A 56736-nucleotide genomic window follows, 5' to 3' on the forward strand; every position below is an offset into this window, starting at 1 on the left:
GACCGGTGGATCACGGTGTTCCGCGAACACCTTCGCCGCGCCGGTGTCCCATTCGGAGAAGTCGCCTGGGACCACGCCCGCGAGCAGGCCGATGCACGGCCCTGTGACGAACTGCCCCTCAGGGAGAACTGGCTGCCTTGCCCCGACGCAACACCCCTCGCGCTCTGCCTCCTGAGTCGCCGCTCACCGAACTGCTGCGGGCAGCGCACTCCGACCGGATCCGCGCAGCAGCCGACGCCGGACGCGCCACCTGGACGAATCCATTCAAGGACGCCCTCGGCCAGGCCGTCGTCCTGCTCACCGGCGGCACTCTCCTGGGCACCGGCATCGCCGCCGCCCTGGGAGCACTCGTGTCCGGCTCTGCCGTGCCGTTCCTCCTCACCCCCGCCGCCATCCTGCTCCCGGCCGCCGTGATGATCCTCCTCGGCGCCCTCGGAGCCGCCCTGTCCATCCGCCGCATCACCTCCGTCGACCCGCTGGCCGCCCTGGGGAGCGCCCGATGAGCCTGACCCTGACCGACATCACCCTCACCTACCCCGACGGCGACACCCGCCTGACCGCCCTCGACCGGGTCAGCCTGGAGGTTCCCCAAGGCAGTCTGACCGCCGTGGTCGGCCCTTCCGGGTCCGGCAAGTCCAGCCTCCTGGCCGTCGCCGCCACCCTCATCACGCCCGACACCGGCACCGTCACCATCGACGGGCAGACCACCACCGGCCTCACCCGCGGCGCACTCACCGAACTACGCCGCCACAAGATCGGCATCGTCTTCCAGCAGCCCAACCTGCTGCCCTCCCTCACTGCCGCCGAACAACTCCAGGTCATGGCCCAGATCGACGGCCGCAGACCCAGCACCGCACGCGACCGCGCGATGGAGCTCCTCAACGCCGTCGGCCTCGCCGACCAGGCCGACCGCCACCCCCACCAGCTCTCCGGCGGACAGCGCCAGCGCATCAACATCGCCCGCGCCCTGATGAACGACCCCACCGTCCTCCTGGTCGACGAACCCACCAGCGCCCTCGACCACGAACGCGGCGCCGCAGTCCTCGACCTGATCACCCGCCTCACCCACCAGCAGGCCACCGCCACCGTCCTGGTCACGCACGATCGCACCCACCTCACCGCCGTCGACCAGATCGCCGAAGTCCACGACGGACGCCTGCGCATCCCAGCCGTGAGCCGCCAGCTTGAGTTTTGACCTCCGACTACGTGTGGAGAGTTGCGGCGCGACACGACGGGGCAGGTCGCATTGCCCCCAATCCCGCCGGTTCTTCCCCCTTGACGACACCGGCGGTGGGGCGCACAGCCGAAGCGCCTCTTCGGAGCTGGAGCCTGCCTCGGCGGTGTGGACACTCAGCCGCTGGTCCGGGTCGGCGGGCGTGGTGAGGGACTCGTGGTCGAGGGTGAGCGGGCCGACGATCGGGTGGCGGAAGTGTTCACTGCCGTGCGTGTGCGGGATGTTCCGCGGCCCTTGAGCATGTCCACACGCGGGGTACCGCTGTCGGGCAGCACAGCCCCCGGCTCCCTCCTGCAAGCACCAAGGGATCTTCGTCGACTTGACCGCTCCTTCCTGCGGTCGGCCGCGACGGCTTGCGGACCGTGTACCTGTCCGGCCGGCCCGGGCACGACCCGGCTGGTTTGCGACGATTTCCCGGGTCGGCAGGGCCGGGGCGTGGCGATCCGACGGCCACGGTGTGGTCGTTCATTAAACAGCCTTGCTTCATTGGTCTTGACCAATGCGGGGCCGCTTGGCATGCTGGCGATGGCCGTAACCGATCATGTGTTCTCTTCCTGTACGACGCTCTCCCGGATGCGTGCCGCATTCCGGTTCCAGAAGGTCACGCACCCGTCTCGCGATCCGAGAACTCGTCAGTCCTGATCGAAGAGCATCTGCAAGTTCTGCAAGATGTAATTGCCTATGCAAATGTCACATCCGCGCATTGGTGTATGACCTCCGTGCCGTCCGTACGGAGGTCACCGCCCGTCTCAGGCACATCCCGTGGGCTGTCAGACAACAGGAGGCTGGTGCCGACGTGCAAGGAAATCTGACCGTACGTGAACCCGTGCCGGAAGCCGACCTGTGGGACCGGGTGGCGCTGCCGTCGGCGCCCCCCGAACCACCCGCCGGTCCCGTCGCCGCGCCCGGACTGCGCCGCGCCCTGTCCTTGCTCGAGGAAGGTGTGCTGACCAGTAAGGCCAACCGCTCCTGCGGTTCGTACGCGGCGCGGGCGGTGCCGTCGGCCGGTGCCCTGTATCCCTACGAGTTCGCCGTCCTCGCCAGTGAGGACGGCGTGCCGACGGCGTTCCGGGTCGACGCAGACCGGCGCACCTGCGCCCGGGTCGCCGCCGGAGCGGCCGTCGCCGCCGCACTCGACGCGTCCGATCTGGCCGTCCCGGAAGGGGACGGCGCCCTGGTCGTCACACTCACCCGCCCATGGCTTTCCATGCGCAAATATGGCGACCGAGGGTACCTCTACACCCAGCTCGATGCGGGACACGCGGCCGGGAACCTCGTACTGGCCGCGGCCGGCCGTGGCGCGGCGGGGGCGCTACGGCTGCGCTTCCCGAGGGAATCCCTGTCTCAATTGCTGGAGGCGAACGAGAACTGCCGGGAGATTCACTCGGTGACCCTGCTGCCGGCCGGTCCGGCCGACGACTCCTGGACCCGGTGGACCGTGCACGACGACACCGACCGGGAACGGCGCGGGCCCACCTGGCGGTCCTGGCTGGAAAGCACCTGCTGGGACTCCCTCGCCGGGTGGACAGGGCACACCGAGGCCCCGGCCCTCCGCATGGCGGCCGCGCCGCTCGCGCGCGTCCGCACGGACGGACGGCTGTCCGCCGCGGACAGCGGCCTGGGCGACGCGTCCGAGTGGTCCGAACTGATCGGAACGCGCGCCTCCAGCAAGGCGTTCACCGGTGCCCCCGTCCCCGCCACCGCCGTCTGGCAAGCGGTCTCGGCCCTGTCGACACCGCTGGAGACCGACCTGCCCGACGCCACACCGCTGTCCGCCACGCTCGTGCTGCGGTCGGCCGCGGAGCCCGTACACGACGCGGTGTACCGGCTGGACACCGGCGAGAGGCGCCCAGGACGGCTGCCGTCCACCGACGAGGTGGCCCGGGCCTGCATGCAGCAGCGCGCCCTCGCCGGGGCCGCCGCCATCCTGCTGCTGCACGTGCCGCGCACCCCGCTCGGCGGGGCCGGCTCCGCCGCCGGCGCCGAGAACCTGCGCGAACTCGCCTTCCGCTGCGGCGCCCTGGGGCAACTGCTCTACCTGGGCGCGCACCGCGCGCGGGTCGGCGTGACCGCCATCGGCGGTTTCGACACACCGCTGTGGCGAACGCTGGCGGGGCTGCCGGAGGACGACGAGATCCTGTACGCCCTGCTGATCGGCAGCCCGGACGACTCGGGCATCAAGTTCGACCGGCTTGCCATGGCGCACGCCCAGAACGAGCGGTGACCCCGGTGCGCGCCGTCCTTCCCGAAGTGCTCACCGACGTCCTCGCCCGCCACGGAGACCGGGTCGCGGTCACCGACGCCGACGGCCTCCTCGGCTACGCCGACCTGGCCGTGCGGGCCCGTGCCGCGGCGGACCGGCTCGCCCGGTACGACGTGCGCGGCGAACCGCCCCGGGTGGGTCTGTACGCCACCAACTCCGTCGAGTACGTGGTCGCCTACCTGGCCACGCTGTTCGCGGGCGCGGTGCCCTTCCTGGCCGACTCGGCGTTCGGCCCGTTCGAACTCTCCCGGATCGCCGAGGACTGCGGGCTGGACCTGCTGATCCACGCCCCGAGCGCCGACGTACGGGACATCGTGAGCGAAAGCCTCACGGACGACGGCGAGTTCGGCTACCTCACGGTCAGCCGGGTACGCCGGTACGACACCCCGCGTCCGCGGCTGCTGGACGACACCGAGGTGTGCCGCTTCACGTCCGGCTCCACCGGCAGGCCCAACTGCATCGAGTTCTCCGGCACGGCCGTGTCCGCGGCGGCCGCCAACTGGGTCAAGGGCACCGGTCTCACGGCCGAGGACCGGATCGCCTGTTTCGCGGCGCTCTCCAACGGCCTGGCGTTCAACACCTCGTTGCTGGCGGCCTTCCTGCAAGGCGCCTCACTGCACCTGTCCCACGGTCTGCCCACCGCCTCCCGCGTCGTACGGCTCCTGGAGAACACGGCCGCCACCCGGCTGGTGGCGTTCCCGGCGCTGTACGAATCGATCGTGCGGCGGGCCCCCGAGGAGGGCTTCGCCACCGTACGCACCGCGATCTCCTCCGGTGCCCCGCTGCGCGACTCGGTGCGCGAGGAGTTCACCCGGCTCACCGGCGTACCGATCCACAACTACTACGGCGTCGCCGAGACCGGGCCGCTGACGTACGCCGCCGACGCCACCGGCGGCGGGCTCGGCACGCCCCTGCCCGGTGTGCACCTGCTCGCCGAGGAGCACGGCATCCGGGTCAGGAGCGAGTCGATGGGCTCGCGTTACCTCAACGCGCCCGGCCTGTTCGAGCAGCGTCTCGACGACGAGGGCTACTACCACACCGGTGACCAGGGCCGGCTGCTCGACGGCGCGCTCCACCTGACCGGGCGCACGAGCCGGATGGTCAACGTGGGCGGGCGCAAGATCGACCCGATCGAGATCGCCGACGTGCTGCGCGCGGCCCCCGGGGTCCTGGACGCGGTCGCCTTCGAGGCCGAGAACCAGCACGGCGAACCGGCCCTGGCCGCCGTCGTCGCCGCGGAACCGGGCGTGACCACGCAGTCCCTGCGCGCGCACTGCGCGGCGACCCTCCCGTCGTTCAAGGTGCCCGGCATCCTGCGCCTGGTGGACCGGATACCGGCGAACTCGATCGGCAAGCCGTCCGTCGAGCGCCTGCGCCGCCTGCTCACCACCCCAGACAGCCACTGAACCTCCCTTCGACCCAGAGGAATCGCCCATGGACAGCAGCGCGCTCCGCACCAAGATCATCGACCTCGTCATCGCGGCCGGCGACGGCAGCGTCACCGCCGCCGACCTCGCCGCCGCCGGCTACTCCCTGCGCGACGTCGGATACACCTCGCTCTCCTACATGCGCCTGATCGACAGCATCGAGAACGAGGTCGGGGTCTACCTGGACCCGGAGGCCGCCATCGAGCACTACGAGACCATCGACTCCGTCACGGCCCTGGTGCTCGCGGGCGGCGCGGGCGCCGATGCCTGAGACGCCCGCGGCGGGCGGCCGCACGATCGGGATCGTCGGCCTGGGGCGGCTCGGCTCGGCCGTGCGCGCGGTCTGCCGGGCGGACGGCACCAGGGTCTGCCTCACCGCCTCCCGCCGTACCGGCTGGTCCGCCGAGGCGGTCCCCGACGTGCTGATCGACGCGAGCGCCCCCGAGGCGCACCCGGACGTCCTCGACTACTGCGCCGGGCACCGGGTACCGCTCGTAGCCTGCGTCTCCAATCTGTCGGACACCCAGTGGAAGGCGCTGGCGGAACTGGCCGGAACGGTGCCGGTCGTCCGGGCGACCAACCTCTCCTTCGGTCACTACCTCCAGGCGCGCATCGCCGAGTTCACCGCCGCCTATGCCACGGGCCGGTTCGACCCGGTGACCACCGTCCGCGAACGGCACCCGCTCGGCAAGGCACACCGGCCGAGCGCCACCGCGCTGGCGCTCGCCGGGACCTGGGCCGGGGCGAGCGGCCGGGAGGTGGCCGACATCGCCGACGAACGCTCCGGACTGCCCGTCAGCGAACACGAGCTGACCCACACCTGGGACGGGGAGTCGCTGCACGTGCGGCACCACGTCGGCAGCTGGACGGTGCCGGCCCGGGGCGCGCTGGCCGCCGCCGACTGGGCCCGCGCCGCCGCTCCCGGCCTGGTCACCATGCGGACCGTCTACGACGACCTGACAGCTAGGAGCAGGACATGACCACCGAGGAACCGCAGCCGCTGAACCCGGCCGAACGCCGGCTCGTTCTCCAGGTGGCACTCGGCGCCCGGATGCTCTCCCTCGACGGGCACGACGACTTCAACCAGGGCCAGATCTCCGCCCGGATACCCGGCCGGGAAGAGTTCTTCATCAAGGGCGCCCTGGTCGGCTTCGACGAGGCCGCGCCGGCGGACGTGGTCCGCTGCGCCGTGGACCACACCCGGCCAGCCCCGCCGCTGGCGCCGCCGGAACTCCCCCTCCACCAGGCCATCTACCGGGCCCGGCCGGATGTCAACGGCATCGTCCACAGCCACGCGCCGTACACCCTGCTGTTCGGCGCCACCGACCTGGAGATGCGCCCGGTCTCGCACGACGGCGCCTACTTCCGCGACCGGCTCGGCCTGTTCACCGAGACCAGCAACACCGTCCTGGACATCGCGACCGGTGAGCACATCGCCAAGGACCTCGGCGAGCACCCGGCCGTGCTGCTGCGCAACCACGGCGGAGTGATCGTCGGCAAGAGCGTGCGGCACGCCGCCGTCTTCGCCCAGGTGCTGGAGCGGGCCTGCCGCCTCCAGCTCACCGCCGAGAGCACCGGCGTGCCGTACGCCTGGTCCACCGACCGGGACGTGGCCGCCAAGCAGGACTTCATCTACGCCGACCTCTCCGTCCGCTCGTACTGGGACTACGCCGTCCGCCGGGTCGGCCGGCACTGGCCGGAGACCGCCGGCTGGGACCGCGGCTGACCGCACCGCCCGTACGGCCCGCCGGGGGAGGGGCCGCCGCCGGACGGGCGCCGGCCCGGCGCGCCCCGCCGCCACCGTGCCGATGCGCCCGCGCCCCGCCGCCACCAGGCCCGGTGCACCCGCGCGCCGTCCGGCCGCCCCCGCACCGCGCAGCCCGCCGCGAGACCCGGGCCGCCCCCGCTCCCGCCCACCCAACCCGACACGCACGGAGGACTTCCGATGAAGGTCCAGCGCATCCTGCCCACCGAGGAGGCGGCCGATCTGCTCGGCCTGGTCCGGGACATCGCTGCCGGCGAACTCGCGCCCCGTGTCGCCGAGTTCGAGGAAACCCACACCTTCCCCCGGGACATCGTGCGCACCCTGGGCAAGGCCGGGCTGCTGAGCCTGCCGTACCCCGAGGAGTACGGCGGCGGCGGACAACCGTACGAGGTCTACCTCCAGGCGCTGGAGGAGATCGCCTACCACTGGTTCGGGGTCGCCGAAGCGGTCAACGTGCACAACCTCGCCTGCTTCGGCACCGCCGCCTACGGCACCCGGGCCCAGCGCGAGGAACTGCTGCCCGGCATGCTCGGCGGCGAACTCCTGGGCGCCTACTGCCTGTCCGAGCCGGAGGCCGGGTCGGACGCCGCCGCGCTCACCACCCGGGCGGTACGGGAGGACGACGGCTACCGGATCAGCGGGACCAAGGCGTGGGTCACCCACGCCGGACACGCGGACTTCTACACCGTGTTCACCCGCACCGGCGGACCGGGCGCCCGGGGCCTGTCCTGCCTGGTCGTGCCCGGTGGTACGCCCGGCATGGTGGTGCACGAGCCGGAACGGAAACTCGGCGTGTGGTCCAACCCGACCGCCCAGATGGGCTTCGACGGCGTCCGGGTGCCGGCCGGGCGGCTGATCGGCCGGGAAGGCAAGGGCTTCCTGATCGCGATGGGCGCACTGGACTGCGGCCGGCTCGGCATCGCGGCCTGCGCGGTCGGCATCGCCCAGGCCGCCGCCGACTACGCCGTGCGGTACGCCAAGGAACGCCGCCAGTTCGGGCAGCGGATCCTCTCCTTCCAGGGAATCGGCTTCCTGCTCGCCGACATGGCCACCCAGATCGCCGCGGCCCGGGCACTCACCCTGGCGGCCGCCCGGCTGAAGGACGCCGGCCGCCCGTACTCGCTGGAGGCCGCGAAGGCGAAGCTGTTCGCCACCGACGTGGCGATGAAGGTGACCACCGAAGCGGTGCAGGTCCTCGGCGGCGCCGGCTACGTCCGCGACCACCCGGTGGAGCGCTGGATGCGCGAGGCCAAGCTGCTGCAGATCGTCGAAGGCACCAACCAGATCCAGCGCCTGGTCATCTCGCAGGGCCTGTAGCCGTCCGGGCACGCCCACCCCCCTGACAGCAGCGCCGAACGAGGCCACCCGAAAGGACGGTTCGGAACACGATGACCACGCTCGAGCAGCGGACCCTCGCACTGGACTCCGCCGGATCCGGCACCGGCCCCGCCACCTGGGGCCAGCGGGCGATCTGGGGCGTCGTCACCCGGCTCGGTGACGACGCCCCCCGCTACAACCTGCGGCTGGACCTGCCGCTCGACCCGCCCCGCCCCGCCTCCCGCGTCCTCGCGGACCTGACGGAGCTGCTGCGGATGCACGACAGCCTGCACACCCGTCTCCTGCCGGACGGCGAGGACGGGCTGCGCCAGGTCGTGGACGGGGGCGGCGAGCTGCCCGTGGCGGTCCGCACCTGCGCCGCCGCGAAGGCCCCGGCGGTCGGCGAGGCCCTGATGGACGAACTGGCGGGCCGGCCCTTCGACCACGCGCGCCAGTGGCCGTTCAGGGTCGGTCTCGTGGAGTGCGAAGGGCTGGTGCACCGGCTGGTGCTGGCGGCCTCGCACACCGCGATGGACCTGTGGGGCGAGGGCCGGATGCTGCGCGATCTGCGGCTCATCGAGGCGGGCGAGACCGCCGAGTCGCTGCTCGCGGCCCGGCCCGCCCTCCAGCCGCTGCAGGCCGCCGAGTTCCAGGCGTCACCGCTCGGCCGCCGCCGCGACGAGGCGGCCCGGCGCTACTGGTGCGAGCGGCTGACCGCCGGCCCCCGGCGGATCTTCACCGCCCCCGCGGCACCGGACCTCGCGGTCACCGGCCCGGGCCGGCTCTTTCCCAACGCGCTGCTGCGCTCGCCCGCGCTCGCGGTCGCGGTCGAACGGGTCGCGGCCGGGTGGGGCGCGAGCGACGCGGCGGTGCTGCTGGGCGCGGCCTCCCACCAGCTGGCCAGGATGTCCGGGAGCGACGACATCCTGTTCCAGGTGGTGGTGAGCAACCGCTTCCAGCCGGCCGCCGCCGAGTCGGTCAGCACGATGGCGCAGGAAGCGGTGTTCCTGCTCCCGGACGCGGGGCGGGACTTCCAGGACGCGGTACGGCGGACGCGGTCCGTCTCGTTCAGCGCGTTCCGGCACGCCGGATACGACAAGTGGGCGCTGGACCGCGAGGTGGCGCGGCTCGTCGAGCGGGGTGCGGCCGCCGACCACTCGTGCTGGTGGAACGACACCCGGGACCCGGGCACCGGTCCCTTCGACACCACCGGACGCCCGCGGACCGCGCTGACCGAGCTGACCGGCCGCACCGAGCTGAGCTGGCCCACGGAGTTCCTGCCCCGGGCGAACGTCTCCGTGGCGGTGGACGTGCTGACCGCCCCCGGCGCCCTGGAGCTGTGCATGACCGCCGACCCGGCCGTCCTCACCCGCGACGGCATGGAGACCTTCCTGCGCGGGGTCGAGCGGCTGGTCGTCACCGCGGCGACGGCGCTGGGGGAGGCGTGAGCACGCGGTACGCGGGCATCGCCTGGACGGGCACGGGCTACCGCGTCGAGGTCATCGACGGCGCGGGCCGCCGGGTCACCGAACCGGGCGACTGGGGTGCCGCCCAGGTCGCCGAACTCATCGCCTGGCTACGGGAACTGGGCCGGGAACAGCCGCTGGCCGCGGTGATCGACAGCACCAACGGCCTGCTCGACGGGCCCATGACGGCGGCCGGCCTGGAGGTGTACCGTGCCGACCCCTGGCTGCTGCCGCCCCGGCCGCGGTTCGGCTCCGTCCCGGCCCGCCGGCTGGCCGAGCAGGCCCACAGCACCCCCGGCGAGCTGGCCCGGTTGACCGCCGAGAGCGGCACCCTGTCCGGCCGCGCCGACGAGTACTTCGAGGGCGTACGGCGCAGCGCACCGCTCCAGGCGGCGCTGACGGCGGCCGGGCGCTGCCTGGAGCACGGCAGCCGTGACACGCCCCGGATCGCGCTCACCTTCGACGACGGCCCCGACCCGGTGCAGACCCGCCGGATCCTGGAGATCCTGGACCGCTACGGCGTCCGGGCCACCTTCTTCTGCGTCGGCCACCACGTCGCGGCGCTGCCCGACGAGGTCCGCCGGATCGCCGAGGCCGGCCACGAAATCGGGAACCACTCCTGGTCACACCCCTTCCTGCCCGACCTGACCGCGGACCAACTGCGCGAACAGCTCGACCGGACGGCGGAGGCGGTGGCCCGGGTGACCGGCGAGGCGCCGACCCGGTTCCGGCCGCCGTACGGCGCGCTGAGCCCCAAGGTGCTGGCCGCGCTCGACGGGCACCCGACCACCCTGACCCTGTGGGACGTGGACTCCCGCGACTGGGCGAGACCGGGACCGGAGCGGATCGCCGCGACCGTCCTGGAGGCCGCCGGACCGGGCTCGGTGGTGCTGATGCACGAGGGCGGCGGCGACCGGCGCCAGACCGTACAGGCCCTCCCGTCGATCATCGAGGGCCTGCTCGGACGCGGCCTGGAACCGGTCCCCGTGGCGGAACTGCCCGCGCCGCCCGGCACCGGCGGCGGCCGGCCGCTCGACCAAGAAGAACACGATCTACGGCTGGAGCACTGAAGACCCATGAAGGATCGCTCGGCAGACCACACCCCGGCGGTGACGGCCCCGCACGACCAGGACCGGGCCGCCGGGCCGCCGCCGGCCGGGGAACCGGCGATCTGGTCCCGTAACTTCCAGTACTACTTCACCGCCCGCAGCGCCGGCCTCCTCGGCTGGGCCATGCTGCCGGTCGCGGTCTCGGCGGGACTGCTCAGCTCCGGTTACGACCTGAGCACCGCGGGCTACTCGATGGCCTTCCTGGTCGGCCCGTTCGCCGGACTGGTGCTCTTCGGCGGAGTGCTCGCCGACCGGTTCACCGCCCGCCGGATGATGATCGCCTCCGACCTGGCCAACCTCACCACCCATGTGCTGCTCGCCTTCCTGTTCCTGCACGGCATCGACCACCTCTGGCACCTGTACGGGCTGCTGATGGTGGCCGGCACCGCCAACGCGATGTTCCAGCCGGGCGCCTCCTCGACCGTCCCGCTGGTGGCCCGGGACGTGCAGGGCGCCAACGGTGTGCTGCGCATCTCCGAGGCGCTCACCGCGCTCGGCGGCCCGGCGCTGGCCGGCGTGCTGGTCGGCACCGCCGCCACCGGCTGGGTCATGGTGATCTCCGCCGTCGCCTACGGCACCAGCGCGGGCTGCCTGTTCGCGCTGCGGCTCGGCGTGGTGCCCGCGCCGCCGGCCGGCGAGAGCCTGTGGCGCAACCTGGTGGCCGGCTGGTACGAGTTCCGCTCCCGGAGCTGGCTGTGGGGCGTGATCGTGATCTGGATGTTCTTCGCCGTGCTCTCCTGGGGGCCGCAGCTGTCGGTCGCCGCCGGGGTGATCGTGCCCGCACACGGCGCCACCGCCTTCGGCCTGCTCAACTGCGCGTTCGGGGCGGGCACCGTGGCCGGCGGGGTGCTGGCGCTGCGCTACAAGCCGGTCCGTCCGCTCGCCGCAGGGGCGGTGGCGATGCTGGCGTACCCGCTCTACCCGCTCGGTATCGTGCTCGGCTGGCCGGTGTGGCTGCTCGCCGTCGCCCAGGTCGTGGTCGGGATCGGCATCACCTTCTGGGGCGTCATGTGGGCCACCAGCGTGCAGACCCAGGTGCCGGGCGAGGTGCTCAACCGCGTCCACGCCTACGAGGTCGCGGGTTCCGTCGGCATGTTCCCGGTCGGCAGCGCGCTGGCCGGTCCGGCCGCCGGAGCCTTCGGCACCGACCGGGTGCTCCAAGTGGGCATCGTGGTCGCCCTGCTCACCGCCGCCGCGCTGCTGCTGACCCGCCCGGTCCGCACCCTGACCCGGATACCGGACCGCGCCTGAACGGCGCGGCACGACGTGCCGGTAGACGGAGTCGGCCGCAGCACCGGAGTGCGACGGCCTCCGGTTGGAGCCTGACAACGCGCATCAGCGTGGGCCGGCGGGCGGCCTCCGCGGCTGCCGCGCCGGGCCCGGTCGAGGATCTGATCAGCCGGTTCCGGGTCGTGTGCGGATGCGGCGGCGGAGCCGGGACCGGATCGCCTTCGAGCTGTAGCCCTTGCCACCGATCCAGGGCGTGATCGGGCCGGACGCGGACCCGGGGCCGCCCCGGTCCGATCCCGGGTACCCGGACCGCTTCCGTCACGGCGGTGAACCGGGTGCGGTCGTTCGTGTCGCCGCCGGTGACGACGAAGGCGAGGGGGATCGCTTCCGGGGCGTCAGCTGATGAACCGCACGTCCGGGTGGAGTGGGGAAGGGCCGTCCAGCAGCGGCTGGTGGCGGCCGCGCAGATGCTTCTCGAAGAAAGCGGTGAGGTAGGCCCGGCGGCTCGCGGTGAACCGTGCCGGGTCGACGGTGCCGGTCATCCGGGTCAGCAGCCCTTGCGGCAGTGTGAGCCGCTCGGCGAGACCCGGAAGGACGGTCTCGTAGTCGGTGAACGAGTTGTGCTCGGCCGCCTCCGTCCACAGATCGCGTTTCCAGCCGGTGGAGTTCCGCCACAGCGCCCGCCAGGACGGGGAGTGCTCATGGGTGTGCGGCAATCTGCCGGACGTGCCCGCAAGCCACGCCCCCATCTCGAGGAACGGCCGGTCCAGCCCGGTACGGGCGACCGGCAGCAGCAGGCCGGGGTCGGTCCAGTCGTAACCGAGCGGCCCGTCGAGATTGGCACCGGCACGGATACGGCGGTCCACGCGCATCGCCTCGGCCGTCGTCATCCCGCCCAGCGAATGCCCGAACATGCCGACGCGCGCGAGGTCGAGGGCCTGCCCGAGACCGCGCGGCAGCGGCCGCTTCCCGGCATCGGGATTACCGCCGCGAGCCAGCACGGCGAGCCGGTCGAGGACGAACGGAACGTCAGCGACCCTGACCTCCAGCGCAGCCCTGGAGCGGTCCGCGCCCCCCTCGATGGCACCGAGCCCGGGCGCGGACTCGATGACGCGGCCGTCGGGGAACTCGACCGCGTGTGCCTCGTGGACGGGGTCGACGGTGATCACCGCACAGCCGTGGCTCGCCAACTCCTCCACCGCGGTGGTGTCCAGGGTGCGCTCGTTGTACATGCCCGGCGAGTACAGCACTACGGGCAGCCGCCCGGCCCGGGACGCCACGGCCACTCCGACGCGGGCGTGGGTGACGAATCCGCCCCAGTCGACGGCCCCCTCGTCGACCTGGAGGATCTTTGCCGCGCCTGCCCCGAAGACCGCGGCCGCGCCCGCACGCATGTACGGCGCCCGGGGTCCGTCTTCCGCCGTGACGCGATCGGCCGGATACCAGACGCTCACCATGAGTTCCCGGAACCCCGACGCCGCCTCGCCCGCCCACCAGGGGCCGCGACGCGTCCGGTCCACCAGGTGCAGTTCGGTGACGCCGATCGGACACGGTCCGGTGGGACGGGGGAGTTCGAGCCGTACGGACCCGGCGGAGGCCGTCGCCGCGGCGGACGCGCGAGCGGCCGGAACCAGAGCCGATGTGGCACCCAGTACAGCCAAGGCACCCGCGCGGGCCAGTAACTGCCGGCGTGACGCGGGCACGGCCGAAGAATCGAAACGGCTGGAGGAGTCGAGAGCGCTCGTGAATTGCATGACACTATCTTGTTTGCGCCTCGCGTCTGGATACATGGGGCCAGCCGGATAGTGTCCGGCGCCCGTCCGGGTTAGGCCGTGAGCCGAAAGAGGATCTTGATGCTGCCGCAGCCTCGGCCTCTGGCCGCTCGCCGCTCACGCCCGCAGTGAGGACGGCAGCTCCGTGGTGGACGACGGCGCTGGACGCCGAAGGCTCTCGCCTCCTCAGGGTGCCGGACGGGCGAACCGGTCGGCGAAGGGCGTGCGGACGTCCGGTACGGGCGACGGCGTGGTGTCTGCGCCCGCGTGGCGCGCTGCCTGCAGCACGACGGTGAGGTCTCCGCCGGCGAGCCGACGAGCGTGACAGGCCCGGCGGGCCGCGACCAGGACGACGGCTCGGATGCTCAGGGGATGACGCGGGCCGCGCCGGGGGAGTGCAGAGCGTGGTCGCGCACGCTTGCGTCCTGTCCGGCCGGAAGGGGCGAGCGGTGCTCCCGCGTCGGGTGCCGCGTGGTGGTCTCGGTGATGACCAGGAACTGGCCGGTGGCCAGGTCCATCACGTCCCGGATGTCCGTCCTGCCCTGGACACGCTGAGCGGCGGCGTATGCGTCGGTGGGCCAGGAGCCCCGGGGCGGCGCGGGCGACGACGCGTGTCCGCTCGCAGTCGTCACCGGCTGCCGCCGGGCTCAGCCGTGCGGCGGTGCCGCGCCGGGCAGTTGACCGGCGAACTTCCACCACTGCTCGATGGTCCACACGGCGACGCCGGAGCGGTCGGTGGACATCCGCAGCCACACCTCTTCACCGCCGGCCATGAGCGCTACCTCCAGATGAGGCTGCTGCCACGTCCCCATCGGATACATCCACTCGATGCCATCGGGCCAGGTCCGCATGGCGACCGTGCGCACGCTCAGTGCCGCGGCGAAGGCAGTCAGGGCGGCCTGGGGTACCCGCACCTCCGCCGGCCACGTTCGATCCCCGCCATCCGGGCCTCCTCCAGGCAAGACGCGACATCTCCCCGCGCGTCCCAGCCTGCCAGACCTCCGCGGCCCCGTCGTCGTCCGCTCACCCGTGGAGCGGCCACCCGTGCAGCGAGGCTCGCGCGGCCGCGTCCGCGTGAAGGAGGGCATCCGACGAGTCAGTGCCGAGCCGGGCCTCCCTCTTCCTGGGCTCCTGGATGTCCGGCCCGGCGGAGCAGCTGGACGACTGCCGCGTTGCCGTCGCCGCTCCGTGACGCCCCCGGAAGACCGGCCGCCCTCAGCTGTCCAACGTCCGGCGCAGGTCAGCGCCGTGGCAGGGGTCGCCGTGACGACCGGTCATATATGGCCGCCCGCATGGACTGTTCGCGGTGCCGCCGTTGTCCGAGGCTCGCCAGGACGCCGTGCACCACCGCCCGGCGCGGCCTTCGCGGCTACCCAGTGACGAGGAGACGTCCCATGAAATCCGCACGCCTGATCGCCGTCGGCGCGACGCTGACGCTCGCGGTACTCACCGCCGCCGCCCCGGTCCACGCCGATGCTCCGACGGCCGTGAGCATCCTGCGGGCCGGTGCGCAGAAAGGCATCGCCGACGGCTACCCGGGAGTGGTCGGCCTGGTCCGCTCCGGAGACAGCGCGCAGTACGTCTCGGCGGGCACCGGCAACACCGCCACCAAGGTGCCCGCCGATCCCCAGGCGCAGTTCCGGATGGGCAGCAACACCAAGGCGTTCATCGCGACCGTGCTGCTGCAACTGGAAGCCGAAGGCAGGCTCTCCCTGGACGACTCCGTCGCCCGGTGGCTTCCGGGCGCCGTCGCCGCCAACGGCTATGACGGCAGCCGGATCACCCTGAGGGAGCTGCTCAACCACACCTCAGGCCTCCCGGACTACGTACACAACACGTCGTTCTACAACTCCTACGCCGCCAACCTCGAGCCCGGCCGGGCCTGGCCGCCGCAGACCCTCGTGGACCTGGGTCTCGCGCTGCGGCGGCCCTCCTCCGAGCCGGGTGAGAAGTGGGAGTACTCCAACACCAACTACGTGCTGGCCGGCATGGTGATCAAGGCGGTCACGGGCAACGACCCGGCGACCGAGGTCACCCGGCGGATCATCGAGCCGCTCGGCCTGCGGCACACCGTCTTCCCCACCTCCGACCCGACCCTGCAAGGCAACTACCTGCACGGCTACGCGTACGGTTGGCTCGGCATGGTGCTCACGGACGTCACGGTCTCCAACGTCCAGGCGATGGGCCCGGCAGGCGCGATGGTGTCGACCCTGGACGATCTCGCCACCTTCACCCGGGCGTTGCTCGACGGGCAGCTGCTGCCGCCCGCGCAGCAGGCCGAGCTGAAGACCACGGTCCCCACCGGGACCGCCGACATCCGCTACGGACTGGGCATCAGCCGGTTCCAACTGCCGTGCGGCCAGTGGGTCTGGTCCCACAACGGGGCCGTACTCGGCTACTTCAGCACGTGGTACGCCGACGACGACGGCGGCAAGCAGGTGCTGGAAGCCAACACCGAGTACCACCTCCAGGCACCGACCCGGGGACAGACGGACACCGACAAGGGGATGCGGGACGCCTTCTGCGCGCTCTGACCGACCGCACCGTCCGGCACCGTCCGCCCGGCGCTCCCCAGCGTTCCCCGCCGCCACCCGCCTGGCCGTTCCGCGGGCCCGGGCGGGATGCGGTGGGGACGACGGGGGTGCCGGGGACGGGCGTCAGCGGTGGCACGACGCGGCGAGGATGACGAGCACGATCACGATGCCGAGGAAGGTGAGGCATCCGCTGCCGCCGCTCGGACTCCTGCCGTCGGTCTCGACCTGGCCGCCGGGGACGATCCCGGGGTGGTTCCTGGCGTAGTGCGCGAGCTGCTCCCGCTCGCCCTCGGACTCGGTGCCCCAGGACGTCTTGAAGCCGCATTCGCCGCACCAGTAGCGGTACGCCATGTTCGCTCCTGTTCTCGTGGTGTTCTCGTGGTGCCGGATGGATGGGGTGGTGGGTGCCGGAAACGGACGGGGGCGGCCCGGGCTCCAGAGCGAGCGCCGGCACCCGCGGGTCGCCCCTACGGGCCTGGTACGAGGTGCCCCTCCGAGTCCCCGAAGTGCGGCCGGCGCGGGGGAGGGGACCGTGACCGGGCCGGGCCCGTCGGGCAGATCCGCCGGGCCGGTGGCCGGAGCAGCGGGGTCCGGCAGGCCGCCGCCGGTGCGGGAAACGCGATGAGGCGGAGGACCACCGGGAGGCGCGCCTCGCAGCCCTCGCCCGGTGGCCACCCCCAGCGGCCGGGATGCGCCGCACCAGGTCGTCGGCCGTCGAAGGCCACCCGGCAGCTCCGCGATCCCGGGACGCCGGCCCGGGCGGCGAACTGTCGGTGCGCATGCCGGCCAGCCCCGGCCGTACCCGCGCGTCGGCGGAGGAGCCGAGCACCGCGAGCCGCCGGCCGGGCCGCGGCCACCCGCTCCGCACACAGCCCCGCGCACAGCGACGGCCCCGCAACCCGCCCCGACAGGGGCCCCTCGGCACCGGTGCGTGTCCTGCGGAGCAACTCGGCAGCAGTACGTCCCCCGGTCCCCGCCATCGCGGTCCGCCTCCTCACGCCCGTTCGCCGATGCCGTCCGCGCAGCCGCCGCTCCCTGGGGGCGTGGCCCGCCGCGTCACCGATGCTGGGCATGCGGGGGCCGTTCGCCCAGGTCACATCGCCGGTCATCGGTGACCGGTCGTCAGGTAGGCTCTCCTGCCGGGTCACTGGGGGAGGGCGAGGGTGACGGAATCGCTCGGCGAGCTGCTACGGCGGCTGCGACGGCAGGCGAAGCTGACGCAGGAGAAACTGGCGGAACTCTCCGACGTGAGCGTGAGCACAATCCGCAGGATGGAGACCGGCAAGCCGTTCGACCACCGGAGCGGGTCGATCACGAAACTGGCGGACGCGCTCCGGCCGAGCCCCGAGGACCGCCGGCTGCTCGCGTCGGCCCTGGGCGGTGGCCCGGACGCCGCCGCCCCCGCGGAACAGCCCACCCCGCCCCCGGCCCCCGGACCGCCCGAGGCACTGCGTGTACCGGCGCCGCGGGGGCCGCTCGCCGACGTGGCGGAGGAACTCGCCCGGGACGTCCGAGGGCACTGGCGGCACGAGGAGGAGCAGCGCCGGGTGCACCACCCCGCCCCGCTGCCGGTGCGATTGCGGGCGGCGGCGAGCGGACTCGCCGACCACGCGGAGAACTGGCGGCTCCGCGCGGCGGACGGCCCGGCGGAGCAGGAACTGAGCGGAGACCTGCGGAAAGTCGTCGACGTCTACCACCGGGCCGGGACGGGACGCCTGGTGATCCTCGGCCGGGCGGGCGCCGGCAAGACGGTCCTGGCCGTCCGGCTGACGCTGGACCTGTTGAAGGAGCGCGCCTCCCACCCGGCATTCCACCGGGTTCCGGTGATCTTCAGCATCGGCTCATGGGACCCGGTCGCCACCGGCCTGCACGGCTGGCTGGCCGAGCGGCTCATCCGCGACCATCCGCATCTGGCCCGGCGGCTGCCCAGCGGGAAGACACTGGCCGCGGACGTCCTCGACGCCGATCTCGTCCTGCCGGTCCTGGACGGCTTCGACGAGATCGCGGAGGGCCTGAGAGCGACCGCGCTCGACGCGCTCAACCGCCTGTCGACGCCGCTCGTCCTCACCAGCCGCCTCGCCGAATACGCGGAGGCCGTCGAGAGGCGCGCGCCGCTGGCCTCGGCCGCGGCCGTGGAACTGTGCGACCTCTCCTTCGGCAACCTGCGGGAGTACCTGCCCCTGACGTCCCCGGTGCCGCCCGACGCGTCCCGCTCCACCGAGACCTGGGGGAGCGCACTGGACGAGGCGCTGGCCCGGGAGGCGTCGGGCGGCGCGCACCTCCTCCACGCGCTGCGGACGCCGCTGATGACCTCCCTGGCCCGGGTGATGTACAGCGACCGCACCGACCGTTCGCCGGCCGAACTCCTCGACACCGGGCGCTTCCCGGACGCCCGGGCGATCGAGGAACACCTGCTCGCCGGCTTCGTCCCCGCCGCCTACGAGCGCCGCGTTCCCGAACCCGCCGGCGGACAACGCGCGCGCCGCGTGCCGCGCGATGCGGGCCAGGCCCAGCGGTGGCTGAGCCACCTCGCCCACCACCTGGTCCGGTTCGACCACGAGCGGCAGGACCTGGCCTGGTGGCAGCTGGGAGAGTCGCTGCGCCGCTCCACCCGCGTCCTCGCGGTCGTGCTGGCGTCGACGCTGTGCGTGGCGATCGCCACGTGGACCGTCGGCCTGGCCTCCATGCCCCTGACGCCGGACTCTCCCGTCGCCCTGGGAGCGGCACAGATCATGGCGGAAGGGGCCATGACCGGTCTGGCCGGGGGCCTCGCCTTCGGCGTCACCTACGCGGTCGTCCTCGTCCGCAGGGGCGGCAGAGCCCTCGAACCGACCCGGGTCCAACTGAGGGCGCCGGGCGCCCGCCGCCGACCGGACCGCAGGTCCGCCCGCGAGACAACCGCGTACCTGGGAGCCGTGTTCGCCGGAGGCCTCGTCATGGGCGCCGGCATCGCCGTCGTCACGACGCTGCAGAACGGCCTCTTCTTCGACGTGCCGCTCGCCAACGCCTTCGCGCTGCGTTTCACGCTCACCAACATGCTGCTGTTCGGACTGATCTTCGGACCCGCCGCCTGCCTCGTCTTCGGACTGGTGATCGCTCTCGAAGCCCCCTTCGAGGTCACCGTCCAGGCCAGCCCGGCGGGACTGCTGGTGTCGAACCGCGCGTCGGTCCGGCGCCAGGTCCTCGTCCTGGCACCGCTGCTCACCCTGGCCATCGCGCTGAGCGGCTACCTGCTGGTCCGTCTGCTGGACGGCGCGTTCGGAGAGCTGAGCTGGTCCTTGTCGAGCGCGCTCTCCTTCGGTGTCACCGGTGGCCTGGGGGGTACGGCCGCGTACGTGCTGGGATTCACGGCCTGGGGGCAGTGGATCCTGTTCTCGCGGATCTGCCTGCCGCTGACCGGCCGCCTGCCCTGGGACACGATGGCCTTCCTGGAGGACGCCTATCACCGCGGCATTCTGCGCCGGCCCGGGGCGGTGCACCAGTTCGCCCATCTCCGCGTCCAGCACCACCTCGCCCGCGCCTACCGCGATGCGCACGCCGGTTACCGCCCCGTGTCCTCCCCACGGCCGCGCCGCGCCCGCGACTGACGGCGTACCCGCGGCCCGGCCGGCCCGCCCGGCCGGACCACCGGCCGTCCGAGCGCAGCCGGCGCCATCATGCGGATGCGGCGTATGCGGATGCGGACCGCGGGACGCGCTGGCGTGCGGGTCAGGGCGAGGGTGCCTCACGGCACCGGGTCCTCGGCGGCGTTCGCCCCGTCGGCCAGGTCCTCGCTCCTCCCGCGGACCTTCGGAACCGCCCGCGCGGCACCCGCCGTATGCCCTGGCCCCGCCACGGGGGAGTCCCTCCGATGAGTTCCCGGCGGATGCGCGGTCTACCCGTCGACGAAGGGAGCGCACCGTGCGCAAGATCATCGTTTGCACGTTCCTGACGCTGGACGGCGTCATGCAGGCCCCGGGCGGTCCCGACGAGGACACCGGGAGCGGCTTCGAGCACGGCGGCTGGCAGATGCCGGCGTCCGACGACGAGGTCGGCACGGTAGTCGCCGGCTGGTACGAGGTCTCCGACGCCATGCTGCTCGGCCGCAAGACGTACGAGATCTTCGCGTCGTACTGGCCGACCGCCGACCCCGGCAACCCGTTCACCCATCGGATGAACAGCATGCGCAAGTACGTGGCGTCCCGGACGCTGACCTCCGTCGAGTGGCAGAACTCCACGCTGCTGGAGGGCGACGTCGTCGATGCCGTGCGCGAGCTGAAAGCCTCCGACGGCGGTGACATCAAGGTCGTGGGCAGTGGCGACCTCGCCCAGACCCTCATGCGGCACGACCTCGTCGACGAATACCGGCTGACCATCCACCCGGTGATCATCGGCACCGGCAAGCGGCTGTTCGCCGACGGAGCGATCCCCACCGCACTGGAGCCGGTCAGCGTCTCGACGACGAAGGGCGGCACCGTCGTCGGCGTCTACCGGCCGAACGGCAAGCCCGGCTACGGCAGCTATTAGGCGCTCCCTTCCGGATCACCGGACGGAGCCCTCCGTTCTCGGGGGCCCGTCCGTCCGCCTCGCGGGCCACGGCGACCGGCCGCGCGGGCGGACGAAGGGCGCCGGCCGGACGGGGGATGGTCAGCCGGCGCCGTTCGGAGGGTCACTCGCGCATGCCCGCCAGCTCCACGGCCCGGCGCCGCAGGGCGAGCCCGGCCGGGGCGACCGACGACACCACCGCGAGCACCGCGCAGGCGGCGACGACCGCGCCGATGGTCCTCCACGGCAGCTCGATCGTCGTCCGCACCGACAGCAGGCCGAGCGCGCCCCACATGCCGAGCAGGTTCAGCGCGGCGACCAGGAGCCCCAGCAGCGCCCCGACCGCGACCACCATCACGGCCTCCGCGCCGACCAGCCGCAGCACCTGCCGGCGGGTCGCCCCGGCCAGCCGCAGCACCGCCAGGTCGCGCACCCGGTCGGAGGTCGCCATCACCATCGTGTTGGCCAGCGAGATCCCGGTGTACAGCAGGGCGATGCCGAGGACCAGCAGGAACCCGAGCCGGGCGGTGCGGTTGGTCTCCGGGTACGTCGCCGCCACGAACTGCGCCTTGGTGAGCACCTGTCCGCCCCCGCCGGCGACCGCGGCCCGCAGCCGCTCGGCCACCGCACCGGCGTCGGCGCCCCGGGCCAGGCCCACGTCGACCCGGTCGACGGCCGCGCCCCGGGCGTTGGCGGGCGTGACGTAGACACCGTTGTTGCCGGTGCCGACCGCCATCACCGCCGCGATCCGCAGCGTCGTGCGCGTGCCGTCGCCCAGCCACACCGGCACCCGGTCGCCCACGCGGTGCCGCTCCCATTCCTCGTTGACGACGATCGAACCGTCGTCGAGGTCGCTCACCCTGCCGGCGACCACCGGCAGGCGGGTCGTGGCGGCGAGCGGACGCGCCTCGGCCGCGCGGGCCTCGGACTTGACCAGCGCCACCCCGTCCTCCAGGACGTACACGGCGCTCGACGCGGTGGCCGACACCGTCGCCCCGGGCACCGCCCGCAGCCGGTCCAGCGTGGCGTCGTCGAAGCCGGACCCGCCGGCCGGGGTGACGACGAACGCCGCCGTGGTCTGCTCCCGCGTCTCGGCGGCCCTGGCCTCGTTCAGCGTCGCGGTGGCCCCCAGCAGCGATCCCGCCAGCGCGACCGTCACCAGGACCGGCGCCGCGATCGCCGCGGTGCGCCGTACCCCGGCCGCGGCGTTCTCCCGCACCAGCATCCCGCCGGCCCCCGGCAGCCGGGCCGGCAGCCAGGCCAGCAGCCGGGTCAGCGGGCGCACCACCACCGGCGCCAGCAGCGCCACCGCGGTGATCAGCAGCATGGGCCGGCTCACATACGTCTTGCGGTGCAGCAGGTCGCCCGGCTCGGTCACCAGGGCCAGGCCCAGGGTGACCGCGGCGGTCAGCAGCAGCCCCGCCCCGAACAGCCAGCGGCCCCAGGTCATCGCCCTGGTGTCCACGGCCGCCCCGCGCAGCGCCTCGGTGGGGCCGGTGCGGCCGGCCCGCCAGGACGCGGCGACCACCCCGCACAGGGCGACCAGCAGCCCCGTCCAGAACGCCATGAGGTACGGCCAGGTGTAGTCGCCGATGCGGAACCAGGCCGGTGCGAGCCCCCCGTCCACCACCCACTGGCCCAGCCGCGGCGCTCCGAAGGAACCGAGCACACAGCCGGCCGCGGAGGCGAGGACGCCCACCACCAGCGCCTCGGCGAACACCATGCGCCGGATCTGCCCGGGCGTCGCCCCGGCCGTGCGCAGCAGACCGAACTCCCGGCGCCGCTGGGCCACGGCGAACGCGAAGGTGGACGCCACCACGAACACCGACACGAAGGCGGTGACCCCGCCGGCCGTGCCGAACATGGCGTTCATCGCGGTCAGCGCCTCGCGGTCACGCTCGGGGTCGGCGTCGGCGAAGCGACGCGCGTCCCCGGTGAGGACCCGCACGCCCGCGCTGCCGCGCACGGCGTCCCGCACGGCCGCCGCGTCGGCGTCGACGACCAGCTGGACGCCGGCGGGGGACAGCCGGGCGGCCTCCTCGTCGGAGTAGAAGACGGCGTGTTCGAAGCCGCGGTCGGCGACGGTGCCCACGACCAGTGCCGTGCCGTGGTCGGTGCGCAGCCGCTCACCGGGCCGGGCCCAGTCGCCGCTGACGACGACCTCGCCGGCGGCGCGGGGCGCGTGGCCCGCCGTGAGCCGGTAGGGCGCGAACGCGGCCGTGGACCACGGGTGTCCGACCAGGCCGCCGGGGCCGCCCCGGGCCGTGACGGCGAACGAGCGGTCGCGGACGACGGTGCCGAGCCGTTCGAGCCTGCCGACGGTGTCCTCGGGCACCGCCCGCGGCGCGGCGAGCTGCTGCGTCCGCTCGCCGATCGGGGTGGACACCCACAGGATGTCCTGCCCCTTGACCACGACGGGAGCGGCGGCGAACCGCTCCGGGGCGCGCTCGGGGGCGTCCAGGGAGGAGGCCAGGGCCAGGCCCATCACGGCGAGCAGGGCCACGCCCAGGCAGAGCGCTACAAAGCTGCCGAGGAAGGTGACCCAGCGGGTGCGCAGGGTGCGCAGGGCGACGCTCAGCACGGCACGGCCTCCAGCTTGGTCATGCGCGCGGCGATGTCGTCGGCGCCCGCCCCGACGAGCTCGCCGTTGACCCGGCCGTCCACCAGGAACACCACGCGGTCGGCGTAGGACGCGGCCACCGGGTCGTGGGTGACCATGATGATCGTCTGGCCCTCGCGGTCGACCATCCCGCGCAGCAGCGTCAGCACCTCGCGGCTGGTCTGCGAGTCCAGGGCACCGGTCGGCTCGTCGCCGAACAGCACCTCGGGACGGGTGATCAGGGCGCGGGCGAGCGCCACCCGCTGCTGCTGACCGCCGGACATCTCCGTCGGCCGGTGCCGCGCCCGCTCGCCGAGCCCCACCTGCCCGAGCACCTCGCGCACCCGTGCCCGGGGCACCCGTCGGCCGGCCAGCCGCAGCGGCAGCGCCACGTTCTGCTCGGCGGTCAGCGAGGGCAGCAGGTTGAAGGCCTGGAAGACGAACCCGATGCGCTCCCGGCGCAGCAGGGTCAGCTTGGTCTCGCTGAGCTTCGTCAGCTCGGTCCCGCCCACGGAGACCGACCCGGAGGTGGGGCGGTCGAGGCCGGCGGCGCACTGCAACAGGGTCGACTTGCCGGAGCCGGAGGGGCCCATCACGGCGGTGAAGGTGCCGCGCGGGAAGGAGAGCGAGACCTCGTCGAGCGCTGTCACGGTGCCGTCGCCCGACCCGTACCGCCTGCTGACGGAGCGCAACTGGATGGCGTCGTGGTTCATCTGTCCCCACTCGTTCGGTGTGGTCCTCCCGCACCTGGCGGGACGGAGGTTTCGGGAGGCGGCGCCGGCAAGTCCGTTGTCCAGAGGGCGCCGGGCGCGGGAGGGGTGTGGCGGCCGGCAGGTCTCCGCACTGGCAGGAGGCTGCGTGCCGCGGTGCGTCAGCCGGGTCCGGCGGGGCCGATGAGGCAGCCGAGGAGGACGAACGCCGGTCCCCGCACCGCGCCGCTGACCACCGACCACAGCACACAGCGCCGCAGCGGCATGCGGGTCGCCCCGCACAGCGTCGGCACGAGGGTGCGCGGCACGGCGGTGAAGCGGCCGACGAACACCGCGAGACCGCCGTGCCGCCGGATCAGCCCCGGCGCCCGCGCGGTGTACGCGCCGTGCCGCCGGTGCTCCCGCAGGGGGGCGAGGATCCGCTCGTGCCGGCGCCGTCCGACGGCGTAGCCGATCACAGTGCCCGGCACGGCCCCCGCGAACGCGGCGAGCAGGGCCGCCTCGACGGTGAGGTGGGCCCGCCGGGCGAGCATGCCGCCCAGCACCACGGCCGGCTGACCCGGCATCAGCGTGCCGGCCACCGGGAGCGCCGCCTCCGGCGCCGGCAGCAGCAGTACCGCGGCGAGGATCCCGGAGGCACCGTACGCCACCACGTGCTCCGCCAGCCATGCCGTCATCGCGGGCCGCCTCTCTCGTTCTTCCGCTGTTCTCACGAAACCCTGCGAGGGCGGGCCGGCGCAGTGCGGCAGGAGCGAGCCTTGGGGTAGGGCGAGGCCTACCCCCCGGACTCCGGTCAGCTCGCCCGGGTGAACGTCAGGTCCGGGGGCACAGCCCCAGCGGACCCCCCGGCGACGAGCCACATCAGCTTGTGGAAGCGGTAGCGTGGCCGGCCCCCGGTGTCGATGCCGCTCATCTCCAGCGCCGACTCCTCCACCAGCCGCTCCAGGAACTGCTCCGCCGTCTCCCCGGACACGGTCGGCTCCGCGGCCGCGTCGCCCGCCGTGAACGTGCCGGGCAGGTGCGGGGCCAGGGCGCGCGCCACCTCCTGCTCGGCGGGCGGGCGCTGGGACAGCGCCGCCCCCAGCCGACGGCCCGGATCGAGGTGGCCGGCCCGCAACTCGCCCATGCGCGAGGCCGGACCGGCCAGCCGCGGGCCGCCGGCCAGTGCGGCCGGGCCGCACTGGCCGGGTCGCGGCGGCGCGCAGCGCGAGCGGCAGCCCGGCGCAGGCGTCGGCGACGACCCCGACGGCCTCGCGCTCACGGTCGACGCGGGCGCGCCCGGCGACCGAGCCGAGCAGGGCCCGGGACGCGGCGGGCCCGAGCGGGTCCAGCGCGACGGTACGGGACCCGGGCACCGCGGCCAGCCTGCTGCGGCTGGTGACCAGGACGGCGGCGCCGGTGGTGGACGGCAGCAGCGTCGCCAGCCGCCCGTCGCTGACCACCCGCCCCTGGGCGGGCAACAGCGCGGCCGGCACGGTGTGCGCCTTCGAGCCCGACAGCGCGATGCGCCGGGCGCCGTCTCTCGCCTCCACCGGGCCAAGAAGCCGGAATTCCATGTGTAATTCCACGTGTGACTTGCCACCTCACACGGCCGGGACCGCGCAGTGGAGCGGCCGGCTCACGAACGCCGAGCGCTTTTCCCAGCCATCGTGCGGCCGCCCCGTGGCGGAATAGTGCCTTCGACGTTGCAGCAGCCTGCGGCGGCAAGAGCGTGCCGCGCCCCGCCCGTGACCTCCCCGTACCCCCTCCCCGGGCGTCGGGGGCGCCGCCGATCCCCGGCCGGCTCCCCGCCCGGTTCCCCTGGTCACGGGCCCGCACCCGCCCCCGGCCGCCGTCCCTGCCACGGCGCGCCCCGCCAGGGGTAGGGCCAGCCCTACCCGCGATGTGCCGTCCGGACCGATGGCCGCCGTCCCACGGCGGCTTCTACCGTGGGGTCATGCACCCTCGCACTGTGTGGCAGGCCATGGCACGGCCCGGCTATCTGCTGTCGCCGTGGCCGTGGCGGTCGGCCGGGTATCTGCTCACCGGCGCGCTCACCGGCGCCCTCGCCCTGGCCGGGTTCGCCGTCGCCGTGGCGGTGGGCGGTGTGCTCGCCGTGGTCCTGGTCGGGCTGCCGCTGCTCGTGCTGACCGCGCTGGCCGGCATCCCGGTGGCCTGGGTGGAGCGCCACCGGCTGCGCCTGGTGGACCTCGACCCGGCCCCGCACCAGCACGCCCAGCCCGCCGCCGCGGGACTGTGGGTGTGGCTGACGACCCGGCTGCGGGAGCAGTCCACGTGGCGCGAACTCGGCTACGGCCTGCTGTTCTCCGCGCTGCTGTGGCCGGTCGACGCGCTGGCGTTCACCGTGGCGCTGCTCCTCCCGTGCTCCATGGTGCTCACCCCGCTGCTGCTGGCCACCGCCGGCGACGGCCAGGAGACCAAGGTGCTCAAGCAGTGGACGGTCACCAGCTGGCCGACGGCCTTCGGCGTGGCCGTCCTCGGCCTGGTCGTGCTGTGCGGCTGCGCCTACGTCCTCGGCGCCGCCGCCGGTGCCCGGGCCGAGCTGACCCGGCTGCTGATCGCCCCGCGCGACGGCGACCTGGGCGAGAAGGTCGTCGAACTCAACCGCTCCCGGGTGCGGTTGGTCGACGCCTTCGAGGCCGAGCGCCGCCGTATCGAGCGCGACCTGCACGACGGAGCGCAGCAGCGGCTCGTCGCCCTGACGATGACCCTGGGCCTGGCCCGGCTGGACGTGCCACCCGGCCCGCTCGCCGACCAGCTGGCCAGGGCGCACGACGAAGCCGGCCGGGCGCTGGCGGAACTGCGCGAACTCATCCACGGCATCCACCCCAAGGTGCTCGCCGACTACGGCCTGGAGGCCGCAGTGGCGGACGCGGCCGATCGCTCCCCGGTCCCCGTCGACGTGGATCTGGACCTGCCCGGCCGGCTGCCCGAGTCGGTGGAGGCCGCCGCGTACTTCGTGGTGTGCGAGGCCCTCGCCAACGTCGCCAGACACAGCGGCGCGAGCCGGGCCGAGGTCAGCGGCGGGCACCGTGACGGGCGGCTGCGCCTGCGGGTGTGCGACGACGGCCGTGGCGGCGCCGACTTCACCGCGGGGACCGGACTCACCGGGCTCGCGGACCGGGTGTCGGTTCTCGATGGCAGACTCTCCCTGTCCAGTCCGCCGGGCGGACCAACCCTGTTGCGTGTGGAGATTCCTTGCGAGCCCTGCGAGCCGACCGAACGCTCCGTGTAGTCCTGGCCGAGGACAGCGTCCTGCTGCGGGAGGGGCTCATCGGTCTGCTGCACCGATGCGGCCACGAGGTCGTCGCGGCGGTCGGCGACGCCGAGGCGCTCCTCACCGCCGTCGAGGAACACGAACCGGACATCGTGGTCACGGATGTGCGCATGCCCCCCGGCTTCCAGGACGAGGGCCTGCACGCGGCCGTCCGGCTGCGCGAGCACCGCCCCGCCCTGCCGGTGCTGGTGCTCAGCCAGTACGTGCAGCGGGCCTACGCCTCGGAACTGCTGGACTCCGGCGACGGCTCGGGCGTCGGCTACCTGCTCAAGGACCGGGTGGGCCAGGTCGAGGAGTTCGTGGACGCGCTGTGCGAGGTCGCGGACGGCGGCACGGTCGTCGACCCGGAGGTCGTACGGCAGTTGCTGCGCCGCCGCCGGGACCCGCTGGAGCGGCTCACCCCCCGCGAGCGCGAGGTGCTCGCCCTGATCGCCGAGGGCAAGTCCAACGGGGCGATCGCCCGCGAACTCGTCGTCTCCGAGGCGGCCGTGGGCAAGCACATCAGCAGCATCCTCACCAAGCTGGACCTGCCCCCGGCGGACGAGACGCACCGCAGGGTGCTCGCGGTGCTCGCCTTCCTGCGGGCCTGACACTCCCTCACCCGGGGCCGCCGGCGGACGACCGGCCGCCCCGGGCGGGCGTGGCCCGGGTGTGAGTAGTCGGGGTACAGGAAATCCCGGTGAGTACGATCATGCTCGTCCGGCACACGGGCCGGGGCCCTCGCGGGTGTACACGGAAAGGCGGCCGGGTGGGGGTGGGCGCAGCTTGACCCGGTGGAACAGCAGGGGCGCCGGGCCTGGCTGACTCGTCCCGGTCGAACCCCTCTCACATGCCGGGAGTCCCGGAGGAACTGATCGAGCCGGGGCCTGCACGTCACCGAACGGGGGCTGCCTTCGACACGATCCTCAAGTGGCGCGACCGCACCGCTGCCGGCGGCAGAGGTCGGTCCTGTCCTGCGATCAGAGCAGCGGCTCGACCAGAGCGTCCAGTTCGGCCCGGCTGATCTGGCCCATCCGGGCAGCCGCGATCCGGCCCTGCCGGTCGACGACGAAGGTGTAGGGGTAGCCCTGCGGGTTGACCAGGCCCTTGGGGATGCGCAGGAGCTGGACGATCTTCGGGTCGTGGAGACTGCGGTAGGTGACGTGATGCTCGCGGGCGAAGGCCGCTCCGGCTGCCCTCGACGCATCGGTGTCGACGCCCATGACGCGTACGCCGCGCGTGCGGAGGGTGGTGTGCACGGCGGAGAGGTCACGAGCTTCGGCGCGGCAGGGGCCGCACCAGGACGCCCACGCGTTCACGACGAGCACGTTGCCTCGGTAGTCGTGTACGGCGATCGGGCGACCGTCGATCGCGGTCCCCGCCAGGTCGGGCATTTTCTGGCGGTGGGCCGGAGCGAACGTCTCCTGTAAGCGGGGTGCTTGACCATCGTCCAGTTCGGGTCCCGCGCAACCGGATGCCATCAGCAGGGCCAGGACAAGGCCGACAGTTTTTGCGATGTTCATGATGATGAGGATGTCACCCTGTTGCGGACTGCCACGGGGAATATGGGGCGGGAGGTTCCGGAAACGTGCTCACGGGTTCGGGATCGCCCGCTCATTGCCGTCGAGGGCGTAGCGCTTCTTCAGGACGGCGTCGAGCTTGCCCGAGCGCACGGCGGACATGCCCCAGGCGGTCGGCAGCTGGAGCGTGAAAAGCGCGAAAAACGAATGCATCGCGGCGGCGTCCAGGAGTTCCCCCGGATTGACCGCTCCGTAGGGCGCTGCGTTGGCGACGCCGAGAACCAGCATGTAGACGGTGCCGTCGATGAGGACCGTCCTCCAGCGTGGCAGCGGAGAGAGCAGACTGCGACCCAAGGTGAGCACTGCGGTGCAGGTGACAAGGAAGACGGCCTGGTCCCTGCACCATGTGAGCGGCTCGGGCCCGGTGGGGCCGAGCTTGTCGTCGAACGCGAGCGAATAGCCGGCCAGCACCACAGTCCCGGTGAGCCACGAGATCAGCGTGACCCAGGCAGCGTAGGCGAGTGCGCTGCGCCAGGGAGTGAACATCATGGCGCTCCTTTCAGGCCCCTGGTCGGAGCCGGTGGCGCTGACATCATCCCACCCTTGTCGTGCCGGCAGCCGCCCACCCTCGAGCAGCGGTGATCCGGCTGCTCCACGCAGGGGTCCTCCCCGCTTGAGTGACATGGCGAGCATCGAACGTAAACGCGAACTATCATGTCTGCTACGTCCGTTGGGGAGGTGTCTGATAAGGCATTGCCCTCGGGGGAAGCTGGTCGTACCCGGTGCGGAGTCGTCTGATGCGGTGCCCTACGGTGGCCCTCGTATCGCTGTGCTCACAGGGGGTCGACTTCCCACCATGAAGCTCTCACGCCGCCTCGCTCTTGGTGCCGTCGCAGGCATCGTGGTCCTGGCCGTGGGAGGCGGGGTGACGGCTCACCTGCTGGACGATCCAGCACGGGGACTGACGGCTGCCGCGCAGGCGGGAGACGCGCACTGCCGGAAACTCACCGGGAAGGTGCCAGGACGGCTGGCGGGCAAGGAACGCCGGTCTGTCGGACTCGACGGCGTAGTGGTGTGGGGCGACCAGGATGTGATCCTGCGCTGCGGTGTCGCGAGCCCGACGGCGACGACGGACCCGTGTTTCGAGGCGAACGGGGTCGACTGGATCCTCGACGAGCGGCAGTCGACCCCGGATCGCAAGGTCATCGTGACGTTCGGCCGAACGCCGGCCACGCAAGTCGCCATCCGCGTACAGGGAGTGCGGACGGACGAGGCGATCCTGGAGCTGTCCCCTCTGGTGGAGGGAATCCGGCAGACCGGCCGGTGCTTGGCTGCCCAGTGACGCGTGCCGGGCCCGCTCGCAAGACGTGCGGGCCCGGCTGCTTACGCGAACGTCGGCTTCTGCTTCTGCTTCTGCCCTCGGCCCGAGGCCGGAGCGAGGTGCCGGGAGGATGACGGCTCGTCGGACAGCGCGTTGTGGGCCAAGGCGGAGACGATCGCGACCTGTGTTCGCGTCTGCTGCCCCAGCTTCGCCACGATGTTCAAGATGTGTGCCTTCACCGTGCGTTCGGCGATGCCCAGCTCCCTCGACAGTTCACGATTGCCGACACCTGTCGACGGAACAGGAATTCCAGCACCTCAACCACTCACGCCCGTGGCCCCCGGATATAGCTGCCGCATGCGTCCGGCATAGGAGCGGCGCGGACGCTGGCGGACGGCCCGGTGGGACCCGCCGGGCCGTCCGCCCACGGAGGAGAGCCCATGCGCCGCCGACTCGCCGCCCCCCTGGTCACCGCCGCCTTCGCGGTGGCCGCGGCCCTGCTGCCCGCCGCCACCGTTCACGCCGCGCCCGCCGACAAGGCCGCCGTCCTGAGCAGCTGGACCCAGACCAGCGCCTCCAGCTACACCGCGTTCTCCGCGGCACGCGCCGACCGGGGCGCCTGGAGCGCCTACGGCTTCGACTGGTCCACCGACTACTGCACGACCTCCCCGGACAACCCCTTCGGCTTCCCCTTCGCCTCCGCCTGCGCCCGCCACGACTTCGGCTACCGCAACTACCACGCGGCCGGCACCTTCGACGCCAACAAGTCCCGCCTGGACGACGCCCTGTACGCCGACCTCAAGCGGGTGTGCGCCACCTACAGCGGGCTGAAGAAGTCCTCCTGCGACGCCACCGCCTGGACCTACTACCAGGCGGTCGACAAGCTCGGCAGCTGACCCCGCCGACAGCGGGCCCGCCGCCGTCCCGTGCCACGGCTCGGCCCGCAGTACGCGGCGTACGAAGGGCCAGGAGCGTGAACGTTCGTCGACCCGCCCTCGGGCGAACGACCACTCAGCCTCCAGAGGCCGTCCAGGTTCACCCGGAACAGTGTCCGTGCACGGGAGCTACGGCGTGTTGGGAGGCGTGGTGAGTCTGCGTTCAGAAGGCATGGGTCCGGGTGCGCGGAAGGGGCGACGGAGCTCCGGCGTGGTCCCCACCGTGAGTGCGGACCGGCTCACGGAGGCCGGCAACCGGTCCGAGGAGTCGGAGGACGACTGGCGTCAGTCCATCGAGGCCACCCTCATTCCGATGGCGTCCATGGTGGCGTCGATCCTGTCGTTCGCGGCGGGCGACCAGAGGCGGAAAGCCTGAGCCCGGTCAGCCGACGGAGCCGCCCGGGCCCAGTTGGGCCGTCACCTCGTCGAGGAGCCGCGCGCCCTCCCACAGCACGTCGTCCGGGGTGGACTCGGCCTGGAGCAACTTCTGCGCGGCTGCGGTGAGGTCGTCGAGTGCCGGCCGTTCCCTCGCGGATCCGAATTGCTTCCGGAAGTCGCCGACGATCTCCTCGACCGCGCTTCGGACGGAGTCGCTCAGGGTTTCCACCGGAGCCGCCGGAGCCGCCGCCCGGGCTCTGCGCGGCGGTCTGTTGGCCCGGCCGGTCGGCACCGGGGGAGCTGCCGGTGAGCCGCTCGCTCAGCTTGGTGAGCAATCCGTAACCGTGACTGGGCTGTCGATCGAGCAGGTCCAGCAGGTGAAACCGCATCGGCTGCGGGAGAAGCGGCGGTTGTCGCTCATCTGCCTGTCCTCCTGGACGACTGACACCGAAGGCTTCCTGCGTGCGTACGTGAGATGAGGCGAGGGAGACCGGAGATCCGTTGCGGCACCTGAACTGGACTCCCTCGCCACCGCGCGCTACGGGAAGACCGCTGACCTGCTCACCTCCGGACCCCGCCGGATCCGCCACGGCATCAAGGTGGCGGCGGAGCTCGCCAGTGCGCTCGCCGGCGACCCCGCCCACTCCACCGCGCGTCGCATCCGCCTGTCAGTGCCGAAGGACGAAGTCCCGGACCGCCGCACGGTCTCGGTGGCGCACCCCAGGTCCGTACCCGCATGGCCCCGCTCAGGACACCTTCGCCGAGTGGCCGGAAAGTGAAGGCACTGTTCATTCGCCCGGGTGATAGGCCGTCTGCTTCCGGCCAAAGGGCGGTGCCCTGCGTTGGAGGACGGCGCCGGCGCGAAAGGCTGCCTGGCGACGGTCCGCGACCGGCGGGCCCGTGCGGATCTTCCGAAGAGGAGACGTCATGTCCTGGCAGAGCTATGTGGACGAACAGTTTGTGGGTACGAGCGACTCCGGCACGCGGTCGTCATCAGCGCCGACACCGGGGAGAACCTGGCCCACGGCAGCGGCCATGAGCTGCAGGCCGGCGAGGGACAGGGGATCGTGGCACTGTTCACGAACCCCTCCTTCGCGTTCGCCTCCCGCATTCCCGTCAACGGCGTGAGGTACTCGGCGATCAGGGCCGACGAGCGCCTGATCCAAGGCCAGGAGGGCGCCACCGGCGTCGCTCTGGCCAAGACGAACAAGGTCGTCATCACCGGCTACTACGACGAGCAGCAGAGCCCGGGACCCGTAGCGGTGACCGTCGACAAGTTGGCCGACTTCCTCATCGATCAAGACGAGTGAGCCCACCGGGGCGCACCTTCCCTTCGATGCGCCTGGCCAGGTTCCGGTCGTACAGCAGTCCGATCAGCGGACAGACGGAAACGGACCAGGGCCGACGGTCCCACGCGACTGTCCGACCACCTGGTCCACTATGCCCTCCAACTTCCGTGCCGGTCCCGGGTTGGCGCCCAGGGGCGAGCGCTCGCGGCGGTTGTGCACGTTCCTGCGCGAGCAGGCGTGGACATGCTCCAAGGGTCCGTTGTCCGGCGCCCCTCGGGGTGGCCACGTTTCCGTACCGGCCCCGTGCCACCGCCACGTCACCAGCCACCGCCGTCATGGCCCCGATCGTGAAAGGAAGCCTCGTGCTGCAGAAGAACACCGACAGGCCGCCCAGGGCACCGGGCGGGCTGCCGCTGCTCGGACACCTCAAGCCGCTGCTCACCGATCCGCTGGGGCTGCTGGAGTCACTTCCACGGACCGGCGACGTCGTCGAGGTCCGCTTCGGCCGGACGCCGACCTACGTGGTGTGTTCCGCCGAAGCGGCCCAGCAGGTGCTCATGAACCCTGACCACGCCTTCGACAAGGGCGGCACGTTCTACGAGAACATGCGCTCCATCGTCGGCGACGGCATGGCCACCTGCCCGATGTCCCAGCACAAGCGGCTCCGCCTCCTGGCCCAGCCGGCGTTCCGGTCGGACCGGATGACCGGCTACGCCCACACCATCCACACGCAGGTCGACGCCTTCACCTCGCCCTGGCGCCACGGACAGGCACTCGACGTGCTGCCGCAGATGCGGTCACTGGCCACCCGCTCCACTCTCGCCACGATGTTCTCCCGCCGGGAACCCGGCCCGGAGATCGCCGGCCTGCGACAGGCCGTCACCGACTTCGTCGAACACCAGACCATCCTGCGGATGATCTCCCCCGGCCTCAACCGCCTGCCTACCCCACGCAACCACCGCTACCGCCGGAGCGAAGCCCGGCTGCTGCGTTTCCTGGACGACGAGATCGCTGCCTACCGCCAGGACGGGAGGGACCATGGCGACCTCATGTCCATGTTCACCACCGCCGGCGACAGCGACCGGCTCAACGACCAAGAGGTCCGCGACACGGCCATGACGGTGCTCCTCGGAGGAGTGACCGCAACAGCCGTCGGCCACGCCTGGGCCCTGCACCAGCTCTCCCAGGACAGCGACCTGGACGCCGAGGTGGCACATGAGGCCCAGTCCGTCGCCCTGCTCCAAGAAGGACGCCCGGCGGCCGAGGTGATGGAGCGACTGCCCCGTACCCGAAGCGTCGTCGCCGAGATCCTCCGCAGGCGCGCCCCCAGTTGGATCTTTCCGCGCGTTGCCGTCACAGACACCATCATCGCCACCCGGCGCATCCCTGCCGGTTCCCAGGTACTGCTGAGCCCTTACGCCCTGCACCACCGCGCCGACCTGTTCCCCGACCCGGAGAATTTCGATCCGCGCAGGTGGGACGGACGCGATCCGCACCGGACCACCGGCTGGCTGCCCTTTGGAGCGGGGGCCTCCAAATGCATCGGCTACGAACTCGCCTTCATGGACCTGACCCTCTCCCTCGCCTGCATCACCCGGTCCTGGCGCCTGCAGCCCTGCCCCGGCTCCGTGCGCCCCCGCCCCCGGCTGCACCTGGAACCACACGGTCTGACCCTGCGCCTGGCCGAGCGCGAGCCAGGCTGCCCCCGCCGGCCGTGACCCATTGGTTCCGTAGGACCGCTCTCCACGCCGCCGCTCTCTACAGCGTCATGCGTTGCGGTCGATCGATTCCCGACGCCGTGACCCGGCTCGCCGAGCAGTGCCCGGACGTCGGCAACCTCGTGGCCGGCGCGGCCCTGCCCGCGATCGGCGCCCTGCCGCTGGCCGTGGCCCGGGGCATGGGCTGTCCCGTGGCCTACCTGTCCGGCCTGACGATGCGGCGGACAGCCGATCTCTACCCCGGCGAGGCGAAGACGGACGCGAAGGACGCGTTCATCATCGCGGACGTGGCCCGCGCGATGCCGCACACGCTGCGGGCTATCGACGGCGAGGACGAGACGATGGGTTGCTGCTCAAGGACACCCTCGCCCCGACCTGCTCGCGGCCGTCCGCGCCGTCGCTCGCGGTGACGCGGTCACGGGACCGAGCGTGACCCGTCGGCTCCTCGATCGCTATGTCGAGACGGCGCCCGGGCGCATCCCGTCGGCGGACAGCCTGAGCCTGCTGACCGGGCGCGAGCACGAAGTGCTGGTGCTCATCGCCCGGGGCTTGTCCGGCACGGAGATCGCCCAACGCCTCCACCTGACCGAGGGCACCGTCAACACGCACGTCAGCCGCGTACTCGCCGGGCCGCGTCCGGACCGACGCGTGGTCGCGGACCGCGAGATGGACGGTGATGTCGCTGGAGTCGCAGAAGGTGGGGCCGCTGTGCTCGACGACGAGTTGTCGGCCCCGGCCGTTGTCCAGCCCGGGCGGGAGGCGGTGGATCTCGGGTGCGCCGTAGTGGCCGGGGGCTCCGGTCACCTCGACGACGGGACCAGAGGGGTGCTCCCGGTGTGGGTGATCATCTTGCTCACCGTCGGTCTTCTCGACCGGCGCGGGGCACGTGGACGGCCAGGACGGCGGTGTCGTCGTCCACGCCGGTGCCGAGCGTGTCGAGGAGATCGCGGACGGCTGTGATGGTGCCCTGGGCGGTGGTGGGGGCCAGGGCCCGGACGAAGTCGAGGAGGGCTTCATCGCCGTAGCGTTCGCCGGGGACGGCGGTGTGGGCCTCGGTGAGGCCGTCGGTGTGCAGGAGGAGGGTGTCACCGGGATCGAGGCGGAAGGTGGTGGTGGCGATGTAGGCGTCGGGCAGGACGCCGATGAGCTGGCCGCCGGGGGTGGGCAGGTACTCGGCGGTGCCGTCCGCGCGGAGCAGCAGGGCCGGGGGGTGGCCGCCGCTGGCGAGGCTGATACGGAAGCCGCCCTGGTCGCCGTCTGGGGTGAGCAGGCCGAAGATGACGGTGCAGAACCGGGGGTCGGTGCCGTTGTACTCGTGGTTGAGGACGGTGTTGAGGTTGCTGAGGACCGCGGCCGGGTCGGGGTCGTAGACGGCGGCGGCGCGCAGGGTGTAGCGGGCCAGGGAGGTGACGGCCGCCGCCTCGGCGCCCTTGCCGCACACGTCGCCGAGGAACAGTCCCCAGGTACCGGCTGCGAGGGGGAAGAGGTCGTAGAAGTCGCCGCCGACCTCGTCGATCGAGGCGATGTGGTAGTGCGCGGCCACGTCCAGGCCGGGAACGTTCTCCAGTGCCGGCGGCAGGAGCGTCTTCTGCAGGGTGGTGGCCAGCTGCTGGAGGCGTTCGCGTTCGCGCTCGGCCTCCTGGCGGGTGCGCAGCAGCTCCTGCTCGTAGGTGCGGCGGTCACGGGCGTCGAAGACGGTGGTGCGGATCAGCAGTGGCTGCCCGTCGCTGCCGCTCTTGACGGTGGCGGTCACCAGGACCGGCAGTCGGCTGCCGTCGGCCGCTCTCAGCTCGAGCGCGATACCGCTGATCTCGCCCTGCATGCGCAGGAGCGGCGCGAAGTGCGTCTCGTGATAAAGCCGCCCACCGACGGTGAGGAGGTCGCAGAACTTCCTTCGGCCGACCAGGTCCGTGCGCCTGTAGCCCAGCCAGTTCAGCAGAGTGGTGTTGACCTTGACGATCTGCCCGTCCAGCAGGGTGGACAGATAGCCGCACGGGGCGTTCTCGTACAGGTCCTCGACGCTGTCCTCCAGCAGAGCGGAGAAAGCCTGGTCATCGTCCGGGGGCTCGTCTGGATCCCGGCCGGAGCCCTGGTCACCGTCGGACCGGCACATCATCGCAGTGTCCTCGCGAACGCGGCGATCGCCTGGGCGGTCTCCTCGGGGGCGCTGAGCTGGGGGCAGTGCCCGGTGGCGTTCAGGGTGATGAGCCGGCTGCCCTCGATCTGGGCCTGGACGAAGGCACCGACCTCTGGTGGGGCGATCGCGTCGCTGGAGCACTGGGCGACGAGGGTGGGCACCGCCACCTGCGCCAGGTCGGTGCGGTTGTCGGACAGGAACGTCACACGGGCGAAGACCCGGGCGATCTCCGGGTCGGTGGCGCAGAAGCTGTTGGTCAGCTCCTGCCCCAGTTCCGGACGCTCGGGGTTGCCCATGATGACCGGCGCCATCGCCCCCGACCAGCCCAGATAGTTCGCGTCCAAGGACTCCAGCAGTTCCTCGATGTCCTCGGCACTGAACCCGCCGCGGTACCCGGCCGCGGGATCGTCGATGAAGCAGGGAGAGGGAGCGAGCAACACCAGCCCCGCGAAGTACTCGGGGTGTCGCGCTGCGGCCAGCACGCCCATCATCGCGCTGACCGAGTGGCCCACGAACGTCACCGGACCGAGGTCCAGTTCCCGGCAGATCTCCAGCACGTCGTCCACATAGCCGTCCATGCTGGAGTAGCGGTCCTCGCTCCACGCCGACAGGTCCGAGCGGCCTGCTCCCACATGGTCGAAGAGCACCACTGTGAATTCACGCTCCAGCGCCGGTACCACCAGACGCCACAGATTCTGGTCGCATCCGAACCCGTGCGCCAGCATCACCACCGGCGCGCCCGGCCGTCCGGACACCCGCACCTGGTTTCTGCTGCGCACGTCCATACGTTTCATCCTCGCAGACCCAGGATGCCGGGAACCGGCGAGCGACGCACCCAGCAACGTCCGGTAACCGCAGTGCCCGCGCCGGGCATCCCATCGGTACCGGGAGCCTGCGGGACAGCCGCGCGCCCTGTACCCGCGACACCGTGCGGGCCGGGCTGGAACCCCCGCGCGGCCGACGGGTCAGTGCGCGGTGAGCCCGCCGTCGACGACGAACTCCGCCCCCGTGACGTACGAGGACTCGTCACTGGCCAGGAAAAGGATCATGGGGGCGATTTCCCCGGGGCGGCCGGCGCGTCGCATCGGGGTCCGCACGATGTCGGGCTGCTGGTCTCCCTCCTGGTGGAGGACCTCCTGGATCATGGGGGTGGCGATGACTCCCGGGTGCACGGAGTTCACGCGCACGCCCTGAGTGGCGTACTCCACGGCGGCGGTCTTGGTCAGCAGGCGCACTGCCCCCTTGGACGCGTGGTAGGCGGCCGCACCCCCGCTGCCGATCAGCCCCAGGACAGACGAGGTGTTGATCACCGAGGCATTGCCGCTGGCGCGCAGCAGCGGCATGGCGGTCTTCATGCCCAGCCAGGTGCCGGTCTGGTTGACCGCGATCACCCGGTGCCACGCGTGCGGATCGGTTTCCTCGACGCCGGCCCAGTCCACGATTCCGGCGATGTTCACCAGCACATCCAGCCCGCCGAACCGTCGCTCGACCTGGGCGATGGCGTCGCTCCACTGCTGCGGCGACGAAACGTCCAGGCCGATGCCCAGTGCTTCGCCCCCGGCGCATCCCAGCCGGACCGCAAGGTCCGCCGTGGCGTCGGCGGAGACATCGGTGAGCACCAGATGTGCTCCTTGGCGGGCGAACAGCTCCGCGGTGGCCTGTCCGATGCCGCCCGTCGCGCCTGTGATCAGCGCTGTCTTTCCTGCCAGGCGTCCCGTCATGGTCATCCCTCGATTCCTCATGTGGTGTGTTCGGTGCCCGTGTGCCGGTTCAGAGCGCGGTGAAGCCGCCGTCGGCGGCGACCATGGCTCCGGTGACGAAGCTGGAGCGCGGGGAGGCGAGGAAGCACAGCACCTCGGCGATCTCGGCCGGCTGCGCCACCCGGCCCAGGGGCTGTGCGTCGGCGAAGGAGGCGAGGTAGGCGCGGCTGTCGGAGCGGAAGGTGTCGAGGAAGTCGGACTCGATGACGCCCGCGGCAACGAGGTTGGCGCGGATGCCCAGGGGCCCGCCCTCGACAGCGAGCACCTTCGTCAACTGGGCCAGAGCGCCCTTGGACGCGCTGTAGGCGGCGCCCTGGGGCAGCCCGACGGTGCCCGCGTAGGAGCCGGTGCTGACGATGGCCCCGCCACCGCCGGCCCGCATGGCCCCGAAGGCCTCGCGGGCGAAGAAGAACGAGCCGCGGGCATTGACCGCCATCACCGCGTCCCAGTCCTCGGCGGTGGTGTCGGTGACGGGCTTGTTCACGGTGCGCCCGGCGTTGTTCACCAGGATGTCCAGCCCCCCGAACGCGTCGACCGCCCCGCGCACGGCCCCGACGGCGGTCTCCTCCCGCGTCACGTCCCCGGTCACGGCCAGGACACCGGGAAACTCCTCCGGCAACTCCTCGGTCTCGGGGCGCAGGTCGACGGCGACGACCTGGGCGCCACGGGCGCTCAGCAGCGCCACCGTCTCCCTGCCCACCCCTCGCGCACCCCCTGTGACAAGGGCCACCTTCCCGGCGAACTCGGCATCCTGCCGGTCACTGTCGTCCATGTCGGCCACGAACGGCTCCTCTCCTCGGTACTCCTCGATCAGCGGGCATCCCGCGCCCGTTGCTCTCCACCGAGAATGGGCAGGTCAGCAGCCGTCGACCAGGGCATGCGCTGCCTGGGTGCGGTACGCCCAGGCAGCGCACCCGGATCCGTGCCTAACCTGAACAAGTGACCGACAACCACTTGGGCGACTTCCTGCGTGCACGCCGCGCGGGCCTGCGGCCGGAGGACGTCGACATGGCGAGCTACGGGACCCGCAGGGTCACCGGACTGCGCCGCGAGGAGGTCGCCGTCCTGGCCGGAGTGAACGCGGACTACTACACCCGCCTGGAACAGGGACGCGAACGCAACCCGTCACCCCAGGTGCTCGACGCCCTCGCGCGGGCGCTCCGGCTCGACGAGGACACCCGCGCGCACCTGTACCGGCTCGCCGGGACCGCACCCGGCGGCCGCCTCGCCGCGCACACATCCGGACGGGTCAGTCCCGCACTGCGCCAGCTGATGGACGGCTACCCGAACACCCCCGCGTTCGTCCTGGACCGGACCCTGGACATCCTCGCCACCAACGCCCTGGCCGACGCCCTCTTCGCCCCCTTCGACCCACCGGACAACCTGGCCCGCATGACGTTCCTCGACCCCGCAGGCCGGCACTTCTACACCGACTGGGACCGCGCAGCCCAGGCCACCGTCGCCAACCTCCGCCACGCGACGGGTTTCGACCCGGACGCTCCGCGGCTGCGCGAGCTGGTCCGGACCCTCACCGAGCACAGCACCCTGTTCGCCCGCCGATGGGACAGCCACACCGTGCGCGGCAAGACCCAGGACGCCAAACACCTCCACCACCCGGACGTCGGGCCCCTCACCCTCACCTACCAAGCCTTCGACGTACGCGACGCGCCCGGCCAGCAGCTCGTCATCTACCACGCCGAACCGGGCGGCCCCAGTGCCCAGGCGCTGGACCTGCTCGGCTCCCTGCACACCACCCGCAGCCGCCGCGAGGCACGTCGCCAGAATTCGCCCTGACCGGAACCGGCGGTCACCTGCCCTGCGGACCCTGCGGGAACCGATCGGCCGTCCCCGCCCTGCGGTGGCCCAGGCCCGCGCCCGCGAAGCGGCCAGGGCCCGGGAGGAGGAGTACCCAGAACGGGTGCGGCGGGCGGCCCGGGAGCAGGCGGCGACCAAGGCAGCCGCCGTGAGGCCCGCCGTCCCGTCTGCGCCGGCTGCGGTGCCGAGTCGCCCGGCGAACGGTGGAGCGCGGTCGTGGGCACCGGCTGGGGCACCATCCACGAGCCCCGGCCGACTCTGTGCGGGAGCCGCCGCCGGTCCCCATGCGCCCCAGCCTGGGGACATGATCCCGGATGCCGGCAAGCATCGTGCGGGCGGCGTCCCGGTCCGGCATCGAGGCCGGGGCGACCAGCACGCCCAGCAGCAGGCCCAGGGAGTCCACGATCAGATGCCCCTTGCGTCCGTTGGCTTTCTTTCCGCCGTAGAAGCCGCGGCAGACGTTCTTGACCGTCGCGTCCGCCCGCACCGACTGCGAGTCCACGTGGACACGGCCCCAGGGGCAGGGCCGGCTGGCCGAGGCGGAGGACGGCACGGTCATCGTCCCCGACGGCGCGTGCGCGGCCGGCCCGGCGGCCGGTGTCGAGCAGGCGCTCATCGAGGCGGCGGGCATCTCCCGCAGCGAACGGGTGGGCAAGCCGGTCGCCCGGGCCGCTGCGAGCCGCGAGGTACGGTCCGTCGGGGACCGCCTGCAGGCGCAGGGCCTGCTGATCCGCCCAGTCCTGCGGCGCGGGCAGTATCGTGCCCGGCGTCTGCCGTGGTGGTCGGCGGCCCTCGCGCCCGTGCCGGCGGTGGAACGCACCACCGGTACCGCTGATCGCTGGTGGGCCGGCGCGGTCCTGTCGGTCGGCGCCGCCGTCACCGCCACGCTCGTCAAGCCGGCCCAGGCCCGGGTGCCGTACCGCGCCCAGTCGACGCTCGGCATCCTGCGCGGCGGACGCCTTGGCGGCCCTCGCCGTCACTCCTGTGGGCGTGGTGGCCCTCGGCGGACTGTCCGCCGCGCCGGAGCCGGACAGGGAGTTGGTCACGCCCGAGACCTGGAGGGCCGGGGACCCGGCTTTCGGCGACGCGTCCGCCGCCGGGCTCGGCACGCTGGGGCACTGGGGTTCTTGCGGGCACGTCGGCGCCTGTGGTGGCGGTGGTGCAGGCGGTGGATGCGCAAGCGCGAGGGAGTGAGGGGATGACCCCCTACCACTGGGAAAGCGCACCGTGGTGTCAGCGCTCCGCCGCCGCGCAGGTCGGGTCGATCGCCCTCGCACACGGCCGCGCTCCGCCTTGGGAACCGGAGCCGGCCCGAAACGGTTGCCGTGCGTAGCAAAATCGGTCGACAGACGCGGCTGCGAACCACTGTGATGGCTGCGACTGCCCGTCGCGCGGAGCGGGCCGGACACGGGAGCTGTTCATGGTAGCTGCGAGAACCGCAGACACACGCCCCCAGATCGATGAGGCACTGGTGAGGCGCCTGGTCGACACTCAGTTCCCGCAGTGGGCGGGGCTGTCCCTGGAGCTTCTCAGCCCCGCCGGCTCCGATCATGTGATCTACCGGCTGGGGGAGGAGCTGTCCGTGCGGCTGCCGCGCCATGTCGGAGCCATCGGGCAGGCCAGGAAGGAATCGCGGTGGCTGCCCCGACTCGCCCCGCACCTGCCCCTGGCCGTCCCGGTACCGGTGGGAGTGGGCGAACCCGACTTCGGTTATCCGTGGCCGTGGGCGGTGTCCCGCTGGCTGGACGGCGAGGTGGCGACCGTCGACGCACTGGGCGACTCCTCCGGTGCCGCGGTCGAACTGGCTCGGTTCCTGGCCGCCTTGCAGCGGTTCGCACCCGAGGACATCCCCGCCGGAAACACCGGGGAAGACCTCACCGGCCGCCCGTTGTCCGACTGGGACGGCGCGACGCGGGCCGCCATCGCCGAGGTCGACGGCGTGTTCGACACAACAGCGGTGACGGAGCTGTGGAACGCGGCACTGAGCGCGCCCGGATGGGACCGCTCTCCGGTGTGGTTCCACGGCGACTTCCACACCGGCAACCTGCTGACGACCGACGGCCGCCTCAGCGCCGTCATCGACTTCGGCGGGCTCGGCATCGGCGACCCGGCCTGCGACCTGATGATCGCCTTCACCTTGATGTCGGCGAACAGCCGAGCCGCCTTCCGTGATGCGCTCGGCGTGGACGACGCCACCTGGACGCGGGGCCGCGGCTGGGCCCTGGCCACCGGCCTGAACGCCTACACCTCCTACGCCGCCGTCGACCCCCGGGTCGCCGCGCAGACGACCCGGCAGATCACCCAAGCCCTCATCGGCTGACAACGGCGACACAATGGACGAAGCCGCCGGTGGGTGATCAGGCACCAAGCGAGTTCGAGGAACACTTCGCGGATGCCGGCCCGCCGCTCCCCACAGGGAAGAAGGAGCCGGCCTGTGGAGCGGCGAGGGCCGGGGACGCGCCATCGCCGGGGTACCGGCACCCGGCGCAGTCCCTACTGGCCGGAGGCCGGACCGGTCGTCAGTCCGAGGCCCTTGGCCAGCACCGGCCACGAGTCCTTGAACTCCTGCTGCCAGTTGGACCAGCCGTGTACCCCGCCGTCGTAGTAGTGCGCGGTCACGGGGATGCCGAGGCCGGTGAGCGTGCGGGTGAAGGTGTGTGCCTGGTCCCACAAGGAGCCTTCGAGGATGCCGCCCTCCGGGTCCTCGGAGAAGATGCCGCTCCCCCTGCCCTGGGAGACGTACAACTGGGTCCCGCGCAGTCGGCCGGCCTGGTCGGTGGGGTTGCGGGCGGTCCAGTTGGCGAGGTTGAACAGCAGGTTCCCCCACAGGGTGTCCGGGTACACGCCCTCTCGCATCAGGATCGTGCCGATCAGCCGCGCGGTGCCGAGGTCGGTGGTGTTCAGAACGCCGCTGTAGGAAGCCGCCGCGCCGAACGTGCCGGGGTAGCGGGCGGCCATGGCCATCGCGCCGTAGCCGCCGGTGGAGACCCCGGCGATCGCACGTGCGGTGCCGGCCCGGTAGCCGTCCCGGAGCAACCGCGTCAACTCGACGTTCTGGAACGTCTCGTAGTCGGCGCCCGGCTGACCGAAGTTCCACCACTTGGTGGGCAGCCCGGTCGGACCCGCGTCGGGCATCACGGTGAGCACGTCCTTGTCGGCGAGGAACTGCTCGACGTCGGTCTCCCGGGTCCAGGAGGTGTAGTCGTCGTGGCCGCCGTGCAGCAGGTAGAGCACCGGCCAGGTGCGGGTGGCGTCGCTCGACCAGCCGGCGGGCAGGATGAGCCGCGTCTTGACCTGCCCGCCCACGGCCGGGGACTCGATGGTGAGATCGAGGGTGCGGTCATCGAGCTGCTGGGTGGCGATGATCCGCGCACCGTCGGTGGCCGTCGACTGTTCGGCGGCCGCGGCGGGCACCGTACCCAGGACGGCCGGGGCTGTCACCGTTCCCAGCGCGGTCACGGTCACCAGCGTGGCCGCCGCGCCCAGCGAGGCCAGGCGGTCGCGCGTACCCGCGAACGGCGCGCGGTGTGCGGAGGGTCTTGGACTCATGAGGTGGCTCCTTGACATACGGGGACCGGGGAGGCTCAGGGAAGGTCGCGGCGCAGCAGCGCGGCCAGGGTGTCGACGACCGGCGGGTCGAGCAGCGCCAAGTGGTGGCCCGGCAACGGGGAGACGGTGAGGTCGGCGCAGTACGCGTCCCAGCCCAGGGACTCGTCGGTGCGCTCGTAGCGCTCGTCGCGCACCGTGTGCGGGGCGGGCTCACTCGCCCGGTACAGCAGGGTACGCCCGGAGTAGGGCCCCGGCGTGTGGCGCTCCGCGCCGCGCAGGTCCAGATACGAGGTGCGCTGGTGCTCCAGCACCGCCTGCGGCAGGTCGACGGCCTGCTCCAAGAGCTTGAGCACGTGCCCGATCTGGTCGGCATCGGACATCTCCACCAACTCCGCGTACGGCAGACGCAGTTCCGCGCCGTAGACCCGCTCGACGTAGGCGGCGAACCCGGCGAACCTGCGGCGTGCCCGCTCGGCGGCCGTCGACTTGGGTGCGGGCAGCGGGAGCACGGAGTCGAGCAGGACCAGGGCGGTGACCTCGCCCTCGTCGGAGAGCAGACGCGCGGCCTCCTGGGCGACGAGGCCGCCGTAGGACCAGCCGCCGAGCAGCCAGCCGCCCGCCGGCCGGACTTCACGGACGCGCCGGGCGAACTCGGCCGCGCGGGTGGCGACTTCGGCCTCGTCGCCGATGCGGTCGAAGCCGAGGACGGGCCGTACGCCGTCGAGCCGCAGCGCCAGCGGCTCGTACACGTCGCTCAGTCCACCCGCCGCGTGCGCCAGGAACAGCGGGGCGCCGGGGCCGTTTCCGGCGAAGGTGCGCAACCGTCCGGGCACGGACCCGGACCGCGCGCCCGGGCCGCCGTCGCCCAGCAGCCGGGACGGTTCGCCCCCGGTGCGCCGGGGCTGCTCGGCCGTGTTCCCGGTGACGTGATCGTCGCCCTCGGGCAGGAGGGCCGCCACCGTCCGCAGCGTGGCACCGTTGAGCAGCAGGGCGGGCTCCACGGTGACCGTGAACTCCCGCACCAGGGCGGCCCGGATGCGCTGGGCCATCAGGGAGTCGAGGCCGAGCTGTGTCAGCGGTATGTCGGGGTCGAGGCGCGCGGTGCTGTGGCCCGTCACCTCGGCGACACAGGCCCGCAGCCGGGAGAGCGGGTCGGGCGCCGTGCCTCCCGGCCCGGCGGTGGCGGCGGGCTCGGGGGTGCGGCCGGGCCAGAAGGTGCGATGCCGCCAACGTGGCGAGGGCAGGTCGGCGATCCTCCCGTCCGGGTGCAGGCTCTCACGGGTGCCGGGCAGGGGAACCCCGTGAACCAGCAGGCCGGCCACCGCGGTGCGGAAGGACCGCGCGTCGTCGGTGCCGCGCCGCAGGGTACCGGTCACCAGCGCGTCCCCGGCTCCGGCGGCCCGCAGCGTCTCGGTCATCGAATGCAACTGGGTCGGATGCGGGGCGATCTCGACGAAGACGCGGTGCCCGTCCTCGGCCGCGGCCCGCACCGCCTGGGTGAAGCGGACCGGGCGCCGCAGATTGGCCAGCCAGTAGTCCGTGTCGCACAGGGCCTCGGAGCGGGGGTCGTCAAGGACGCTGGTATAGCGGCGGGTGTGCGGCGCGGTCGCCCGCACCTGCCCGAGGTCCCGGGCCAGGGGGCCGAGGAGCGGGTCGACGTTGCGGGTGTGTCCGGCGATGCTGACGGGCAGCAGCCGGGCGAAGCCGCCCGCCTCGCCGATCCGGGCGACCAGGCCGCGCACCTCGTCCGCGTCCCCGGCCACCACCGAGTGCCCCGGCGAGGAGTGCACGGCCAGCTGGATGCTCGGGAACCGGCGTGTCAGTGCGGGGAGTTCGGATGCCGGCCGGTCGAGCACCGCCATGGCTCCGCCGTCGACGGCGGCCATCAGCCGGGAGCGGGCGGCGACGACGCGGGCCCCGGTCCCGACGTCGATGGCACCCGACACCACCGCGGCCGCGATCTCGCCGAGCGAGTGTCCGATCACCGCGGCGGGCCGCAGCCCGTAGGAGGACCACAGCCGGGCCAGGGCCACCTGCACCCCGAAGAGAACCGGCATGACCACGTCCGTGGTGTCCGGCAGGGTGTCCACCAGCAGCGACTCGCGCAGCGGGACGCCGGCCGCGGCCCGGAGCACCGCGTCGAGCGCGTCCACCTCGGCGGCGAAAGCGGGCTCGGCCGCCAGCAGTCCGCGCGCCATCCGGGGCCACTGCGAGCCGTACCCCGAGAACACCCACACGGCTCCCGGGCCGTCCGGCGCACCGGAGCCGGTGACCAGGTGTTCGTCGGCCTCGCCGGCCGCGAACCGGGTCAGCGCCCGGGTGATGTCGTCGCGTTCGCGGGCCACCACCGCCAGGCGCCGACGGCCCCGGCCGGTGCGCCCTGCGAGGGTGCGGCCGAGGTCGGCGGGGCGGACCGTACGGGCGGCCGGGGTGTCCAGCCACCTTGCGAGCTCTCCGGCCTGGGACCGCAGCCGGTCGTCGGTGGGCGCGTCCAGGAGCAGCACCGCCGGCCGGGCGGCGGCCTGCGGCGGCCGGGCGGCGGCCTGCGGCGGCCGGGCGGCGGGCCGGTGTTCGCGCAGCACGGCGTGGGCGTTGGTGCCGCTGAAGCCGAACGCGGAGACGCCGGCCCGGGCGGTACCCGAGTAGCGCGGCCACGGCTCGGCGGCGGTGACCACCCGCAGCCCGAGCCGCTCCGGGTCGATGTGCGGATTGGGCGTGATGTAGTGCAGCTGCGGCGGGATGTGTCCGTGGTGCAGCGAGAGGACCGTCTTGATCAGGCCGGTGATTCCGGCGGCGGCCTCCAGGTGCCCGAGGTTGGTCTTGACGGAGCCGATCAGCAGCGGCCGGTCCGGGGAGCGTCCGGCGCCGAGTACGGCACCGAGCGCGCCGGCCTCTATGGGGTCGCCGAGCGGTGTGCCGGTGCCGTGCGCCTCCACGTAGTCGACGTCGGCCGGTGCGCGGTGGGCGGCTGCCAGCAGGGCGCGCTGGGCGGCGGCGCTGGGGGCGGTCAGCCCGTTGCTGCGGCCGTCCTGGTTGACCACGGTGTGCTCGATGACGGCGAGGACACGGTCGCCGTCGCGTTCTGCGTCCGTGAGCCGTTTGAGCACCACGACGCCACAGCCCTCGCCGCGCGAGATGCCGTCGGCCGTCGCGTCGAACGCCTTGCAGCGGCCCGTGGCGGACAGCGCGCCCGCGCGTTGCAGGCTGAGCGTGGCGGCGGGGGACAGGAGCAGGTTGACGCCGGCGGCGAGTGCCGTGTCGCATTCGCCGGTGGTCAGCGAGCGGACCGCCTGGTGCACGGCCACCAGTGAGGAGGAGCACGCGGTGTCCACGGCGAGGCTCGGCCCGCGCAGGTCCATCAGGTAGGACAGGCGGCCCGCGGTCACACTGGGCGAGGCGCCCGTCGCGGTCCAGCCGCCGACGGCGTCGAGTTCGGTAGTGGTCAGGTGTGCGTACTCGGTGCCGCTGACGCCGACGAAGACGCCGGTGCGGGTGCCGGCCAGGGAGCCGGCGGACACTGCCGCGTGGTCCAGGGCCTCGTGGACGACTTCGAGCAGGATGCGCTGCTGCGGGTCCATGGACTGCGCCTCGGGCGCGGAGATGCCGAAGAACTCCGCGTCGAAGCGGGCGATTCCGTCCGGACCGTCCACGGGTCCCAGGTAGGCCCCGTGCCGGGCGATGTCGTCGGGCGGCTCGCCGCCCGGCGGCAGGAAGTCCGTCCAGCGTCCTTCGGGGACCTGCCCCACCGCGTCCCCGCCCTCGCGCAGCAGCCGCCAGAAGTCCGCGGCCGAGCGGACCCCGCCCGGCAGCCGGCAGCCGACACCGATCACGGCGACCGCCGGGGGCTCGGCCGGTACGGGCGAAGTCCCCCGTGTCTCCGCGCGTACTACCGGTGCGGACCGGGGCTCTCCGTCCGTGAGCCGGGCCAGCAGGGCGCCCACGGTGGGTGTCTCCCACAGCAGGGTGGCCGGCAGTGCGGTACCCGACAGTTCGCCGAGCCGGGCGGCCAGCGCCACGGCGTCCCGCGAGTTCACCCCGAGTTCGGCCAGCGGGCGGTCGTCGGCGAGTTCGTCGGGGTGGATGCCGTAGTGCCGATGCAGCTCCTCGCCGAGCGCCGTGCGCAGCGCGGCCCGGTCCGGGCGGGTCATCGCGCCCTCCCCACCGTGTCGAAGCCGCCGGCCAGCAGGCGGCTGCGGGTGGCGGCCCGGGAGATCTTGCCGCTGGAGGTGCGGGGCACCGAACCCGGTGCGACGAGCAGCAGTTCGTCCAGTCGCAGACCGTGCCGACGGGCGACCGCGGCGCGGGCCGCGCCGCGCGCCTCCTCGGCGTCGGCCACCTGCCGGCGGCGGTGCTCGGCGACCACCACGAGCAGGTCGGCGGCGTCGCCGGGCCCAGGCACGGAGATCGCGGCGAGCCGGTCGGGACGTATCGCGGTGACGGCCTGCTGCACCGTCTCCTCGATGTCCTGCGGGTAGTGGTTGCGTCCGTCCACGATGATCACATCCTTGAGCCGGCCGGTGACCAGCAGCGCTCCGCCGTGCAGGGCGCCGAGGTCGCCGGTGCGCAGCCAGCCGGGGCCGTCGTCGGTCTCGCCGGCGGCACGTGCCCCGAACACCTCGGCGCTCAGCGCGGTCTTCTTCCAGTAGCCGGCGCCCACGTTGGGGCCGCACACCTGGATCTCGCCGACGGCGTCCTCGCCGAGCACCGCGCCGCTGTCCGGCTCGACGATGCGCACGAGCTGTCCGGAAGGCGCGCCGCACAGCATCAGCCGGGTGGCCCGTGCCGGGTCGGCGGCCGGGGTGACGCGTCCCTCGGCGAGCGCGTCGGGGTCGCAGTCGACGCCGGTGGCGAGGGCGGAGGGGGAGTCCGCGGCGACGAAGACGGTGGCCTCGGCGAGCCCGTAGCCCGGGCACAGTGCCTCGGGGGCGAGTCCGGCGGGGGCGAAGTGGTCCCGGAAGCGGTCGAGGGTGGCCGGCCGCACCGGCTCGCTTCCGTTGAGCATCACGGACACGCCGCTGAGGTCGAGTTCCTCGACGGTGTCGGGGCCGATCCGTGAGACGCAGTAGTCGTACGCGAAGTTGGGCGCCGCGGTGACGACCCGGGGGGCGGAGCCGAGCAGGCGCAGCCAGCGTTCGGGTGCGAGCAGGAAGTTGACGGGGTCCATCAGGACCGAGCCCAGCCCGCCGACCACCGGTGCGGCCACGCTGAGGACCAGGCCCATGTCGTGGAAGAGCGGCAGCCAGCCCACCGCGGTCGTGGCTGCGTCCTCGACCTCCAGACCCGCCATGCCCTGGCGGGCGTTGGCGACCACGTTGGCGTGGGTGATCATGACGCCGGCCGGGGTGCGGGTGGAGCCCGAGGTGTACTGGAGGTAGGCGGTGTCCTCGGCGCCGGGGCGCCGGGGCGGCTCGGCCCCGGCGAGGGCCGGGGCGGTCAGGCCGTCGACCGTGAGCAACGCCGTCTCGGGCAGGTGGTGTTCGGTGGTGAAGGCGAGGACGCGGTCCGCGGTGGCCGTGTCGGTGAGCAGACAGGCCGGCTCGCAGTCCGCCAGCACGGCCGCGAGGCGGCCCTCGTGGCCCGGCAGGTCCGGGGTGAACAGCGGCACCGCGGTCACACCCGCGTACAGGCAGCCGAGGAAGGCGGCCACGTAGTCCAGTCCCTGCGGCAGCACCAGGGCGGCGCGCTCACCCGGCGTCACGGTCCGCACCAGTGCCTCGGCGACGGCGCGGGCCCGCAGGTCGAGGGCGCGCCAGGTCAGAGACCGGTGGCGGCCCAGGGAGTCGGATTCCGGGAAGTCCACGAAGGTGAAGGCGCGGTTGTGCGGGGTGACGGCCGCCCAGTGGGCGAGGTGGTCGGTGAGGAGGGGGCCGGTGGGGGGTTCTTCTTCGGACATGCGGCGGCTCCAATGTGTAAGGCACATGGGGGAGTTCCGAGGAGGAGAAGCGAGAGGGGAGGGCGGCTGCCTGGTGACTTCTGGGGGAACGGCACCCTCGGAGCGAGTGAAACATAATATATGTTGGCCGTTGTAGAGCTAGGTTCGGTCGAACTTGTTCGAAAAAAGACGGGGGTCTGTCCGCCGTCGCACAGGCCGACGACCGCGGTCCCCGCCCCGGGACATACGTCCCCGGGGCGGCGGTCCCCGCTCCGAAGGAGGCCGGCGTTGAGCCGTACACGCCTGACAGCCCTGCTCGCCTTGGTCGCGCTGACCGGGTTCATCACTACCCTCGACAACACGGTGGTCAACGTCGCCCTGCCCACCATCCAGCGTGAACTGGGCCTCTCGGTAACCGGACTGGAATGGGTGGCCAGCAGCTACGTACTCGTCTTCGGTGCCTTCCTGCTGCCCGGCGGACGCCTCGGCGACCTGTTCGGCCGGCGCCGCGTCCTCGCCGTCGGCCTCATCGTCTTCACCGCGGCCTCGGCCGCGGCGGCCTTCGCCCAGGACGGCGCGACGCTCATCGCCGCCCGTTCCGTGCAGGGCTCGGGCGCCGCTCTGGTCATTCCGGCCACTCTCGCCGTGATCGCCGCCGACCTTCCCGAGCGACGCCGCGCACCGGCCATCGGACTGTGGACGGCGGCGCTGGCCGTAGCGCTGGCCTGCGGTCCCGCCGTCGGGGGTCTGATCACCCAGCACTGGGGCTGGAGCTGGGTGTTCCTGCTCAATGTGCCCTGCGGAGCGCTCGCCCTCGCGCTGAGCGCCGCGGTCCCGCCCGCGCGCGAGCAACCGCACACCGGTCTCCTCGGCCGTCTCGACCTGCCGGGCATCGTCCTGTCGGCACTCGCCCCGCTGCTGCTCACCTACGCTCTGGTGCGCGGCGGGGAAGACTCCTTCCACGCCGCGCCCGTACCGTACTGCCTGGCGGGAGCGGCCCTGTGCGTACTCGTTCTGATCGGCGTCGAACGCCGTGCGCCGCAACCGCTGGTGGAACTGGACCTGTTGGGCACCCGGTCCCTCGGCGGCGGTGCGCTGGCCCAGGTGCTGTGGGGCATCGGCGTCAACGGCGTCTTCTTCTTCACCGCCCTCTACCTGCAACGACTGTTGGGTTTCACGCCCACCGAGGCGGGCCTCGCCTTCCTGCCGCTCGCCCTCGCCCTGCTCGCGGTGACCCCCTTCGCCGAACGGGCCGCCGGCCGGGCAGGTGTCCACCGGTCCGTCGCCGCCGGTCTGCTGCTCGTCGCCGGCGGACTGTGGTGGGTGTCCGATACCGGCGCCGGAGCAAGCCGGCTGGACCTCCAGCCGGGACTGCTGCTGATCGGCGTCGGCTCCGCGCTCACCGCTCCGCTGACCGTGTGCGCCGTCGCCGGGGTGCCCGAGGACCGTACGGGCATGGCGTCCGGCCTGATCAGCGCGGCCCGTGAGATCTCCGGGGTGTTCGGTGTGGTGCTGGTCGGCGCGGTGCTGTCCCGTCGGCAGACAGCGTCTCTGCACGCCGGGCACACCCCCGACGAGGCCTTCCTCGACGGCTACCACCTCGGTCTCCGCCTGGCCGCCGGCTGTGTGGTGCTCGGTGCCCTGGTCACGTGGTACGCATTGCGCGAGAACACTTCGGTGGCCTCCGGGCGCGGTCGCCGCAGCACCCCCGAGGAGGGGCGCAGCGAGGACTGCCGGCCCGCTCCCTGACGCCGGCGCGGCCCCGTTGCCCGCGTCCTGACCGGCGAGCGGAGTGCGGGACGGTACTCCGGCTCGCCGACGGGCGGCGGCTTCCGGGGGCCGGGCGGCGGATTCACGGACGTGGGATGTGCCGAGTGCTGAGCGATGGTCGAGCCCCGGGCCGGCGTGCCGGTGCGCCGGCGGCCGACAGGGAATACGCGAGGGGTGGACACATGTGTCGGGCCTGCCGACCGGTGAGCCCCGTGAGGGCACACACCTGGTGCTCGTCGGGCTCCGGTGCATGCCACATGTGGCCGTCCGGCCATGACACACCTACATCGCGGCCGTCCGTGTCCCAGGGTTTCGGCCGGCGGAGGCCGGGGAACCACGGACCGCTCCGCTCGGAGCGCGGAGCGGAGGACCGGGGCGGACATCCTCGACGGTCGTCACGGCGATCACCTCATGCCATCAGTTCGGGTTCCAGGCCGCGGGCCGCACGGGACCCGCGCCCTCGCGCACCGGCACCCGGCTTCGTGTCGTCGGGCCCCGGCGCACCCACTGTGCCGAGGATTCGGCCAGGCGCATGTCCAAGTTCCTGGACAGGGAAGGCCCCGCCCGATGCCCCGGCGGAGCGACCTCACGATCACGGCAGGGACGGCCCCCCGGGCCGGCCGTGTGACGCCGCACCGGCACGGGTACGTCCGCGGACCGTGGCGCACGAGGTGCGCACCGGCCCGCGGACGTGGGAGGAGACCGGGATCAGGCCGCGCTGCCGCGCAGCTCCGCCAGGCTGTCCTTCGTCAGCCGGCGGGGCGTGTGCCCGGCGTCGACGAGGACGACGGTGCAGTCGGCGGTGTGGGCGAGCGCGGTGGTGAAGCTGCCGTCGGTGAACTGCGCGACCGGACCCCGGGGCGAGCGGCCCACGGCGACCGCACGGGCGTGGACGTCCGCGGCGTGCCGGGCCAGGGCGCGGCCGGCGGCGGCATGGTCGCCGACGCTGGTCAGGATCTGGCCGGTGGCCGCCACGCCGCCGGCGGCGAGCCGGTCGAGATGGGCGGTGACGGCGGCCCTGGCCTGGTCGCCGGACTCGGCGTCGACGGCCTGCTCCTCGACGACGGCGGTCTGCTGGACGTGCACGACCTCCAGCGGGCTGCCCGTGTCACGGGCGATCTTGGCGGCGGCGTCGACGATGGCCCCGGCCCGGTCGTGGTCGCCGACCGCGACGATGACGGGCGGTACACCGGTGGGGACGGGCGCGCCGACGGCGGTGAGCGACGGCTCCACGACCTCGGCCTCGCCCGTGTGCTGCTCTGCCCGCCGGAGCAGCCGGTGCCCGCTGGCCAGCACCGGGATGGCGAGCAGGAAGGTGGCGGCGCCGACGTAGAAGGGGACGCTCAGGTCGGTGGAGTCGGCGAGCTTGCCGGCGACGTAGGGTGCCAGGCCACCGCCGATGAAGCGCAGGAAGCCGTACGCGGAGGAGGCCACCGGGCGCTCGACCGGGGAGACGAGCATGACGGCCTGCGTGGTCAGGGTGTTGTTGATGCCGATGAACGCGCCGCTGACGATGACCGCGACGATGACGGTGGTGGGGGTGGCCACGCCGACGGCGATGACCGCCATGACGGCGCCGAGACCCAGCAGGTTGGCGTAGAGGACCGGGGCGGTGCCGTACCGGGCCTGCAGACGGGGGGCGAAGAAGACGCTGAAGGCGGCGACCAGCAGGCCCCAGCCGGTGAAGACCAGTCCGAGCTGATGGGCGCTCAGCCTCATCGGGTACGGCGCGTAGCCGAGCATGGTGAAGAAGCCCCAGTTGTACAGCAGGGCCATGATGCCCATGGTCAGCAGGCCGCGGTGGCGCAGCGCCTTGAGCGGGGCAAGGGGAGAGGTGGGGCGCTCCGGCTTGGGCAGCGAGGGAACGAAGAGGAGGGTGGCGGCCAGCGCGACGGCCATGAGGACGGCGACACCGAAGAACGGGCCGCGCCAGCTGATGGCGCCCAGCTCGCCGCCGAGCAGCGGGCCGACGGCGATACCGAGGCCGAGCGCGGTCTCGTACAGGATGATCGCACCGGCGAAACCGCCGCTGGCGGAGGCGACGATCACGGCCAGGGAGGTGGCGATGAACAGGGCGTTGCCAAGGCCCCAGCCCGCCCGGAAGCCGACGATGCCGCCGATGGAGTCGGTGGCGCCGGCCAGGGCGGCGAAGACGACGATGACGGCCAGGCCTATGACGAGGGTGCGCTTGGCGCCGAACCGGCTGGCGAACCAGCCGACGAACAGCATCGCCACGGCGGTGACGATCAGGTAGCTGCTGAACAGCAGTGAGACCTGGCTCGGCGTGGCGTGCAGGCTCTCGGCCAGGGCGGGCAGGATCGGGTCGACGAGTCCGATGCCCATGAACGAGATCACGCAGGCGAACGCCACGGCCCAGACGGCCTTCGGCTGCTTGAAGGGGCTGGCTGCCCCTCCATGCGGTGTACTCATTGCCGCTTCTCTCCAGTCATTGTGGTGACGGGGATGGTGGATCGGGGATGGGCCCGGGACGCGCCCTGGGGCACGGGGTGGGTGCCGCGTGAGCGGGTCCCGGGGGTCAGGACCGCACCCCGCGCTCCCGGACGGCGCGGTCCTGGAGGGCGCGGTCCTGGACGGCGCGGGACAGGGCCGGCAGCGCGATGCGCACCGCCTCCTGCTCCGGCTCCGAGAGCTGTTCGACCAACTGCCGCAGCGCGTCGGCGCGCTCGGCCCGCCGCTGCCGGAACACCTGCAGACCGGTGTCGGTCGCCGCCACCAGAACGCCCCGGCCGTCGGACTGGTCGGCGGTGCGCCGCACCAGTCCGGCCCGCTCCATGCGGGTGACGAGCTGGGTCATGTTCGGCTGGGAGACGTTCTCGGCGCGGGCCAGCTCGGTGAGCCGTTGCGGACCCTCGCTGCCGAGCCGGCCGAGGGCGGACGAGGCGGCGGTGCTCAGGCCTCCGGCGTGGGTGCTGCGGCGTACGTAGCGGACCAACTGCTCCACGGCGAGCATCAGTTCCTCGGAGGGCACGGGCTGGGGTGCGGAGTCCGTCCTACGCTTGTGCATAACCCCATTATGCATCTACGTGTAATGTACAGCAAACCCCTCGGGGGGCTGTGTGCCGCGTGTGACGGACGGCACGGCGGAGGCCGGCGGCGCGCCTGCGCCGCCGGCCTCCGCCGTGCCGTGCCGTGTCCTGCCGGTCCGCCCCTACACGATGGAGCCCGCGGCGGCGAGAATGCGCCGGGCACGGTCCAGTACCGGCCTGTCGATCATCTGTCCGTCGATCACCGTCACCGACTCCCCGGCGTCGATCACCCCGCGCGCCCACCGCAGTTCGCTCTCGGTGGGGGAGAAGTGGGCCGTCACCGTGGCGATCTGACCGGGGTGGACGCACAGCTTCGCGGTGAACCCCAGACGGCGGGCGTGCAGGACGTCCGCGGTGAGGACGTCCGTGTCCTTCACGTTGGTGGTGACACCGTCGACCGGCGGGCACAGGCCCGCGGCGGCCGACGCGGACACCATCCGGGAACGCGCGTACGTCAGCGCCACGTGGTCGTCGTGGGCGATGCCGAGCTGACCGGCGAGGTCGGCGTTGCCGAAGGCGACGCGAACGGCACCGGCCGTGGCGCACACCTCCACGGCCCGCTCCACGCCTGCGGCCGTCTCGATGAGCGGCAGCAGCAGGCACTCGTCGGCCGCCCGGCAGGCCAGCTCCGCCAGCACGGACGGGTCCTCCGCCTTGGGCACCATCACCGGAGCGCCGTATCGGGACGCCACTTCGAGATCGGCGTCGCTCCACGCGGTTCCGGGTGGATTGATCCTCACCACGGCACTGTTGCCCGCGCCGAGCCAGGCGGCCACGTTCTCGCGCGAACGCTCCTTGTCCTGGGCCGCGACGGCGTCCTCCAGGTCGATGATCACCACGTCCGCCCCGGCCGAGGCCGCCTTGTCGAACCGGTCCGGACGGTGCCCGGGGACGAAGAGGAAGCTGCGGGCGGTCTCCAGCGTGCTCCTGGTCAGAGTCACGTGAACGTCACCTCCGCCGTGGCGTGGCGCTCCTCGCGGTGGGTGGCGACGCGCAGGGTCGCGTCACGGTCCGTGGGTACACCGGTCGCCAGCAGCCGCTCACCCGCGAAGGCCGGCCGGCGCAGCCGGTACGTCACGGACCCCACCGGGCGGGAGGCATTGCGGCGCACCAGCTCCAGCATGGTCAGCACGAGCAGCGGGCCGTGCACCACGAGATCCGGGTACCCCTCCTCGCCCCAGGCGTACGGTGCGTCGTAGTGGATGCGATGCGCGTTCGCGGTGACGGCGCTGAACCGGAACAGCAGGCGGGGGTCCGTTCGCAGAGGGAGCTGCCAGACGTCCCGCGACCGGGGCTCGCTCACGGTGTCGATGTCCGCCGGGTGCTGTGCCGCGCCGCGCCCCGACCGGTAGACGATGTCCTGTTCCTCCACGAGGCAGATGCGCCCGCCCTGCGTGTACTCGCTGCGTACGGTGACGAACAGCAGCTCCCCAGACGAGCCCTGCTTCGTCGTCACGGCGCTCAGGCTGCTCGTCCGCCGGGCGGGGGCACCCACGCGCAACGGTGCCGTGATCTCGCAGCGCCCGCCGGCGAACATCCGTTGCCGCTGGGGAATGGGCGGCAGGAAGTGACCGTGCTCCGGATGCCCGTCCACACCGAGCCGGTGCTGCGCCGGCCAGTGCAAGAAGTACAGCCAGTGCCACAGCGGGGGCAGTGGATCACCGGCCGCCGCGACCGGCTCCGGCTCGTCCAACAGTGCCGACAACGCGGCGACCGGGGCCGGGGACAGGACGTCGTCCTCGTCGACCGCTCCGGGACTCCATGACTCCACATAGGGGCCGAGTCCGCTTCCGGGAACGTGCATGACCTCTCCTCAACGACTGTCTCGGGAACCGGCTCTGAGCACGGATCGTCCGAGTCCGACGGCCCGCATACGGTCGCGGGAGCGGCCGGCGGTCCCCCGGCGGTGCGGCGCGCCGTGCGCAGCCGCCGCTGCATCATCATGTCCGCTGATGTGGGGCCGGGGACAATAGAGAATCCTGATGTCATCATGTGCGGGGCGCATGGCGGTCCGCACTCGGCAGCCCATGACACGTGCCCGCGAACCGCGCGACGCCCTACCCACATGCTTGTGCCATCGACATGGGGCATGTCGCCATCATGAACAGGTATTTCATCGGCGGGTGTATGACCCGCCATGATGAAGTGCTGCCGGAACGAGGGAGGTTCCCAGATGCACCACTCCGCTGCGGTGTGTCGGGCGGCTCGAGGGCGACCGCACACGTCCTCGGTGCCGGCGGATCTGTCACGTGTCCCTGGTGGCGGATCCGCCGGCGTGCGGCGTCATGTCGCGATGTATGTCAGTCCTTGATCTCGCAGAGGGTGGCGCCGGAGGTGAGGGAGGCGCCGACTTCGGCGGTGAGGCCCTTGATGGTGCCGGATTTGTGGGCGTTGAGGGGCTGTTCCATCTTCATGGCTT

General features: G+C 72.8%; 50 protein-coding genes and 4 pseudogenes. 27 read left to right on the top strand and 27 right to left on the bottom strand.

All coding sequences use genetic code 11. The features are described from left to right. Positions 1-266: 266 nt before the first annotated feature. Positions 267-503, top strand: a pseudogene (locus tag AB0E62_RS28770) (FtsX-like permease family protein); the annotation flags it as partial. Continuing rightward, positions 500-1195, top strand: coding sequence for an ABC transporter ATP-binding protein (locus tag AB0E62_RS28775; protein ID WP_362199966.1), 696 nt, complete (start codon positions 500-502; stop codon positions 1193-1195). The pseudogene AB0E62_RS28770 and the gene AB0E62_RS28775, both read left to right, overlap by 4 nt. A gap of 117 nt (positions 1196-1312) precedes the next feature. On the opposite strand, the pseudogene AB0E62_RS28780 reads toward AB0E62_RS28775, so the two are convergent. Continuing rightward, positions 1313-1531, bottom strand: a pseudogene (locus AB0E62_RS28780) (hypothetical protein); the annotation flags it as partial. A 499-nt stretch (positions 1532-2030) separates the two neighbouring features. Between AB0E62_RS28780 and AB0E62_RS28785 the strand changes: the two are divergent. The 9 genes from AB0E62_RS28785 to AB0E62_RS28825 all read left to right on the top strand — a co-directional run bounded on the left by AB0E62_RS28785 (position 2031) and on the right by AB0E62_RS28825 (position 11832). Continuing rightward, positions 2031-3458, top strand: a complete 1428-nt coding sequence (locus AB0E62_RS28785) for a nitroreductase family protein (protein WP_362199969.1) — start codon at positions 2031-2033, stop codon at positions 3456-3458. Beyond that, positions 3455-4903 (top strand): class I adenylate-forming enzyme family protein, encoded by a 1449-nt coding sequence (locus AB0E62_RS28790; protein ID WP_362199972.1) that lies wholly within the window; start codon positions 3455-3457, stop codon positions 4901-4903. The genes AB0E62_RS28785 and AB0E62_RS28790 overlap by 4 nt, the downstream gene beginning before the upstream one ends. 28 nt (positions 4904-4931) lie before the next feature. Further along, entirely contained in the window at positions 4932-5195 is a 264-nt protein-coding gene (locus tag AB0E62_RS28795; RefSeq protein ID WP_030617584.1) for a phosphopantetheine-binding protein, read from the top strand. Continuing rightward, complete coding sequence (locus AB0E62_RS28800) at positions 5188-5904, top strand: dihydrodipicolinate reductase C-terminal domain-containing protein (protein WP_362199976.1); 717 nt, start codon at positions 5188-5190, stop codon at positions 5902-5904. Before AB0E62_RS28795 ends, AB0E62_RS28800 begins: the two co-directional genes overlap by 8 nt. Further along, positions 5901-6650, top strand: a complete 750-nt coding sequence (locus AB0E62_RS28805; protein WP_362199979.1) for a class II aldolase/adducin family protein — start codon at positions 5901-5903, stop codon at positions 6648-6650. Before AB0E62_RS28800 ends, AB0E62_RS28805 begins: the two co-directional genes overlap by 4 nt. 219 nt (positions 6651-6869) lie before the next feature. Further along, entirely contained in the window at positions 6870-8006 is a 1137-nt protein-coding gene (locus AB0E62_RS28810; RefSeq protein WP_362199982.1) for an acyl-CoA dehydrogenase family protein, read from the top strand. Positions 8007-8077: 71 nt separating this feature from the next. Further along, positions 8078-9454, top strand: coding sequence for a condensation domain-containing protein (locus AB0E62_RS28815; RefSeq protein WP_362199985.1), 1377 nt, complete (start codon positions 8078-8080; stop codon positions 9452-9454). Then, positions 9451-10542 carry a polysaccharide deacetylase family protein gene (locus AB0E62_RS28820; protein ID WP_362199988.1) on the top strand — a complete coding sequence of 364 codons (1092 nt, stop codon included), beginning with the start codon at positions 9451-9453 and terminating at the stop codon, positions 10540-10542. Before AB0E62_RS28815 ends, AB0E62_RS28820 begins: the two co-directional genes overlap by 4 nt. A 6-nt stretch (positions 10543-10548) precedes the next feature. Then, entirely contained in the window at positions 10549-11832 is a 1284-nt protein-coding gene (locus AB0E62_RS28825; protein ID WP_362199991.1) for an MFS transporter, read from the top strand. A 92-nt stretch (positions 11833-11924) separates the two neighbouring features. Here AB0E62_RS28825 and AB0E62_RS28830 read toward each other — a convergent pair. From AB0E62_RS28830 to AB0E62_RS28845, 4 genes and pseudogenes are all read right to left on the bottom strand, one after another. Then, a pseudogene (locus AB0E62_RS28830) lies at positions 11925-12193 on the bottom strand (IS5/IS1182 family transposase); the annotation flags it as partial. A 13-nt stretch (positions 12194-12206) separates the two neighbouring features. Next, entirely contained in the window at positions 12207-13331 is a 1125-nt protein-coding gene (locus AB0E62_RS28835; RefSeq protein WP_362199994.1) for a lipase, read from the bottom strand. 617 nt (positions 13332-13948) lie between these two features. Then, on the bottom strand, positions 13949-14215 hold the full coding sequence (locus tag AB0E62_RS28840) for a hypothetical protein (RefSeq protein ID WP_362200106.1): 267 nt from the start codon (positions 14213-14215) through the stop codon (positions 13949-13951). Between the two features lie 15 nt (positions 14216-14230). Continuing rightward, entirely contained in the window at positions 14231-14497 is a 267-nt protein-coding gene (locus tag AB0E62_RS28845; RefSeq protein ID WP_362199997.1) for a hypothetical protein, read from the bottom strand. A 480-nt stretch (positions 14498-14977) separates the two neighbouring features. On the opposite strand from AB0E62_RS28845, the gene AB0E62_RS28850 reads away from it, so the two are divergent. Further along, positions 14978-16117 (top strand): serine hydrolase domain-containing protein, encoded by a 1140-nt coding sequence (locus AB0E62_RS28850; protein WP_362200000.1) that lies wholly within the window; start codon positions 14978-14980, stop codon positions 16115-16117. A gap of 123 nt (positions 16118-16240) precedes the next feature. On the opposite strand, the gene AB0E62_RS28855 is transcribed toward AB0E62_RS28850, so the two are convergent. Continuing rightward, positions 16241-16468 (bottom strand): hypothetical protein, encoded by a 228-nt coding sequence (locus AB0E62_RS28855; RefSeq protein WP_362200003.1) that lies wholly within the window; start codon positions 16466-16468, stop codon positions 16241-16243. 812 nt (positions 16469-17280) lie between these two features. Here AB0E62_RS28855 and AB0E62_RS28860 point away from each other — a divergent pair. Then, positions 17281-19704, top strand: coding sequence for a helix-turn-helix domain-containing protein (locus tag AB0E62_RS28860; protein WP_362200006.1), 2424 nt, complete (start codon positions 17281-17283; stop codon positions 19702-19704). A gap of 313 nt (positions 19705-20017) precedes the next feature. Next, a complete protein-coding gene (locus AB0E62_RS28865) occupies positions 20018-20623 on the top strand; it encodes a dihydrofolate reductase family protein (RefSeq protein ID WP_362200009.1) in 606 nt (201 codons plus the stop codon). A 142-nt stretch (positions 20624-20765) separates the two neighbouring features. On the opposite strand, the gene AB0E62_RS28870 is transcribed toward AB0E62_RS28865, so the two are convergent. The 4 genes from AB0E62_RS28870 to AB0E62_RS28885 all read right to left on the bottom strand — a co-directional run bounded on the left by AB0E62_RS28870 (position 20766) and on the right by AB0E62_RS28885 (position 25076). Further along, complete coding sequence (locus AB0E62_RS28870) at positions 20766-23222, bottom strand: ABC transporter permease (RefSeq protein WP_362200012.1); 2457 nt, start codon at positions 23220-23222, stop codon at positions 20766-20768. Further along, positions 23216-23953: an ABC transporter ATP-binding protein gene (locus AB0E62_RS28875; protein WP_362200015.1), complete on the bottom strand. Its 738-nt coding sequence runs from the start codon at positions 23951-23953 to the stop codon at positions 23216-23218. The genes AB0E62_RS28870 and AB0E62_RS28875 overlap by 7 nt, the downstream gene beginning before the upstream one ends. 158 nt (positions 23954-24111) lie before the next feature. Further along, complete coding sequence (locus tag AB0E62_RS28880; RefSeq protein ID WP_362200018.1) at positions 24112-24627, bottom strand: VTT domain-containing protein; 516 nt, start codon at positions 24625-24627, stop codon at positions 24112-24114. A gap of 116 nt (positions 24628-24743) precedes the next feature. Beyond that, on the bottom strand, positions 24744-25076 hold the full coding sequence (locus AB0E62_RS28885) for a hypothetical protein (protein WP_362200021.1): 333 nt from the start codon (positions 25074-25076) through the stop codon (positions 24744-24746). An 837-nt stretch (positions 25077-25913) separates the two neighbouring features. Between AB0E62_RS28885 and AB0E62_RS28890 the strand changes: the two genes are divergently transcribed. After that, positions 25914-27185: a sensor domain-containing protein gene (locus tag AB0E62_RS28890; protein WP_362200083.1), complete on the top strand. Its 1272-nt coding sequence runs from the start codon at positions 25914-25916 to the stop codon at positions 27183-27185. Further along, on the top strand, positions 27158-27817 hold the full coding sequence (locus tag AB0E62_RS28895) for a response regulator transcription factor (protein WP_362200086.1): 660 nt from the start codon (positions 27158-27160) through the stop codon (positions 27815-27817). The genes AB0E62_RS28890 and AB0E62_RS28895 overlap by 28 nt, the downstream gene beginning before the upstream one ends. 369 nt (positions 27818-28186) lie before the next feature. Here AB0E62_RS28895 and AB0E62_RS28900 read toward each other — a convergent pair whose 3' ends face one another. Both AB0E62_RS28900 and AB0E62_RS28905 read right to left on the bottom strand, forming a co-directional pair. After that, positions 28187-28600, bottom strand: a complete 414-nt coding sequence (locus AB0E62_RS28900; protein WP_362200024.1) for a TlpA disulfide reductase family protein — start codon at positions 28598-28600, stop codon at positions 28187-28189. A gap of 198 nt (positions 28601-28798) precedes the next feature. Next, a complete protein-coding gene (locus AB0E62_RS28905) occupies positions 28799-29275 on the bottom strand; it encodes a hypothetical protein (RefSeq protein ID WP_362200027.1) in 477 nt (158 codons plus the stop codon). 307 nt (positions 29276-29582) lie between these two features. Here AB0E62_RS28905 and AB0E62_RS28910 point away from each other — a divergent pair, with 307 nt between their 5' ends. Further along, positions 29583-30068: a DUF3515 family protein gene (locus AB0E62_RS28910; protein ID WP_362200029.1), complete on the top strand. Its 486-nt coding sequence runs from the start codon at positions 29583-29585 to the stop codon at positions 30066-30068. A gap of 41 nt (positions 30069-30109) precedes the next feature. Here the strand turns inward: AB0E62_RS28910 and AB0E62_RS28915 are convergent, their stop codons facing one another. Then, positions 30110-30355 carry a LuxR C-terminal-related transcriptional regulator gene (locus tag AB0E62_RS28915; RefSeq protein ID WP_362200089.1) on the bottom strand — a complete coding sequence of 82 codons (246 nt, stop codon included), beginning with the start codon at positions 30353-30355 and terminating at the stop codon, positions 30110-30112. A gap of 132 nt (positions 30356-30487) precedes the next feature. Between AB0E62_RS28915 and AB0E62_RS28920 the strand changes: the two genes are divergently transcribed. Both AB0E62_RS28920 and AB0E62_RS28925 read left to right on the top strand, forming a co-directional pair. Then, positions 30488-30943, top strand: coding sequence for a phospholipase (locus AB0E62_RS28920; protein WP_362200031.1), 456 nt, complete (start codon positions 30488-30490; stop codon positions 30941-30943). 250 nt (positions 30944-31193) lie between these two features. Beyond that, positions 31194-31358 (top strand): hypothetical protein, encoded by a 165-nt coding sequence (locus tag AB0E62_RS28925; RefSeq protein ID WP_362200033.1) that lies wholly within the window; start codon positions 31194-31196, stop codon positions 31356-31358. Positions 31359-31364: 6 nt separating this feature from the next. Here AB0E62_RS28925 and AB0E62_RS28930 read toward each other — a convergent pair whose 3' ends face one another. After that, positions 31365-31589, bottom strand: a complete 225-nt coding sequence (locus tag AB0E62_RS28930) for a hypothetical protein (protein ID WP_362200036.1) — start codon at positions 31587-31589, stop codon at positions 31365-31367. Positions 31590-32160: 571 nt separating this feature from the next. Here AB0E62_RS28930 and AB0E62_RS28935 point away from each other — a divergent pair. The 4 genes and pseudogenes from AB0E62_RS28935 (at position 32161) to AB0E62_RS28950 (ending at position 35327) form a co-directional block, all read left to right on the top strand. Next, complete coding sequence (locus tag AB0E62_RS28935; RefSeq protein WP_362200039.1) at positions 32161-32670, top strand: profilin; 510 nt, start codon at positions 32161-32163, stop codon at positions 32668-32670. A gap of 341 nt (positions 32671-33011) precedes the next feature. Beyond that, entirely contained in the window at positions 33012-34367 is a 1356-nt protein-coding gene (locus AB0E62_RS28940; protein WP_362200042.1) for a cytochrome P450, read from the top strand. A gap of 140 nt (positions 34368-34507) precedes the next feature. Continuing rightward, positions 34508-34690, top strand: a pseudogene (locus AB0E62_RS28945) (transposase); the annotation flags it as partial. Between the two features lie 208 nt (positions 34691-34898). After that, positions 34899-35327: a LuxR C-terminal-related transcriptional regulator gene (locus tag AB0E62_RS28950; RefSeq protein ID WP_362200091.1), complete on the top strand. Its 429-nt coding sequence runs from the start codon at positions 34899-34901 to the stop codon at positions 35325-35327. Here the strand turns inward: AB0E62_RS28950 and AB0E62_RS28955 are convergent. The 4 genes from AB0E62_RS28955 to AB0E62_RS28970 all read right to left on the bottom strand — a co-directional run bounded on the left by AB0E62_RS28955 (position 35221) and on the right by AB0E62_RS28970 (position 39036). Next, positions 35221-36480, bottom strand: a complete 1260-nt coding sequence (locus tag AB0E62_RS28955) for a SpoIIE family protein phosphatase (protein WP_362200045.1) — start codon at positions 36478-36480, stop codon at positions 35221-35223. The genes AB0E62_RS28950 and AB0E62_RS28955 overlap by 107 nt on opposite strands. Continuing rightward, positions 36480-37289, bottom strand: coding sequence for an alpha/beta hydrolase (locus AB0E62_RS28960; protein ID WP_362200048.1), 810 nt, complete (start codon positions 37287-37289; stop codon positions 36480-36482). The genes AB0E62_RS28955 and AB0E62_RS28960 overlap by 1 nt, the downstream gene beginning before the upstream one ends. 180 nt (positions 37290-37469) lie before the next feature. Then, positions 37470-38225: a glucose 1-dehydrogenase gene (locus AB0E62_RS28965; RefSeq protein WP_362200094.1), complete on the bottom strand. Its 756-nt coding sequence runs from the start codon at positions 38223-38225 to the stop codon at positions 37470-37472. 49 nt (positions 38226-38274) lie between these two features. Beyond that, complete coding sequence (locus tag AB0E62_RS28970) at positions 38275-39036, bottom strand: SDR family oxidoreductase (RefSeq protein ID WP_362200097.1); 762 nt, start codon at positions 39034-39036, stop codon at positions 38275-38277. Positions 39037-39203: 167 nt separating this feature from the next. Between AB0E62_RS28970 and AB0E62_RS28975 the strand changes: the two genes are divergently transcribed. Then, complete coding sequence (locus AB0E62_RS28975) at positions 39204-40058, top strand: helix-turn-helix transcriptional regulator (RefSeq protein WP_362200051.1); 855 nt, start codon at positions 39204-39206, stop codon at positions 40056-40058. A gap of 13 nt (positions 40059-40071) precedes the next feature. Here AB0E62_RS28975 and AB0E62_RS28980 read toward each other — a convergent pair whose 3' ends face one another. Further along, the gene (locus AB0E62_RS28980; protein WP_362200100.1) at positions 40072-40638 is read right to left on the bottom strand and encodes a transposase; all 567 of its coding nucleotides are present in this window, start codon (positions 40636-40638) and stop codon (positions 40072-40074) included. On the opposite strand from AB0E62_RS28980, the gene AB0E62_RS28985 reads away from it, so the two are divergent. Both AB0E62_RS28985 and AB0E62_RS28990 read left to right on the top strand, forming a co-directional pair. Next, positions 40544-41281, top strand: coding sequence for a hypothetical protein (locus AB0E62_RS28985; protein ID WP_362200109.1), 738 nt, complete (start codon positions 40544-40546; stop codon positions 41279-41281). The genes AB0E62_RS28980 and AB0E62_RS28985 overlap by 95 nt on opposite strands. A gap of 218 nt (positions 41282-41499) precedes the next feature. Next, the gene (locus AB0E62_RS28990) at positions 41500-42399 is read left to right on the top strand and encodes an aminoglycoside phosphotransferase family protein (protein WP_362200054.1); all 900 of its coding nucleotides are present in this window, start codon (positions 41500-41502) and stop codon (positions 42397-42399) included. A 173-nt stretch (positions 42400-42572) separates the two neighbouring features. Here the strand turns inward: AB0E62_RS28990 and AB0E62_RS28995 are convergent, their stop codons facing one another. The 3 genes from AB0E62_RS28995 to AB0E62_RS29005 are packed head-to-tail and all read right to left on the bottom strand — an operon-like array spanning position 42573 to position 49521. Next, positions 42573-43628 (bottom strand): alpha/beta hydrolase-fold protein, encoded by a 1056-nt coding sequence (locus AB0E62_RS28995; RefSeq protein WP_362200057.1) that lies wholly within the window; start codon positions 43626-43628, stop codon positions 42573-42575. Between the two features lie 35 nt (positions 43629-43663). Then, on the bottom strand, positions 43664-47776 hold the full coding sequence (locus tag AB0E62_RS29000; RefSeq protein ID WP_362200060.1) for a type I polyketide synthase: 4113 nt from the start codon (positions 47774-47776) through the stop codon (positions 43664-43666). Further along, complete coding sequence (locus tag AB0E62_RS29005; protein ID WP_362200062.1) at positions 47773-49521, bottom strand: fatty acyl-AMP ligase; 1749 nt, start codon at positions 49519-49521, stop codon at positions 47773-47775. Before AB0E62_RS29005 ends, AB0E62_RS29000 begins: the two co-directional genes overlap by 4 nt. Positions 49522-49788: 267 nt before the next feature. Here AB0E62_RS29005 and AB0E62_RS29010 point away from each other — a divergent pair, with 267 nt between their 5' ends. Beyond that, positions 49789-51249, top strand: coding sequence for an MFS transporter (locus AB0E62_RS29010; RefSeq protein ID WP_362200065.1), 1461 nt, complete (start codon positions 49789-49791; stop codon positions 51247-51249). A gap of 729 nt (positions 51250-51978) precedes the next feature. Here AB0E62_RS29010 and AB0E62_RS29015 read toward each other — a convergent pair. From AB0E62_RS29015 to AB0E62_RS29035, 5 genes are all read right to left on the bottom strand, one after another. After that, on the bottom strand, positions 51979-53700 hold the full coding sequence (locus AB0E62_RS29015) for an MFS transporter (protein ID WP_362200068.1): 1722 nt from the start codon (positions 53698-53700) through the stop codon (positions 51979-51981). Between the two features lie 106 nt (positions 53701-53806). Next, a complete protein-coding gene (locus tag AB0E62_RS29020; protein WP_362200071.1) occupies positions 53807-54295 on the bottom strand; it encodes a MarR family transcriptional regulator in 489 nt (162 codons plus the stop codon). A gap of 144 nt (positions 54296-54439) precedes the next feature. After that, entirely contained in the window at positions 54440-55258 is an 819-nt protein-coding gene (locus AB0E62_RS29025) for a CoA ester lyase (RefSeq protein WP_362200074.1), read from the bottom strand. Then, a complete protein-coding gene (locus AB0E62_RS29030; protein WP_362200077.1) occupies positions 55255-56121 on the bottom strand; it encodes a hypothetical protein in 867 nt (288 codons plus the stop codon). The genes AB0E62_RS29025 and AB0E62_RS29030 overlap by 4 nt, the downstream gene beginning before the upstream one ends. 496 nt (positions 56122-56617) lie before the next feature. Next, positions 56618-56736, bottom strand: a 119-nt coding sequence (locus tag AB0E62_RS29035; RefSeq protein ID WP_362200103.1) for a biotin/lipoyl-containing protein, incomplete at its 5' end; no start/stop codon positions are given.

Origin of the sequence: Streptomyces sp. NPDC038707, from assembly GCF_040636485.1 — a bacterium.
GTDB lineage: Bacteria > Actinomycetota > Actinomycetes > Streptomycetales > Streptomycetaceae > Streptomyces.

Coding starts and splice junctions, on each gene's coding strand:
- AB0E62_RS28800 (WP_362199976.1), top strand. CDS start 5,188: ATGCCTGAGACGCCCGCGGCGGGCGGCCGCACGATCGGGATCGTCGGC.
- AB0E62_RS28995 (WP_362200057.1), bottom strand. CDS start 43,628: ATGAGTCCAAGACCCTCCGCACACCGCGCGCCGTTCGCGGGTACGCGC.
- AB0E62_RS28855 (WP_362200003.1), bottom strand. CDS start 16,468: ATGGCGTACCGCTACTGGTGCGGCGAATGCGGCTTCAAGACGTCCTGG.
- AB0E62_RS29000 (WP_362200060.1), bottom strand. CDS start 47,776: ATGACCCGCCCGGACCGGGCCGCGCTGCGCACGGCGCTCGGCGAGGAG.
- AB0E62_RS28805 (WP_362199979.1), top strand. CDS start 5,901: ATGACCACCGAGGAACCGCAGCCGCTGAACCCGGCCGAACGCCGGCTC.
- AB0E62_RS28970 (WP_362200097.1), bottom strand. CDS start 39,036: ATGGACGACAGTGACCGGCAGGATGCCGAGTTCGCCGGGAAGGTGGCC.
- AB0E62_RS28825 (WP_362199991.1), top strand. CDS start 10,549: ATGAAGGATCGCTCGGCAGACCACACCCCGGCGGTGACGGCCCCGCAC.
- AB0E62_RS28905 (WP_362200027.1), bottom strand. CDS start 29,275: ATGATGTTCACTCCCTGGCGCAGCGCACTCGCCTACGCTGCCTGGGTC.
- AB0E62_RS29030 (WP_362200077.1), bottom strand. CDS start 56,121: ATGCACGTTCCCGGAAGCGGACTCGGCCCCTATGTGGAGTCATGGAGT.
- AB0E62_RS28955 (WP_362200045.1), bottom strand. CDS start 36,480: ATGTGCCGGTCCGACGGTGACCAGGGCTCCGGCCGGGATCCAGACGAG.
- AB0E62_RS28775 (WP_362199966.1), top strand. CDS start 500: ATGAGCCTGACCCTGACCGACATCACCCTCACCTACCCCGACGGCGAC.
- AB0E62_RS28880 (WP_362200018.1), bottom strand. CDS start 24,627: ATGACGGCATGGCTGGCGGAGCACGTGGTGGCGTACGGTGCCTCCGGG.
- AB0E62_RS28815 (WP_362199985.1), top strand. CDS start 8,078: ATGACCACGCTCGAGCAGCGGACCCTCGCACTGGACTCCGCCGGATCC.
- AB0E62_RS28920 (WP_362200031.1), top strand. CDS start 30,488: ATGCGCCGCCGACTCGCCGCCCCCCTGGTCACCGCCGCCTTCGCGGTG.
- AB0E62_RS28960 (WP_362200048.1), bottom strand. CDS start 37,289: ATGGACGTGCGCAGCAGAAACCAGGTGCGGGTGTCCGGACGGCCGGGC.
- AB0E62_RS28980 (WP_362200100.1), bottom strand. CDS start 40,638: ATGACCGTGCCGTCCTCCGCCTCGGCCAGCCGGCCCTGCCCCTGGGGC.
- AB0E62_RS28990 (WP_362200054.1), top strand. CDS start 41,500: ATGGTAGCTGCGAGAACCGCAGACACACGCCCCCAGATCGATGAGGCA.
- AB0E62_RS29015 (WP_362200068.1), bottom strand. CDS start 53,700: ATGAGTACACCGCATGGAGGGGCAGCCAGCCCCTTCAAGCAGCCGAAG.
- AB0E62_RS28875 (WP_362200015.1), bottom strand. CDS start 23,953: ATGAACCACGACGCCATCCAGTTGCGCTCCGTCAGCAGGCGGTACGGG.
- AB0E62_RS28910 (WP_362200029.1), top strand. CDS start 29,583: ATGAAGCTCTCACGCCGCCTCGCTCTTGGTGCCGTCGCAGGCATCGTG.
- AB0E62_RS29020 (WP_362200071.1), bottom strand. CDS start 54,295: ATGCACAAGCGTAGGACGGACTCCGCACCCCAGCCCGTGCCCTCCGAG.
- AB0E62_RS28965 (WP_362200094.1), bottom strand. CDS start 38,225: ATGACGGGACGCCTGGCAGGAAAGACAGCGCTGATCACAGGCGCGACG.
- AB0E62_RS28795 (WP_030617584.1), top strand. CDS start 4,932: ATGGACAGCAGCGCGCTCCGCACCAAGATCATCGACCTCGTCATCGCG.
- AB0E62_RS28900 (WP_362200024.1), bottom strand. CDS start 28,600: ATGCCCGACCTGGCGGGGACCGCGATCGACGGTCGCCCGATCGCCGTA.
- AB0E62_RS29005 (WP_362200062.1), bottom strand. CDS start 49,521: ATGTCCGAAGAAGAACCCCCCACCGGCCCCCTCCTCACCGACCACCTC.
- AB0E62_RS28885 (WP_362200021.1), bottom strand. CDS start 25,076: ATGGGCGAGTTGCGGGCCGGCCACCTCGATCCGGGCCGTCGGCTGGGG.
- AB0E62_RS28850 (WP_362200000.1), top strand. CDS start 14,978: ATGAAATCCGCACGCCTGATCGCCGTCGGCGCGACGCTGACGCTCGCG.
- AB0E62_RS28890 (WP_362200083.1), top strand. CDS start 25,914: ATGGCACGGCCCGGCTATCTGCTGTCGCCGTGGCCGTGGCGGTCGGCC.
- AB0E62_RS28810 (WP_362199982.1), top strand. CDS start 6,870: ATGAAGGTCCAGCGCATCCTGCCCACCGAGGAGGCGGCCGATCTGCTC.